This is a genomic window from Paenisporosarcina sp. TG-14, assembly GCF_000297555.1.
Classification (GTDB): domain Bacteria; phylum Bacillota; class Bacilli; order Bacillales_A; family Planococcaceae; genus Paenisporosarcina; species Paenisporosarcina antarctica.
Map to the genome: position 1 here is coordinate 1 of NZ_AMGD01000008.1, position 41150 is coordinate 41150.

Genomic DNA, 41150 nt, shown 5'->3' on the forward strand with positions numbered 1-41150 from the left:
TGACATTGGGCCTCAGCCTCCTCGACGAGCAAGCTCGCCTCCGGGGTCTTCAGCTCATGCTATTCCCGCTGGAGTCGCCGTCTTCCACTCCAATCATCCTTAAGTTTATCATATGCAAAACAGACAACTATAACTGTTTATAATGTTCAATGTAAATCCAGAAAAAAGACTTAAGACAATTGTGGCTCAAGTTTATCTATCGACATTCTTTAATCGAACTCGCTAGAATGACAACGAATGAAAGTAAAATACAACGTTCCTGTTTTAATTCACGTGCCGATGTGACTTACACCAGTACGTTAGAGCATGTGAAAAGCTTGTTACTATCTAGGTCTATAGAAAATGGTATTGCACCCACTTTAAAACAAGCAGAAATGGGCCGAAATTGTATCTTCGGCCAATTCCTTTCTGAGCAGTGAGTGATCATTCCCTAGTTAAACCAAAATAAAAGACCTATGCACGTTGAGGTTGAAGGCGAGCGACGGACGCACACCCGCCGCAACATTCTTTTTGTTCTCTAGGTTATGATGCAGCAAATGTGCCGACCATAGTGAGCCGGAAACCATAGCCAATGCAGTAGTTAGAGAACTATGCCATTTTTCTTACTCTCTAGGTTATGATGCAGCAGCTGTGCCGTCCATAGCGAGCCGGAAACTTAAGCAGATGCAGAGTCCCAACCTTGCGCTGTAATTGTGTCTAATTTTTCCAACCGGAAAATTGTTCTACTAACATAAGCGTAGCAAAGAATTCCTTCAATCAAGCTAGTAAATTGATAAATTTATTTAAAGGTGAATGTAACTTTTTGTTTGCACAATCGTCAAATGGGTATAGGCTATAGTTAACATGAAATACTAAAGAGAGTGTGATGCAGAGTGAACCAGCCTAAACGATACAAAGAACCAGTTCCCAAAAAACCTAGCTCCAAAAAAGCATCAACCATTAAAACTCTAATTCTATTACTTGCAATTTCGCTTATTGCAGGTCTATTTATCTGGTTGCAATTTTACCCCAAACCAGTAGAAGAAGCGATTGAAAAAGAACCTAAAGTAGAAGACACGACTAAAGAAATCAAACCGACTACAGAAATAGTCACTGAAACCGAAGAAACCAAAAATCCAGAGGGCGTTGTAACACGCGATGAAGAAGAACCAAAAGAACCCTCAAAATCAGACACAGAATCAGATGAAACAGAATTTGAATCAACAGATCCGGTTATAGTCGAAGCAGAACCTGAAGAGGAACGTGTTGAAGAACGCGATCAAGAGGCCATTCTAGCGTCCGCATTGCCAAAGGTCTATACAGTCTACACAGACTCACAACAAGGTTCTGGCTTCCTTTATAACGCGAATGGCGACATTGTCACAAATGCACATGTTGTGGATGGTTACAGTACAGTGACTGTTATGAACAATGCAGGGGTGAAATTTGTTGGTCAAGTAATTGGTATTTCAGAATCCATTGACATTGCCCTTATTCGAGTTGAAGCAATCGTCGGCAAAGAGCCGATGATTATGGATCTAAATAAATCAACCGAAGGCACGAGCGTGATTGCGATTGGTAGCCCTAATAATAAATCCAATACAGCGACAATGGGTAAAGTTACGGCTACAGGAAAAGATTTTTATGAGAGCTTTACGTATACGGATTTGTATGAAATTGACGCACCTATTGCACCAGGTAGTAGCGGTGGACCACTACTAGACGCCAAGAGCGAGAAAGTCATCGGCGTAAACTCGATTATTTTAACGGACAATCCATCTATCGGCTACAGCATACCGGTCTATTCCGTTTATCAGTTACTAAAATCGTGGGCAACAAATCCACTAGAGGCAAAAGATCCAGTTATTCAAAAGCCGGAAGATGCCTATTTTGATGAAGATTATTTGTCCGTGTTTATAGAGGGATATATGACGTTATACACATATGCACAAAATGAAGTGAATTTCAGTTATTTGGAAGGGTACTTATTACCGAATTCTCCTATATATAATTCAGAGAAGGAGATAATAAATAAGCTTAAGGATCAACAAAAATCATTTACTGTTAATAAATTCACTATGGGTGATATTAAAATTCATGACAACTTAGCCATTGTAACAACTACGATTGAAACGCTAGTTGAACAAAAAGGGAAGAAGTCTACTATAGTTAAAGAGCAAGTTGTATATGATGTTGTCATCGATGAGTATGGGGATTATATGATTAAAAATATGACAAGGGTTTATCTTAGCTATCCTGAAGAGGTCAAAGTAGATCCAAAAGATGAAGAAGAAGTTAAACCTGAGGATCCACCAAAAGAAGAAGAAGTAAAACCTGAAGATCCACCAAAAGAAGATGAAGAAAAAGCACCTGAAGAAACTACTCCTGAAGAGACGACTACTACCGAAGAAGAACCAGTAAGTGAAGAATAATTGATGGTAATTTTAAAGGATTATGACCATTTGCATCGAGCTAGGTTTCTGGCTCGCTATTGACGGCACATCTGCTGCATCATAACCTTTTGAGTAAGAAGCATCTTTATGTGACGCTGTCACATAAAGATGCTTCTTTTTTTGAGGCAATCTTGCGGCAGATGTGCGTCCTTTGCTCGCCTACCTAGAAAGGAATTGGCCGAAGATACAAATTCGTCCCATTTCTGCTAGTTTTAAATTGTCTACAATCCCATTTTCCACAGACCTGGAAAGTAGTAAGGTTTCCGTTTCAACGTGCTTAGGTAAGACACCTCGGCACGAGAATTCAAACAAGAGCGTAGCGAAAACAAAATAATTTAGTTCGTTGTCGTTTTTGTGGTCCAAATCTAAGAATATTTTCAGGTGTTCCGCGAGAATTCCTTCCCAGATGCGAGCCACAATTTGAGTGGTAATTGTGTCTCTGCATCGGAGTGAAGTGTTCTGCTAGCGATTGGCTGTCTTCACTCTTTAACGAAACTACCCTCTCGGGTTGAGGCTGAGCAACAAATAACGAACATTTGTGTCTGCGTCTGCCGCCGTTTATCTGTTCTTTCGTTAAAGCTTTGATATAGGATTTTCCAAACTGTATAGAGTGCGTAACACTTCTTTCAAATAACGCAGGCAGATTATTTAAAGTTAGTAACGAGCGGCCGAAATTGTATCTTCGGACGCTTCCTTTCTGAGCAGTAAGTGTCTATTCCCTAGTAACCCAAACTCAAAGACCTATGCATGACAAGGTTGTAGGTGAGCGACGGAGGCACACCCGCCGCAAGATTGCCTTTACGAAAAAAGAATGGTGATGTGACAACGTCACATCACCATTCTTTTTACTCTATAGGTTATGATGCAGCCAGCTGTGCCGTCAATAGCGAACCGGAAACTATGTAGATGCAGTTGAAATCACTTTTCTTTGCTGTCTTGTCGTTAATTTTGTCTTTCTACAACTAATAATCCAAAGAAAAAAGCCATTCCGAATTTCGGAATAGCTCTTTCATACATACCATCAATCAGCTGCGTATAAACGCTTGAAGCCTGTAAATTTAGCGCCCCAATAAGAATTGCTTAAACTTGTGATTTGCACGCGGTCGCCACCAGCATGAATGAACTGGTTGTTTCCGATGTAAATACCCATATGAGAAATACCAGGACGGTACGTATTAGAGAAGAATACTAAATCCCCGGGTACTGGGTTTGATATATCATAAGAACGAGCATCATAGCCAGTTGTATTCGTACGAGGAACATCTAAACCTGCTTGTTTGAGTACATAGTAAATATAACCTGAGCAATCAAATCCAGATGTTGTTGAGCCACCCCATACATAGGGAATTCCTTGTAATGGTTTCGCTACATTAAGCAATTTTTGATAAAAGCTTGAGCCAGCTACTGGTTTAGCAGGTGCTGGCACTGGAGAAGGTGCTGCTACAGGAGAAACCTCACCAGATCCACCGATTGATAGTTTTTGACCAATACGAAGTCCCGTTGAAGTTAGGTTATTCCAACTCATAATTTGGTCTACACTTACACGGTGACGATAGGCAATTCCTGATAACGTATCCCCACCAACAATTTTATAGACAATTTTTCCTGAAGGTGCAACAGGTGCAGGTGTTGGTGCTTTTGGAGCCGGAGCTACAGTTGCTTTACCAGCCACTTTTAACACTTGTCCAGCATAGATGATATGTGATGAAATATTGTTTAGTTTTTGAATATTCGTAACGCTTGTACTGTGAAGAATTGCGATTCGACCTAATGTGTCACCACTCTTCACTTTATATGTAGAGGTAGACGTAGCTACTGGTGTAACAGTTGGTGCAGGTGCACTTGGAGCTTTTGTAGCGGCAGGTGCTGTTCCGGCTACAGTAATAACTTGTCCAGGATGAATAATATGTGATGATATGTTATTTAATTTTTGAATGTTAGTTACAGTCGTTTTATGATCCAACGCAATACGGCCTAAAGTATCTCCACTTTTAACGGTATATGTAGTTGTATTTGATGATGTTGTGGTTTGACTTGGTGCAGCAGATGCTGTTTCAGTCGTCCCTGTTGATGTTAAAAGTAAAGATTGTCTCGGGAAAATGGTGTCTGTTTTTAGGTTATTCAATTCTTTAATTTGAGATATTGTAGTCCCATTGGCTGCTGCGATTTTCCATAATGAATCACCAGATTTGACGGTATATGAACTTGCTTCAGTATCTCCTACTGAAATCATTGTTGCTAATGCTGTCGTTGCTAGTGCTGAAAAGGCAATTTTTTTCATGCATTATCTCCCTATGTATCAAATTTTTTCACCTATTAGTTCCTTATAGTATCGGTTATGCCACCATTTGACAATATAATTTTAGAATATTTACTAGATTTATAGAATATTTTGATTTTATTTCGCATATAGAGAGTAAACAAGGACAATGTATCTACTAGGTTTCCGGCTCGCTATGGATGGCAAACTTGCTGCATCATAACCTAAGGAATAAAAAGCATTTTGATGTGACGTTGTCACATCAAAATGCTTCTTTTTTAGAGGCAATCTTGCGGCGTTTGTACGTCCGTCGCTCGCCTAAACCATTAAGTGCACAGGTCTTTGATTTTGGGTTACTAGGGAATAGACACTTACTTCTTAGAAAGGAAGACCGCCGAAGATGCAATTTCGGCGGTTTGTTGCTAACTATAAAGATCTGTCTGCGTTACTTGAAAGTTGGGTTCGGCATACTATAGAGGTTATAAAATCCTATTCTGAAGCTTTAAAGAAAAGATAAACAGGGATGTCCATACTCTAGCGGAACACTCGAAATACATTGGATGACACTCTAGTTATTTTTTATTGAACAATCACGGAAGGTATGTTGAAGAAACTTTTATAAAAGTTATTCGTATAGATACGAAGGGAATTATTAAAAGTATGAGGGGGTTAGCATATGTTGGATAAACCTAAATGTATTGTATGTGATAAAGAGATTAAGGGCGATGACGTGGTTTTTGTAAAAATGCGTTACCCTAAGCGAAGTGGATTTACTGAAATAAAAGCATATTTAAGAAACGAAGGTAAATTCATTTGTGAAGACTGTTTTAATAAAAAATCCATCTAACAGGTACGGTAGAGTGTGCAAAACACTTCTTTCAAAGAACGAAGGATGATCCTTTATAGGTAGTCACGAGCGGCCGAAATTGCATCTTCGGCCGATTCCTTTCTAGACAATAAGTATCTATTCTCTAGTAAACCAAATCCAAAACACTCTGCACGTTTAGGTTGTAGGTGAGCGCCGGACGTACATCTGCCGCAAGATTGCCTCAAAAAAAGAAGCATGTTTATGTGACGACGTCACATAAACATGCTTTTTGTTCTCTAGGTTATGATGCAGCAGATGTGCCGTCCCAAGCGAGCCGGAAACCTGGTCGTCACAGTATAAATAGTCTTCATGTCCCTGGTCTTGTTGTAACTGTGTAGTCGTACTCATTAACTCACTATACTTTTTTAACAAACAGCACTTTATAAAGCTGAATCACTACAAGTGGCATCAATGCCATCATGTAGATGGTGCCGAATTGTGTTGCGTTAAGTGGGGCAACTTTAAAAATTCCTTGAAGTGCTGGTGTCAGGAGTACAATGTGCAATAAAGCTACACCGAGAATAACAGCAAACCATAGATATTTATTTGTGAATAGCCCGATTCTAAATAACGACTGACTACTTCTAGCGTTAAATCCATGGAACAGTCTCGCTAAACATAAGGTCGAGAAGGCCATAGTGGCGGCTATCATGTGGTCGCCTGTTGATAAGCCAATATGGTAGGAAATCAAGGTGGCGATTGCGATGATCAGCCCTTCTGACAAGACTTGCACAGCAAAGCTTTTATTCAATAATGGCGTGTCGTTATCTCTTGGTTTTTCCTTCATGATGTCTTTATTATGTGGCTCAAGTCCAACGGCAATAGCTGGCAGACTATCGGTTAACAAGTTAATGAATAACAGATGGACAGCTGCAAATGGTACCGGTAAAGCTAATATGGACGCATAAAGGACGGCGACAACGCCACCTGTATTTCCGGCTAATAAAAACTTGATCGAATTTTGGATATTGGCGTAGATGCTACGGCCGTTTGATATGGCTTTGACAATGGTCGAGAAGTTATCATCTGTCAACACGATGGCAGATGCTTCTTTGGCTACTTCTGTGCCGGTAATGCCCATGGCAACCCCGATATCAGCTTGTTTCAAAGCTGGACCATCATTGACACCATCCCCAGTCATCGCCACCACATTTCCTTTTTCCTGCCAGGCTCTGACAATTCGTATCTTATGCTCAGGAGATACTCGGGCGTAGACGGAAATATCGGCCACTTTTTCCTGGAGTTCTTCATCACTCCACTTTTCGATGTCAAAGCCTTCTACTGCTTCTGATTCATGCTTGAGTATGCCAATCTTTTTGGCAATGGCAGAAGCGGTAATTTTATGATCTCCAGTAATCATGACCGGTTTGATGCCTGCGTCTATACATGCTGCAACTGCATCAGCAGATTCATCTCGTGGCGGATCCATCATTGAAATCAAACCGATAAAGGTTAAGTCGTTTTCATCTTCAAAATCAATCGCTTGGCCTTCAGCAATTTCCTTATAGGCAAAGCCAAGTACTCTGAGACCATTCATGGAGAAGTCTTTATTGACCTGTTCTATTTGTTGTTTCGTAGTGTCGGTAAAGTCCAATACTCCTTCAGACGTTTCAATCTTAGCTAATCTATCAAGTAAGACGTCGAGTGCGCCTTTCGTGACCATATAAAATTTGCCCTCATAGTTATTGACGGTAGTCATCAGTTTCCGGTCAGAACTAAATGGCAGCTCCTCAACTCGGGGATACTTTTCTCGAATAACCAGTTCATCAATGTCATAAGCTTCAGCGAAGTTAACAAGGGCTAGTTCAGTCGGATCGCCTATCGCCTTGTTATCGACTGTTTCCGAATCATTACATAAAAGCGACATGAATAGGATTCGATTCTCAAGGTCATTATCAAGGTCTAGTTTGTCATGCTCAACGACCTTATGATCCACATAAACATGTTGGACGGTCATCTTATTTTGGGTAAGAGTTCCGGTCTTATCTGAACAAATGACCGAAATGCCACCCAGACTTTCGACCGCATGAAGTTTTCGTACGATGGCATTTTCCTTGGCCATCTTTTGAGTACCAAAAGCCAACACAATTGTCACAATGGAGCTTAAGGCTTCTGGTATGGCTGCGACTGCAAGTGCTACTGCAAACATAAACGAATCAACGACATCGTTTCCTCTGACTAAATCGACTGTAAATATTAAAACGGCAATGACAATAATGATGAGCGCTAAATATTTGCCGAATTTATCAAGGCTAGCTTGAAGAGGTGTCTTTTTCTCTATAGCCGATTCCAGTAAGTTAGCTATCTTACCAATCTCGGTTTTCATGCCTGTGTTGGTTACGACGATGACGCCTCTGCCATATGTAACGAAGCTTCCCGAGAAGACCATATTCTTTTTATCGCCAATCGACACGTCATCTTCAATGATTGGCTCGATGTCTTTTAAGGAACTAAGTGATTCACCTGTTAATGAGCTTTCATTGATTTGCAGGCTATAATTTTCAAGCATTCTTCCATCGGCACTGACCAAATCACCTGGGTCAAGATAGAGAATGTCCCCAACAACGATTTCCCTTGAAGGGACTTCCTCTTTTGTGCCATTGCGCAATACTTTAGCGGACGGGGAGGATAGAGCTTTCAAGCTGTTTAAACTTTGCTCTGCCTTTACATGCTGAACTGTTCCTAGAATGGCATTCAGGATCACGACGATCATGATGACAATGGTATTTTCAATTTCACCTAAAAAGGCAGAAATAAGTGCCGCAGCAAGTAAAATGATGACCAGAAAATCTTTAAGTTGCTCAAAAAACACTTGTACAGCAGTCTTTCGCTTAATTTCATCTAACTCGTTATAGCCGTATTTTTCACGTCTTTTTTGAACATCATCTGTCGTCAAGCCTGTTTCTGTCACATCCAAAGCCGTTAAAACTTCTGCGGATGTTTTTCTGAAGATATCTTTCATTTGGGTGTCTCCTTTCAAAGCTAGATGCATTTCTGTTGTTCCGCGTAAACTATGCAGTGTACGAAATCCTTTTTTCTGGTTTGTGGAATTGGAGATACTATAAATTTATCAGAAATGTGCCGAAATTGTATCTTCGGCACATTATTTTCTAGGCAGTAAGTGTCTATTCACTCATAAACCAAACCCAAAACACACTGCACGTCTAGGTTGGAGGCGAGTGAAGGACGCACCCCCGCCGCAAGATTGCCTCTAAAAAAGAAGAATGGTGATGTGACAACGTCACATCACCATTCTTTTTACTCACTAGGTTATCCCGCAGTGGATGTGCCGTCCCTTACGAGCCGGAAACCCAGTTCGATACAGTATGGTTGGTTTAGTCTTTACTATCTTTATAAAAATGTACCAATGAAAACCCCCATCCACAACTCAGCGGAATGGGGGTCTCAACCTAATCTAGTTCATCTCCAAATGCTCTTTCAACAAGCCTTGAACTTCAGCAAGCTCTGCTTCGTTCATGTTGTAATACCACACGCCGTCGCTTAGTTTACCGCCTGTGCCTTTTTCAAAGTACAGTTGATCGACTTTACCTACAGCATCGCGGTAATTCTTTTGAACATCGACCATTTCATCAAACGTCATATTCGTTTGTACATTAGCCCCTAACGCATTGAAAATGCTGCGATAGTTCAACAAACTCTTAACCGACGCGCCTTCTTTCATGATGCCTTGGATGACTTGTTTTTGGCGATCTTGACGACCGAAGTCACCACCTGGATCATCATAACGCATACGAACATACGATAAAGCTTCTTCGCCATCTAAAGTAAGATTTCCGACCGGATATTGGTGCTTATCGACAGAGAAATCAAGTGTGTTATTTACATTAACTCCACCAACCGCATCGACAAGGTCTTCAAAACCTTCCATATTCACTTGTGTGACATAATCAATTGGGATATCGAGCAAGTTCTCGACAGTGGCCATCGACATTTCGATGCCACCAAATGCGTATGCATGATTAATTTTATCTTTCGTACCTTTGCCGACTATTTCTGTATACGTATCACGTGGGATGCTGACCATCTTGGTAGATTTGTCCGTTGGGTTTACCGTCATGACGATAATCGTATCAGAACGTCCTGCATCACCTTCGCGTTTATCAACACCAAGCATCAACACTGAGAATGGTTGTTTTTTATCTAAATTAACTTCGTCCACACGCATATCAGAAACTTCGCGTTCAATAGGACTATTAATTTCTTTTAATGTAGAGGTGAAGCTCATGTAGACACTTAATAAATAAGCACCGCCTATTAACAGAAGGACTGCTAAGATCCCTACTACCCAAGGCCATTTTTTCTTTTTCTTTCGTACATCAGATCGTTTCATTTTCGTTCCTCCATTATTTTCCTGTGAAGAATGTAGATAGGGCAGATGCCCATAGTGCTGCACCCTTATCATTCGGTGTGCTATCTTCAGTTAAATATGTATTCATGTCATCTTTGTTTCCAACTGGCCACTCCGACCAGTGATCGATGTACGTAAATCCACGACTCGTTAAATACGATTTAAATGAATCTACTTCTGTTGGGTAATGGATGGCACTTGCTAACGGTTGAGAAGGGTGCACGACTAAGACGGCATCTTTGATAGATTGTTTCATCTTTTTGTTAATCGTCTCAATATGTCCGATTGCGTCTTCTACGACAACTTCACCATTATTAGATAAGTTCATTCCTTCTAACAAAACAACATCATAGTCTTGAGACCAGTCAATCAAAACCCCATCGAGATCATCTACTAAGCTAGCGGTTGTTTTATTATAAGAGAGTGTGGTTGTTTCAACCCAATCCCCATAAGCTTCTGTTAAGTTAGTAGTAAGAAGTTCACCGTAACCTGGAGATCCTTGTTCAATAGAAGAAGAACCAATCACTAATAATTGAATTTTTTCGCCATCTTGTAAGCGGGATGTGACCACTTCGCTAGAAACATCATCCATATTCGCTGTTAATGAAGCAATTTGTTGTTCAGAAAGTGATTCTACTTCTTTTTCTTCTTCGCTATCTTCTTTTGTGGGTTTTTCTTTGTCACTAGACGAAGTTCCTTGCTGTTTAGTTGCTTTTTCAGGTGCATTCGTCGTTTCACTTGAGACAGCTTCAATTCGTGAATCATAAACCAAATAACTGACGATTAGTGTCGCAATACAACCAGCGATGACGAAACCTGTTAAGATTGTCGTTTTATTCATATGCATCTCCTTCTATTTAACTACTCATTGATTTCTTTACAATAGCATAATTCACATAAAATTAGCACTTATATTTGTAAAATAGACTTCAATTGGAAAAATATTATGATATACTATAAAAATATTGTCGATAACTGTGTATAAAAGGGAGTTAATCATCGAATGGAAGAAACAATTAGTTTACAAGATTTATTTAAAACCTTGCGTAAAAGAATGGCATTAATTACGATTTTAACAGTACTCGCAATTACGGTAAGTGGAGTCATCAGTTATGTGTTTATAACACCCATCTACCAAGCTTCTACTCAAATATTAATCAGCCAAGAAAAAGTGGATTCAACTGTTTTAAATCCTCAAGCTATCCAAACTGATCTTCAATTAATCAATACATACAATGTCATTATTAAAAGTTCTGCCATTTTAGATAAAGTGGCTGAAGAATTAGATTTACCATCAGCTGGTGCACTTAATGGACAAATTACAGTAAATAGTGAACAAAACTCTCAAGTTGTCAATATTACGGTACAAGATCAAAGTCCAACATTAGCAGTAGATATTGCCAACACAGTAGCTTCTGTTTTCCAAGAGGATATAAAGCCTTTAATGAATGTCGACAATGTCAACATATTAGCGGCTGCTCAATTACCGGACAATCCATCACCAGTTAATCCGAATCCACCATTAAATATGGCGATCGCAGCAGTAGTCGGTTTAATGCTAGGTGTAGGAATTGCGTTCTTATTAGAATACTTAGACACATCGATTAAAACCGAACAAGATGTAGAAGATTCATTAGGACTACCGATACTCGGTTTAGTCAGTCCTATTCCAGATAGTGAAATGATTACGAACGAACAAACAATGGTTCAAAGACGGAAGAGGGGTTAAAGCATGGCGAAGAAAAAAATATTACAACAAGTTGCACGTAAACTCATCATACGCTCAAATCCTAAATCTTTTGTTTCTGAACAATACCGAACATTACGTACTAATATCAATTTCTCCATGCCTAAAGGTGAGTTGCAAACCGTATTAGTGACATCAGCCTCACCAGGAGAAGGTAAATCGACAACTGCTTCAAATTTGGCCGTTGCCTATGCACAAGAAGGCAAAAGTGTCGTATTAGTAGATGCTGATATGAGAAAACCAACATCACATTATACATTTCATGTAACCAACACATTAGGCTTATCGAATTTATTAACGAGGCAAAGTACATTAGATGAAACGGTGAAAGAAACGGGCATTGAAGGACTTCAAATTATTACGTCTGGTCCAATTCCACCAAATCCAGCTGAATTATTAACATCCATTCAAATGGATGTACTGATTCAAGAACTCAAAAAAGACTATGACATGATTGTTTTTGATGCTCCGCCTACGCTATCGGTGACGGACGCACAAGTACTGAGCAATAAATGCGATGGTACCATTTTCGTAGTCAGTTCAAAAGAGACCAATAAAGATAATGCGTTAAAAGCAAAAGAATTGCTGATCAGTGCAAAAGCACATATTTTAGGCGTCGTTATTAATAACTTTGAATTAAGCAAAGAACATAATTACTACCAATATTATGGTACTCAAGAGTAGAGGGAAATCCTTTGCTCTTTTGTCATTTTAAATACACATAGGACAGAGGGACTACATGATTATTGATATGCACAGTCATATATTAGCCGGGGTGGACGATGGTCCTAAAACGAAGTTGGAATCAATAGGTCTTTTGGAACAATCAGTCGAAGAAGGAATCACAAACATCATTGCAACTTCACATGCCTATCATCCGCAATTTCATACATCTTTTGAAGAAATCAATAAACAAGTTAACGAATTAAATGCTGAATGCAAGAAACGCGGTCTTCCGATTACCATTTTTACGGGGCAAGAGATACGCGTCAGTGATCAAACGCCAGCTAATCTATTGAGTGGAGAGGCGCTCGGTCTTGCAAACTCGAAGTATGTGTTAATTGAATTACCGTCACAGGGGATTCCGTCGTTTACGACACATATTATTCAGCAACTATTAAATCAAAATAAAATTCCAATCATTGCTCATCCTGAACGCAATCGCGCCATTGTCGAAAAGCCGAGTCGCTTAGCGAAGTTAGTGCAGCACGGGGCATTAGCTCAAGTAACAGCAGGAAGTTTATCTGGCCATTTTGGCAAAACCATTCAACGCACAGCTGTGCAATTAGTCGATGCGCATTTGGTCCATGTGTATGGGTCAGACGTGCATAATATGTCGACTCGACCGTCGTTGTTTAATAAAGGCTTAGATTACTTGGATAAAATGAAGAAACACGAATATGTTGATATTTTACTAGAAAATAATGCACGTATTTTAACAAATGCAGAAATGATTTTATTAGAGCCTGAAGAGATTGGGAAAGAGAAATGGTGGAAAGTATTTTAATTTGTACTGTTAATTCTTTGTAAAACTTGAGCATTCGACATGATTCGACAAATTTCCTGTTGACTAGTCGGGTATAATTACCACTATAAACAGTATATAAATTAAATTTAGTAATCATGTAAGGGAATGATGGAATGACCATAAGGAAAAGAGTGTCGATGTTAGTATTCATAGACTCGTGTATCGTCCTATTTTCGATTTTTCTGGGACAATTCTTACTGAATCCACTTGATAATCCGCTGTCTAGTGGAACTTTGATTGTAAGTTCAATTGCTCTCTTTGTCGCACACCATGTGTTAGCTAGTTATTATGGGTTGTATCGTAAAGTGTGGGAATATGCATCGATTAATGAATTATCGGGTATTTTTAAAGCCGTGACGTTTTCAATTCTATTTGTCGCATTTATTCAATATACGTTTCGCGGCGGTGATGTATTTATACGAGCGCTAATGATTACCTGGATGCTTCATATCTTACTGATTGGTGGCTCGAGATTATCTTGGCGTTTGTTACGAGATTCCTTTATGAAGACCAATACGAGTAAAAAGAAAAAGACGCTAATAGTTGGTGCAGGTGCAGCGGGTAGTATGGTAGCAAGGCAGCTAGTTAATAACCAAGAGATGGCAGAACTTGATCCCATTTTGTTTGTAGATGACAATCCACAAATGCAAGGGTTGGAGATCTATGGGCTACGTGTAAGAGGGAAAGTTAAAAACATTCCAGAACTAGTGAAAAAGTTCAATATTGACCATATTGTTTTAGCGATACCGTCCTTATCAAGACAAGAATCTACTAAACTAGCTAAAATATCCGTTGATACTGGTGTGAGGACTCAAATGATCCCACGTATGGAGGATTTAATGACGGGTAAAGTATCCGTTAATGATATCCGCGATGTGAAAATTGAGGATTTACTAGGTCGTGAAGAAGTACAACTCGATATGAAAGTTATATCAGCTAACATCACGGGTAAAACGATCTTAGTTACGGGTGCAGGTGGTTCAATTGGTTCTGAGATTTGCCGACAAGTGATGCGGTTTAATCCAAAGCAGTTGTTATTACTAGGTCATGGTGAGAACTCGATCTATTTAATAGAGCAAGAGCTGCGCAATGTGTTTGGAACTGATGCGGACTTGATTCCCTTAATTGCGGATGTGCAAGATCGAGCGAGGATTTTCGACATTGTGGATGAGTTTAGACCAGATGTGATTTACCATGCGGCAGCACATAAGCATGTGCCGTTAATGGAAGTGAATCCGATGGAAGCTGTGAAGAACAATATCTTTGGAACGAAGAATGTAGCTGAAGCAGCGGACACATTCGCTGTAGGAAATTTTGTTATGGTTTCTACGGATAAAGCGGTCAACCCACCGAATGTGATGGGTGCAACGAAGCGTTTTGCAGAGATGATTGTGCAGAATTTAGCGAAAGATAGCAAGACGAATTTCGCAGCTGTGCGTTTTGGGAATGTACTAGGTTCTCGCGGGAGTGTTGTGCCGTTGTTTAAGCGACAGATCGCTAAGGGTGGACCTGTGACGATAACCGACGCACGTATGACTCGTTATTTTATGACGATACCCGAAGCTTCGAGATTAGTTATACAAGCTGGAACTTTGGCTAACGGTGGAGAAGTTTTTGTGCTTGATATGGGGGAACCTGTTAAGATAGTTGATCTTGCGAAGAATTTGATTCGTTTGTCGGGTTATTCGGATGGTGAGATTGAGATTCGTGAGACGGGGATTCGTCCTGGTGAGAAGTTGTTTGAAGAGTTGATGAATGATAGTGAGAGACAGAGTGAAGTTGTGTTTCCGAAGATTTATGTTGGGAAGGCTACGCCGATATCTAAGCATGAGTTGATGTTTTTGCTTGAGAAGATGACGTCCCTTTCGGGACTTGAATTGAAAGAGATTTTGGTAAGTACTGCTAATCGTAAGAATGTTGAGTTGGTAGTGAACGGGAAAAGTGAGGTATTACTATGAAAAAAGTAAGAAAAGCCATTATTCCTGCTGCAGGACTTGGTACACGCTTCTTGCCTGCGACTAAAGCGATGCCTAAGGAAATGTTGCCGATCGTGGATAAGCCTACTATTCAATATATTGTAGAGGAAGCTATTGCTTCAGGTATTGAAGATATTATTATTGTAACGGGTAAAGGGAAACGTGCGATAGAAGATCATTTTGATCATGCTTATGAGTTGGAAGAAAACTTAATCCAAAAAGAAAAATTTGATTTACTAGATAAAGTTAGAGCAAGCTCAAACGTAGAGATTCATTACATACGACAAAAGGAACCTCTTGGATTAGGACATGCTGTACTATGTGCGAAGAAATTTATTGGCAATGAACCTTTTGCAGTTCTTCTCGGTGATGACATTGTTCAAGCTGAAACACCTTGCTTAAAGCAATTAATTAATCAATATGATGAAACTGGGGCTTCTGTTATTGGTGTACAACAAGTGCCTGATAATGAAACGAATCGCTATGGGATTATCGCACCACTTGAGAGAGATGGAAGATTGTACAAGGTAGATAGTTTTGTCGAGAAACCAGCTTTGGGAACTGCACCTTCTAATCTTGCGATTATGGGACGGTATGTTTTGACGCCTGAGATTTTTAGTTTTCTTGAGAAACAGGGAGCTGGGGCTGGTGGAGAGATTCAGTTGACGGATGGTATTCAACAGTTGAATCAGGTTCAGCGGGTGTTTGCTTATGATTTTGAAGGTAAGAGACATGATGTTGGGGATAAGATTGGGTTTGTTAAGACTACTGTTGAGTTTGCTTTGCAGGATGAGGAATTGAGAGATGAGTTGGTTAAGTTTCTTGAGGGGATTTTGGAGAAGAGAGTGATTAGATAGAGGAATGATTAGTTAGCTTCCGTTTAGGCATATTTATTGTACGGGCGAGTGGTGTTGTTTTAGAAGTAGAAATATTGTTACACATTTATGATAGGAGTTCAAATCAGATCAGAATAAGGTAGTACACGATTTTTAAAAAAGACGATTCTAGGTTCTTGATTAATAGGTATGAAATGAAATTTGGGAATGTAATAAGATGAACAATAACTTGCTTGTATTTGGTGCTTGTAGTCATGTGAGAGTAGTTAAATACTGTACTTTCGATGGAGAGGTTTGATAAGGTGGATTTTCTAGATGATGAATCCGAGTAGCCAACGGAAAGTGTTATGAGATAAAGCAATTAATTATTTATTTGCTTTTGTTTCCTTAGGTCTATTGGAGAATGAAATGATAATCTAATTCAGGTGGGAATGTCAAAGCGAATTGTAGGGTTGTTAGATATTAGAAATTTGTGGCAGGAATGGTTTGTTCGAATTATAAAAATTCAAATAACGTTAGATTGGAAATTGGAGTGTGAAAATAATGTATATGGTTATAAAAAGATTGATAGATATTTGCCTTTCTTTAATAGGACTTATTGTATTGTCTCCTATATTTTTGTTATTAATTATTACAATCAAAATGGATTCAAAAGGTCCAGTGCTATTTAAACAAAATAGAGTAGGAATTAATAAAACTCATTTCAATATATTGAAATTTCGAACTATGAAAATAGATGCCCCTAAAGATATCCCAACTCATTTACTTGATAACCCAGAGCAATACATTACAAAAATGGGAAAGTTTTTTAGAAAGACTTCACTTGATGAACTACCGCAAATCTGGAATATCTTTGTTGGGAATATGAGCATTATTGGTCCTCGACCTGCACTTTGGAATCAGTATGATTTGATAGCTGAACGTGATAAATATAAAGCTAATAGTATACCTCCTGGTCTGACTGGTTGGGCTCAGATTAATGGAAGAGATGAGCTTCCTATAGAAATCAAAGCAAAGTTAGATGGAGAGTACTTTGAGAAGATTAGCTTTAGGATGGATGTAAAGTGTTTCTTTGGGACAGTGGTTAGTATTAGTAAGAGCGATGGCATTGTTGAAGGTGGAACTGGTAGATTGATAAAATAAAAACTTCTATATCAATATATTGTATTGAAACAAGATGGATGAAAGGACAATAAGATGAAGAAAATACTTATTACAGCTGAAAATAGTTATATAGGTAATGCTTTTGCAGATTGGACTTATGAAAGATACAAAATAGATTTTATATCATGTAGAACTGATAAATGGAAGGAATTAGACTTTTCAATATATGATGTTGTATTCCACGTTGCCGGAATAGCACATACTAGAGAAACCAAAGAAAATACTAATTTGTATTTTAAGGTTAATCGTGATCTCACTGTTGCGCTTGCTATGAAAGCTAAAGATGATGGAGTTAAACATTTTATATTTCTTAGTTCTATGAGTGTTTATGGTATTGAACGAGGTGTAATAAGAAAAGAAAGTATTCCTAAACCCACGAGTAACTATGGAATTTCTAAGCTCCAGGCAGAAGAGAAAATCATGTCACTAAAAAACGAGAATTTTAGAATAGCAATACTCAGGGTTCCAATGGTATACGGGAAGAATTGCAAAGGGAATTATCCAAGATTAGCAAAGGTCGCGTTGAAATTACCGGTAGTTCCTGCAATAAATAATCAACGTAGCATGTTATATATTGATAATCTATCGGAATTCGTAAAAGTTGTAATTGAAAATTGTATGAGTGGAATATATTTACCACAGAATTCAGAGTACACCAATACAAGTGAGATGATAAGGCTCATTGCCGAGGTACATGAAAAGAAAATTGTATTGACTAAGTTAGCAAATCCACTAATCAGATTACTCTGTAGAAAAAGTAGAGTAGTTAATAAGGTTTTTGGTAATCTGGTTTTTGAACAAAGTAAATCAGATTACTGTGTAGTAGGATTAAAAGAATCAATAAAATTAACAGAAGGAGATATGGAAAATTGGAGGAATTAGTAAGTATAATAATGCCCGTATATAATTGCGAAAAGTTTGTAACTGCGTCAATAAAATCAGTATTAGCTCAAACATATAAAAACTATGAATTAATTGTAATTGACGATGGTTCGAACGATGATACTATGAAAATTTTAGAAAAATTTTCTGAAATTGATATTCGAATAAGATTATATGTAAATGAAAAAAATCAAGGGGTATCAGCCACCAGAAACAGAGGAGTATCATTAGCCAAAGGCAATTGGATAGCATTTTTAGATAGTGATGATTGCTGGGAAAAAGTAAAACTAACAAAGCAATTGATCTATGCAAAGGAAACGGGTGCTGATTTCATATTCTCAGGCTCTTCATTTATTGATGAAGAAAGTAGACCATATAGTGGTATACTTGAAGTTCCCGAAAAGGTTTCTTTTAGAGAGTTAGTGAAACAAAATGTTATTTCTTGTTCTTCTGTATTAATTAAGAAGAGTTATATGGAAAAATACAAAATGGAGAAAGACGACACTCATGAGGATTTTGGCTCGTGGCTACGTATTTTAAAAATTGGAAATTATGCTTATGGTATTAATGAACCTTTATTAATTTATAGAATTTCAAGTAATTCCAAGTCAGGTAATAAACTAAAATCCTTGGGAATGGCCTATAGAACCTACCGATTTGTTGGTATGAATCCGATACTTTCTATATATTATTTAATTTGGTACATAATAAAGGGTGTAAAAAAGTATCGAAATATCAATATTGAAAGAATCCAATTACTAAATAGATGACGATGCATTACAAACTACTATTTTAGAAAGGGATTAGGCATTAATATGATTAGAATTTTGCATGTCGTGTCAACTATTGGTGTCAGTAGTGGAGTAATGAGTTTTATTATGAGCTATTATAGGAATATTAATAGGGATAGTATACAATTTGACTTTGTATATTGGCTGGATGGAGATGTTACATATGCTGAAGAAATTAAGAGGTTAGGCGGCCGTGTATTCATTATTCCAAAGCCTGGTCTTACAAAAGAATATAAAAGTAATATAGAAAACTTCTTTAAAAAAAATTCTAGTTATTATAAAATACTACATTTACATGAGGTATATCTTAATAATTTTATTCCACCAATAGCACGTAGATATGGAATTGAGCATATTATTGCTCACAGTCATACTACAAGGTTTTCTGATAAAAAAATAAATGCACTACGTAATAGATTACTATGTTTTCCTTTAAAAAAAAATGTTAATCGATACTTTGCATGTTCAGAAGCGGCTGGAAAATTTTTATATGGCAAAAAATATTTCCGACTTGGGAAAGTTAAGATAATTAATAATGCGATAGATTGTGAAAAATTCAGATATAATAAAGAAATCAGAGTGAAAATGCGTAAGTTATTAGGTATAAATGATAAGTTTGTGATTGGGCACGTTGGTCGATTTAATTCCCAAAAGAACCATGATTTTTTGATTAAAGTGTTCATTGAAGTTTTAAAAAAAGAGCCCAAAAGCATACTTATACTAATAGGAATTGGACCATTAGAAGAAAAAATTATACAGAAAGTAGAACTTGAAAATTTAAATGATAAAGTTCTATTTCTAGGTCAACGAAATGATGTACAAGATCTTTTTCAGGCAATGGATACTTTTGTATTACCTTCACTTTATGAAGGACTAGGTATTGTGCTGATAGAAGCACAAGCTACTGGATTGTCTTGTTACACTTCTGACGTTGTTCCTGTTGAAGCGAAAGTAACTGAAAAATTAAGGTATATTAGTTTAAAATCAAGCTTTAAAGAATGGGCTAAATTAATACTAGAAGATAACAATTCTGAGGATAGAGTAAATGAGATAGAAAAGGTAAAGAGAGCGGGATTTGATATAAAAAAAGAAGCGAAAAAATTGGAAAGTATATATTTAAATTTCCTTTAAATAATTAATTGATAAATAAAATATGATTAAATCATTTTAAGACAGTGCAATCTCTGTTGTTTCATTTAATTGGTCTTTTTGCACCTACTGTTCTAGGAGCTAACAGGCTCTTTTTTTAGGAAAAGGTTTCATTGCATCACAAGACTCAAAATACTTATCCGATTAATCCCCAGTTGTCCATCTCGATTAAAGCCATCTGACAACCCAATAGATGTTCGTCCACCAACATTTTGCGTGAGTGGAGGGATACTTCAGAGGGAACATTGTCTGAAACTAAAAAGCAAAATCAAACTAAAACACAAAATTATGTAAACTTCTGAAAAATCTTTAATTGAAGGGGTACCCTTAATAAATGTTGAGATGAGCGATCGTCATCGGACCACGTTCTTCGTTCACATTTCAAAAAAAATTTTGGAAGTCAAGAAAGTTTATTTGCTTTACTATTGTCGTAAAAAATCACTCCATTCGAAAGAGGTTGTTTAGTCGTTTGCATTATACCTAATTTTGGGATGTGCCTGTTTTTTATTTCACGAGAGCGTTTATAGGACTAGGTTTAGACTTTATGAAATTAACTCAGTAAGGAGAATTATATGAAGAAAATACTAATTGTAACGCACTGGTTTTTCCCAAGGAACGTGCCTAGAGCTTTTAGAACAAAAGAGCTAGTAACTGAATTGGTGAAAAAAGGATATTTAGTTGATGTCCTTATAGGAGATTATAAACAGTTAGTGACAGCTGAAGAATATCACGATAAGTTGTTTGAGAATAAAGATGTAAGTAATAAACATGTAGCTAAGATTTCAAATAATCGCTTACTTTCAAAAATAAAGGACGCTGTTAACTATTTTGTTGGAGATAGATTTTTACTGACAACAGGTTTTTATTTATACAAAAATATTAATATGGAAAAATATGACACTATAATAGCTATTGGACTTCCCTTTTATGTAAATTTTGTGACAGCTCTTAAAATAAGAAGACATAAAAAGGAAGGTAGTGTCTATATTGCGGATTGGAGTGATCCATTTTATAAAACTGGAGATAAAATGTTGGCTCCATATTTTAACAAATTGCAAATTTTTGCTTGTTCCCAATTTAATTATATTACTATTCCAACTAAAGCAGCAGTTTCATATTTCACTAAATTTACAAGTGAAAGTAAAATTAAGATAATTCCACAAGGATTTGATTTTTCTGCAATTAAAGTGGTACCGTACAAGAAAAATAAACGTGTGACTTTTGGTTATGCAGGCATATTTTACAAGGATATTCGTAATCCTGAAAAGTTTTTGTCTTTTTTAACGGAAATAAACAGTGATTTTGTGTTTGTTTTGTATACAATTACACATGGACCTATTTATACGGACATATTACTTAAATATAAAGAGATATTAGGGGATCGCTTGCAAATACATAATTTAATTCCAAGGAATCAATGTATTACAATGTTAAGTGAGATGGATTTTTTGATTAATATTGAAAATAGTACATCTAATCAAATTCCTTCAAAACTTATTGATTATTCTCTATCTGGTAGGCCTATTTTATCTTTTAAGCAAAATGAGATTCCAAAAGATAAAATTATTTCCTTTATGAATGAAGATTATAAAGAAGCAACAAAAATAGAAATAGATCAGTTTGATATCATAAACGTTTGTAAACAATATTTGGATTTACTTGAAGATGTTGAGAGTAATCTATGTTGAAAAATGTGAAAGTTAATAAAAGGAAAGACCATATTATTTTTGGGATAATTTTATTTCGAATTTCATTAGACTTCTTATATGTTAATCTATTGAGTGAATATTATACTAAAGACATTTTATTATCAAGAGGTGTATTTAGTTTAGAAGTAAATATATTTAAATATGTATTTTCATGGTTTATATTTATTATTGCATTAATTTTCATAAAAAGGTACATTTTAGTAACGAAAGATAAAGCATCTGAGATAATTATATTAGGACTTTTTATAATGAGTTTTATTCCATCAGTATCTTTATTTGGTCTTGCCAATCTCGAATATGGATATATTTTATATTTTATTTTATTTTGGTCAATTCTGTTAATATCTACATATTTATTTTGTAATGTTAAACAACGGAATTTAGTATTAGGAAATAAGAGGAAATTATCTGATGATACAAAATATCAAATTTGGTTAGGACTAGTTTTCATATTTTGTTTGTTTGCTGTTGTTTTATCTTGGCAGTATAACGGATTAAGGCTTAATTTATCATTGAGTTTAGAAGATATTTACAAATTAAGATTAGATGCGCGTAAGGCTAATATGGGAACAGTGGTAACATATCTACGAAATAATGCAATGTATATTGTTCTTCCATTTGCCGGAATATACTTTTTTCAAAGAAAAAACTGGTTTTTACTAGTTTTGCTAATGTATTTCCAAATATTACTTTACAGTATTGATACTCAAAAAACTGCTTTATTTATTTTGCCTCTGTCTTTAGCTGCATACGTTTTCTATAAAAAACACTACATCAATTCAATAACTATAATATTGGTATTATTAAATGTGGCTACTTATCTAGAATATATTTTAGGTAAATCTTCATTCTTAATTGATAGTTTACTTATAAGGTTATACTATTTGCCAGCGATTTTGAGTAACCTCTATTATGATTATTTTACAAACCGACCATCTGCTGTACCCCTTGCAGGTTTGTTTGAAAAGCTAGGATTTATTATCGATTATCCTTATTCTGATGGGGTACCTTATATATTGGGTGGAACTTATTTCAATAACAATGAAATAAGTGCTAACACGGGATTATTTGGAAGTGCATATTCTTATGGACTTTTAGGATTGATATTAATTCCAGCAATATATGCTATTTTCTTTAAATTAATCGACAAGGTAACCTCAGGTCTAAAAATAAATACTTATATATCTATTCTAATTATCCAGGTATATGTAATAACAGGAGCGACTATTTTTGTGGTACTTACTGTATATGGATTGATACTTGCTATCTTTATGCTTATGTTGATAAATAATAACAGTTGGTTTCAGTTCAAAAATATAGAAAGGAAGAAATCAAAAAACGTTGTATAAACCGAGGCGAAAATAAGACAATAACTATGATAAAGGAAAATTATATGAAAACAGTTTTTAAAGTTTTTACAGCCGATATTTTTTCTAAAATATTTTCAGTTATCACCTCATTTCTATTGATAAGAGGGATGACCACAACAGATTATGCTGATTATGCAATTATTACATCAATTGTAACAATAATTTCCGGTATAATATTAACTGGATTTAATCGCATATATATACTTGATTTTGAAAGAATAAAAAATCAACAATTTAATATTCTTGTAATTCAATTAATTGGGATTTTTGTTTTAGCAATTGTAGGATTACCATTTAAAGCTTATATAGGAAATCATTATTGGCTTGTTATCCTATTGTTAATCGGTACGTGTATCTTTAGCTTTGTTAGAACTGTATACCAACAAAAAAGTATGTTTAGATATTTTACATTAATTGAAATTATTAGAGTTTTTCTTTTTTGTATTTTTGTATCAAGTCTATATTTATTTGCAGAGGAACAAATGTCTTTAAAATCAATAATAGTAGTACAAATTATTTCATTAATATCGGCATCGATATTTCTAATAAAAATATTATATACAGATAAAAGTTTTAGTTTTAACAAAAATATATTCGCAATTGTTAAGGTGTTATTTGTAAGTAATCAACTATATCTATTTATGAATTTAGGTATAATAGCTATCTCTAACGAGGTTGATGTTCTCTTATTGGGATTATTGGGTAGTGATTTTATGTTGGCATCGTATGCTTCTGGAAGAAAATATTATAGCTTATTATTAATGGCCTTGACTAGTGTAAATAGTGTGCTTCTACCTACAGTTAATAATGCTAAAAGTAATGATGAATTAAGAAAACTATATCGTCAATATGATAAAATACTTTTGTTATTTATTGTGTTAGTTGGGATCGCAATACTCATCGCACCATGGATAATACCAATCATTGATGGCGGAAAATATCCAGACTCAATTAACATATTCAGGATATTGTGTATTTCATCACTAATCTCATTTGCAGGATCGCCTTATAACAATATATTGTTAAGAGAAAAAAAGTATAAATTTATGGTAATAAATAATCTTTTAAATATAGGTGTTAGTGTATTATTAAATGTTATCTTGATACCTATATACGGCGGTCTGGGAACAGCTTTATCTATGTTAATTGCTATGGGGATTCTTAATATGTCTTCTCGTTTTTATGGGAAACGATTAATTATGAAGACTGATTAAAAATTTTGAATACGATATTTGGAGCGAAAATAATGGAAAATATAATACGAAAGTTAAAAGGACGAAGTTTGAAAGAAATAATCTTTAAAATTCTGACTAAAATACAGGGGTTAATCGGGTGTATATTCAATAAATGGTATGATGAAAATCACTCTACTTTTGGAAGAGCAAATAGAAGTGTGAAAATAAATCGAATTTTAGAAAAAGAAATAAAAATCAATTATAATGACAACTATTCCAAAGATGTTATAAACAATTTACATTCCTTATATATGAATCATTATTTTGATCTATTAGGTAGTGGATGGGTGAATGTTAAATATGGAATGGTAGCTTGTGGGGTAGAGGGTATAAAATTTGATAGTAAAATAAATATTGCAGAAATTAAATATGATGAAATTTGGTTCAAAGAGTTATTACGGGAATCACATATGGATTATTCCATAAACGTCTGGAATGTTTTGGTGGATGGAATAAAAGAATTTAATGTACTTAAAGATGAAAATTATGTATATGAACCAATAGATTGGCAGTTGGATTTTAAAAGTGGGTATAGATTTAATGAAAAAAATTGGTATAGAAATCAAAAAATAAAAAGTGGAAAAGGTTACGATATTAAAGTACCTTGGGAATTATCTAGAATGCAGCATTTACCGCAGTTAGCAATATTTGCTCAAATGCAAGGTGATATTAAAAAAACTAATGAGTCTATTTTAGAGATTCGTAGCCAAATATTAGATTTCATTTTGATGAATCCTCCTCGTATGGGAGTAAATTGGACTTGTACAATGGATGTTGGAATAAGAGTTGCAAATATGGTATTTGCTTATGATTTAATTAATACGGTAGATAGTAAGAATATATTAGATAAAGAATTCAAAAAAATATTTATTCAATCAGTTTATGATCACGGTAAGCATATAATTAATAATTTGGAAAAATCTGATAATTTTAACGGGAACCATTATCTTGCGGATATAGCTGGTTTATTATTTGTTAGTGCTTATTTAGAAAGTAACAAGGAGACAGATAAATGGTTAATATTTTCAATAAAAGAGCTTATTAAATGTGTTGAAGAGCAATTTAATGAGGATGGAAGTAATTTTGAGGCTTCAACAACTTATCATCGCTTAAGCGGTGAAATTGTTGTCTATTCATTTGCGTTGATAAGTGGGGTATTAAAAACTGATAGAAAAGAAAAAATTCTGAAAAGAATTACAAACAAAGAGCTTAAAAAGGCTCTGGCTTATTTTGATTTTGATACAGGAAGATTGATTGATGAATATTTAATTCAGAAATTGTATAGAATCGGGAAATTTATTGTTGATATTACTAAGGAAAATGGAGATATTTGTCAAGTTGGAGACAATGATAATGGAAGGTTTTTTAAACTATCCCCTTGCGGAAATTTATTGAAAACGGAAAAAGCAATTGAAATATATATTAACCTATCTAATTATAAAACATCTAAGCAGTGGTATTGGGATGAAAATATATTGAACTGTGAAACGATGATATCATCATATTCAGGTTTGTTTAATAGAATTGAATTTGAAGATGCAAAAAGGAAATTCCCTATTGAGTATAATATTGTAAAAATGTTATCAAAAAATACAAAGTATGATGTGTGTTCTAAAGATATTCGTAGAAATTCCACTAAAGTATTTGATAATAATGAGCCACTAAAGTATAGAAAAGAAACAATTATTAAATTTAATGAAGCTATTGATTTAAATAATATGCAATATATTGAATACACAGACTTTGGCATTTATTTATTTCGTAGTAATAAGTTGTATTTAAGTATATGCGCTTCTGACAACGGGCAAAATGGTACAGCAGGACATACTCATAATGATAAGCTTTCTTTCGAATTAAACATTTGTGGAAGTGATCTTGTACTTGATCCGGGAACTTATTTGTATACTCCATCGAGTGATAGGAGAAATCAATTCCGTTCAGTAAATATTCATAACACGATTTCAGTGGAAGGGCAAGAACAAAATTATATTGATAAGGATAAATTATTTAGTATGAAAAATGATACTAGATGTAACCTCATCGAAAAAGGACATAATCATATAAAATTATCATGTAGATATAGAAATATTTTGCATACAAGGGAATTTATAATAAAGGAGAAGGAATTGTTAATTATTGATTGTTGTAATAAAGATTTCAAAGTTAATGAATTTAGTAATTTGATATCTAATGGTTATGGTAAAATATATAAATTCAAGGGAATACAGTCTATAAAATAAAGAGAAGGAACCTTCAATTTAATCAAATAGAGAGCGTTTAAATAAATCAATTTTTATTACTTCATAAAATAAATCTTTTTGCAAAGTTTTGATTACAATATATTTTTTAAGTGGATAAAAAAATCCTGGTAATTTATTGAGTTTTTAAAAATTATATTATAAATCTTAAAATTAATGATTTAATAATCAATTTAAGGTCTTATATATTAACTGGTATTAGAAAAGACTTGATTTTTAGGCTATAACAACGGAGGTAAGAGAAAATATGTCAATCATTAATATAGTAGGTTTAGGTTACATTGGATTACCCACAGCTCTAATGTTTTCCAAAAGTGGACTTAAGGTAGTAGGAACTGATTACAATGCTAATCTAGTAAAATCATTATCTGAAGGTATGCTTCCATTTGAAGAAGAGGGACTCGAGGATGTATATCAAAAAGCACTTTCTAATAATATCGAATTTACAACAGTATATGAAAAGACAGATACTTATATTATTGCCGTTCCAACACCTTATATTAAAGAAAGTAAGAAGCTTGATCCAAAATACGTTATTTCAGCAGTGAACAGTGTCCTTGATGTCTGTGAAGAAGGAACAATATTAATTATAGAATCAACTGTTTCACCTGGTACAATTGATAAATACATTCGTCCTGAAATAGAAAAAAGGGGTATTGTTATTGGAAAAAATGTACATCTATTACATGCTCCAGAAAGAATAATTCCTGGCAATATGATTTATGAATTAGAGCATAATTCAAGAACAATTGGTGCAGATAACCTAGAAATAGGAGAGAAGGTTAGAGAATTATATTCAAGCTTTTGTAACTCAGAGATAGTTGTAACCGATATAAGATCAGCGGAAATGTCTAAGGTTGTAGAGAATACATACAGAGATATCAATATTGCATTTGCTAACGAGTTAGCTAAAATTTGTCGTTCTGATAATATGGATGTTTATGAGATTATTAGAATTGCTAATATGCATCCACGAGTCAATATATTACAACCTGGCCCTGGTGTTGGAGGTCATTGTATTTCCGTGGATCCATGGTTTTTGGTTGGTGACTATCCTGATTTAACAAATTTAATTTTAACTGCCAGAAAAACTAATGATTCTATGCCTACACATGTATTGAGTAGAATTAGAGGTATTATGAGAGAAAATAATATAAAAGATATTACGAAGGTTGGTTTATATGGATTGACATATAAAGAAAACGTTGATGATACACGTGAGAGTCCAACTCTACAATTATTAGAAAGAATGGATGAGCATTTATCATTCGGAGTTAAAGTGTTTGACCCATTTATAAAAGAAAAAATTGTTAATCATCAGTTTATACACTTTGAAGAATTTATTAACGAAATAGAAATTCTCGTCCTTATGGTTGGTCATGACCATCTTAAAAATAATTTGGATGTTATTAAAAGTAAGATTATTCTTGATACTAAAAATATTTGTTCTTTTGATGGTGTTTATAAACTATAGAATACAGTAGTGATAATAAATATCGGGTACCTGTGGTTTGACCCCTTTTTTTCGGACAAAATTTTATTCCTGTATTAAAGACTTCAAGTGCGCCTCTAAAAAGGTTTTGGATGTCTTATAACCCAAACGTTTTTGACTTCTCTCCTCATTGAAGTAGATGCGGAAGGTAAGTAAATCGATTTTCGCTTGTGCATAATTATTCAATGGAAAATGAACCTCGAATTCCGTTTTGTAGTGGGAGAAAATGCTTTCCATGACAGCGTTGTCCCAACAGTTGGCTTTTCTTGACATGCTTGAGATGAAACCAAGTTTCTGTGATTGAATATGATGTTGATGTGATCTGAATACACTTCCCTGATCCGTATGGAGTAGAATGCCTTTCATCGATTGTAGGTCACGCTCTTTTAATGCCATGTTCAGAGTAGCTTCCACCAATTCATAGGTCGGTCTGGAACCAACAACCAACGCGATAAGGTCTCTATTAAACAAATCGATGATGGCTGAGATGAACAATTTCGCACCTTCTACCTTGATTTCAGATAGATCCATCACCCATTTTAGATTCGGAAGAATTGCATTGAAATCTCTATTTAATAAGTTGGGGTACTCATATCCAGCGCAGTTTACTCTTTCTTCTCTGGTAGTTCTTGCTGTAACCGTCAAGTAAGAATGAACAGTTTTCGTCAATTAGTTTTGAACAGTTTTCCGCAATTAAGATTGAACACTTATTTCGGAAAACAAAGTTTTACGGTATTTCATTCTTAAGCTGTCATCCTCTTCACTAAAAGAGATTATTTCACTAAGATGTAGAAGTCGATCTAGAATTGCTGTGGTAAGAGTGGGGTCTCCTAAGAATTTACCCCACTTATTCGGTCCTTAGTAAATCAGGTACCTGTGTAAAAAACTATTCAGATTATACACTACAATTGCATAAAAAAATCTAAAAAAGCTGTAGGTAACGTGTTTCTTGAAAATAATTCCGAATAAATAATCGATTTTATGAATATTCATAAATTAAGTGGTGCCACCCGTAACAAATAAATCGGATAATTTTAATAAACAATTATCAATTGTATCATTTTTTTGCTAATTATCACCCGGTTTTATCCAGAATAGCATCAAAATTCAGCATGGGTGGCACCTTTAGACTCTCTTATGAATTAGTTGCCGTTCGAAACTGTATAGGAGACTCAAGAGCAGCCGAAATTAAATCTTTGACTGTATTATTGATAGTAAGCCAAAAATAATGCCCACCTATTTAATAGGTGGGCATTAAATATGTGCGCCCAACATGGGCGTAATCTATAGGGTGGAAGTCCCGAATGAAGAAAGACAAGCTCGAGAACCAGCTGTGCCATAAAATAGAACCAGCTAGGACAAGTTTGAGAACCACTTCGGACATCAGAGAACCAATCATAAGAATGAGGAGGTCGCTCGGGCGACCTCCTCATTCTTATGATTGAAGCCCCAGTCTTTCGCGCATTGAAATTTTCCCATCAATAAAAATTGAATGTGAACTATGGATCACACGATCAAGGATGGCATCGGCCAAGGTTGCTTCTCCAATTTGTTCATACCAGCCACTTGGTTCAAACTGAGAACAGAAGACAGTAGAAGCGTTCTGATGCCTTGCTTCAACGATTTCTAAAACATCTCGTGCTTCATTTTCCGTCAGAGAGACTAGCATCCACTCGTCTAAGATTAATAAGTTTACCTTGCGGTAAGCTTTCATACTCTTTTGATAAGTGGCATTTAATCGTGCAAGGGCAAGCTCATCTAATAGGTCAGGTAAGCGGATATATTTGGCGGTGTAGCCCGTCCGGCAGGCACTGACACCTAACGCACACGCAAGATAGGATTTTCCGTTTCCAGAAGCTCCTTTAAGGATGACATTCTGCTTTTCACCAATGTAATTGCAGCTGGCCAAGCGCAGGATGGTGGCTCGGTCTAGTTTTCGATCTTCAAGATAATGGATGTCCTCAATACAAGCGTCTGGCATCCGCAAATTCGCATTCCGGATAAGTCGCTCCAGTTTGTTATTTTTCCTACGAATGTATTCGCTGTCAATTAATAAGTTGAAGCGATCTTCGAACGACAACTCTTGATATTGTGGGTCGTTCATTTGGCTATAATACATCTCCGCCATGGCACTTAAGCGCATCTCATTAAGTTTTGTAATGGTGGATTCAATCGTCATTTGTCTTTCCTCCCGTAATAATCTGCCCCTCTGACAAAGCCATGCTCGTTAGAATGACTGATATTTTTCTTTTTTGGATGATTGGTAGTCGTGATCTCACGTTCTGTCTTCAGAATCGTCCTTAACGAATTCAGGCTCACTCTTGGTGAGAAAGCCAACGATTTTTCACACGCCACTTCAAGTTCTCGCTCACTGTATTGCGTAACGAGCTTGGAAAGCGCCAGACAAAGCTTTAAAGCCTGTTTTTCATTTGTTCCATTCATTAGAATGGTTTTGACGGCTTTTGCTGTGAAGGGTCCGATGGACTCTCCCCAATCAATGAAATGCTCAGGCGTAAACGTAAGAAACTGCTGATGCTTTGCAGGCAGATGCTCGAAATTGGTAGAGGCTTGCCCCTCTTTCCCAAACTGTCTCTTATGGGAGGCAATTCGGAAGTTGTTAAAGAACACCTCAACCATCGTCCGTGTGACACGGGTTTCCACCACGTGTTTGATGTATTCGTATGGCACAGAATAATACATCTTGTCCTCCGAAATATGATAGTCTGGTTGTACAGTGGCTTTTTTCCAGTGAGCCATCTCATATCGGGAAGCAGGAAGGGGGAGAAGCGCAAACTTTTCTTCTTCCAAAAAGGCTGTAAGCCGGCTTCCTTTTTTCTTTTGAAACTCTTTCTGATTAAATTCTTCTAATTTGAGCCAAACAGCTTCGTTTAATTCGCTTAGCGTGAAGAAAACCTGATTTCTCAATGAAGCAATAATCCAGGTTGTGATCGTTCCAACGGTTCCTTCTACACTTGGCTTGTCCTTTGGTTTTCGTACTCGTGCTGGCATGATGACCGTCTGATAATGCTCGGCCAATTCTTGATACGTACGGTTGATAACCGGTTCTGTAGAAGACGGCTTTTCGATTCCTGTCTTCAGATTATCAGGCACCACTGTACGCGTTATACCGCCGATAAACTCAAAGGTGTGGATATGCCCGGTAATCCAACTAAGTGAATCCATCGAATAGAAGCCTTCCACGTATGAGTAGGAACTGCAAGGCAGTGATGCGACAAACAAATAAACTTTGTGAATTTCACCAGTCTCTCTATCGCGTATTTCCATGGTTGATCCTGCCCAATCGACTTCAAGGGATTCAGCTGGTTTTCTTTTAATCCGCATTGTCGCTTTGGTCGAAGTCGCGAACTTATTGTATTCCCTACAAAATTGTCGATAGCTGTAGGGGATCTTTTTCCCGTTCCGGCAGACAAGGACGTATTCATGCCAGAGAAGAGACAGCGTGACTCCATTCTTCGCCATTTCTTTATGGACGTAGTCCATATCAGGCAGGTACCGTTCATCTGCGGCATGCTTCTCTGGAAAGAGAATTTTTTACTAAATCGGGTACCTGTGTAAAAAACTATTCAGAAAATACACTACAATTGCATAAAAAAATCTATAAAAGCTGTAGGAAAAGGGTTTCTTGTAATTAATTCTGAATAAATAATCAATTTTATAAATAGTCATAATTTAAGTGGTGCCACCCGTAACAAATAAATTGGATAATTTTGATAAACAATTATGAAGTGTATCATTTATTTGCTAATTATCACCCGATTTTATCAGAAATAGCATCAAAATTCATCATGGGTGGCACCTTTTGAAGAAAGACAAGCTCGAGAACCAGCTGTGCCATAAAATAGAACCAGCTAGGACAAGTTTGAGAACCACTTCGGACATCAGAGAACCAATCATAAGAATGAGGAGGTCGCTCGGGCGACCTCCTCATTCTTATGATTGAAGCCCCAGTGATTACAGCCATTGAAATGAGCCATCTGTGCCAAAGTTTTGAGCCAATCGAGACAGATTTTTGAGCCAGCTCGGTCATCAAGATAGCCACTACCTTTTGGTAGTGGCATGAAACAGACTATTCTTTGATACCATGGCGTTCTCTCATCGACATTTTTCCATCAATTGCTAAAATCGGGTACCTGTGTAAAAAACTATTCAGAAAATACACTACAATTGCATAAAAAAATCTATAAAAGCTGTAGGAAAAGGGTTTCTTGAAATTAATTCTGAATAAATAATCAATTTTATAAATAGTCATAATTTAAGTGGTGCCACCCATAACAATTTAAAGAGAATATTTTGTTAAACAATTATCAAGTTTGCTAATTATTACTCTTTTATATGAGAAATAGCATCAAAATTTAGCCTGGGTGGCACCATTAGATACTGATATGAATTGTCATTTAAGAGATTCAGTTGGGTTGGTGGCTTCTTTGGAGAAAAATAACAAGGCAAGGCACTAATGAAAGAACATATGTTTGTTTTTTAGGGGTGTTATTTTGGGTGTTTGGAGCTCTATACATATTCTAAAATCAACGATATAATAACCACAAGAGGTGGATAGTATGGACAATCAAATTTTACAAGCCATTCAGGAATTAACGAAAGAATTGAAAAGCTTTAAACAGGAATTTATTGAAGAGAAAAAGATTAGTAGTGATTTCAGAGAAGAAGTGAGAAGCGAATTTGTTACTGTAAATAGTAAACTGGATCGCTTAGAAGAGAATGAGCCAACATAAATAATGTCATTACTAAATGTTATGGCAAATAAAAATGAAAACAGTAGCAAGTTTCTAAAAGCGAGATATGTAGAACTGGATGAAAAGGTTTTTAATATTGAGCAACGAATTAATAATTGATGTTTGGCAACAAAATCCTTTTCACTCCATGAGAAATTGCAACTACCTGTAAAATACAAGATATAAATATTTAAATACAAGTGCATAATAGTATTTCTAATCTAGCGATCAGACAGTTGCTAGGTTTTTTTTGTGAAATCGGGTACCTGTGTAAAAAACTATTCAGAAAATACACTACAATTGCATGAAAAAATCTATAAAAGCTGTAGACAATGGGTTTCTTGAAATTAATTCTGAATAAATAATCAATATTATAAATTGTCATAATTTAAGTGGTGCCACCCGTAACAAATAAATCGGATAATTTTGATAAACAATTATGAAGTGTATCATTTATTTGCTAATTATCACCCGATCTTATCAGAAATAGCATCAAAATTCATCATGGGTGGCAACTTTAGACACCGTGAATAGATGAAGTTTGCCAGCAGGTTTGCCGTCCAAAGCGAGCCGGAAAACGGAGCCGATACAATGGTAAATCTTTTTAAAAATGTTTCGCCAGAGTTGGATCTGCCGCCGTTTATGTATTCTACCTGAATAGGATTTTGAAAGAAAACCCTACACATTTTTATAAATTCTAAACGCAAAAAAGCAGCTGAAAATACAATCTCAGCTGCTTTTTAATTCTAAATCCCTAAAGCTTAATCCTCTTCAACAGGACTCTTCCTCTCCATAACAAACGATCTTGATTTATTAACTATCTTGCCAGTTTTATAGGGTGGTTCATAAACAATAACCTTAGTAAGGAGAGGGTCCATAGCATGGATAAAGTCTTCGTGGACATGGAAAAAGTCATCGCGTTTTTCTAGGCCATCAACGCTGTCATCACATATATATACAACTTCGTAATTTTCTTTTAACTTGTTTGCAAGTTCAACTGAATCATCATTTAACCCCATTATTACATGAACATTAAATCTCATATATCAATTCACTCCTTTGTAACATGTACTCTTACATGTCTCTTTTTATCATAATATATTCCACTCGAAAATGTAAGAACTTTCTGTTATTAATGAAAGAATTAGTTGAAAAATTTGCGTCCAGGGATAAGTATCAAGCTTTTATAGTGTTTGGAATCCTTCATTCAAAGAACGTGGAGAGATATTTTAAAGTAGCTACGAGCGGCCAGCATCTTCAGCGATACTTATGATAGAGTGTGGTACCAATCTAGTAAACCAAAATCATTGAACCTTCATTTACGTAACTTTAACCACGCATGAGTATTCACCACGTGAGTATTCGGGTACCTATTATGTTAAATAGATAGATGTCATAGTTAAAAACCATTGTTTTCAATCACCAATCACAGAACTTCCGATACCCACCCCTACCAAATAGGAGGACCTGAAAACAATGGTTACTCAGTTATTAATAATATTCAGAGGAAGAAAAAGCAAGTCAGTACTGTGGCCATTAATTCAGCTAAGTTTGTATACACAGCGATGATATGCACGGTTTATGGTGATATCTTACAGGATTATTTGAGTTGTTTTTACGAATCCTTGCCGAGTGGATAGCCTATGTACTTACCTCTCTATGATAATATAAAGTTACTAAGAATCAGGTATTACTGATTTATTCAGTAACGAGGAGTAAGTAAGTAAAAAATAGGGAGATGCTAACTTGGAGAAAAAGCAGGCTATGATGGTCAGTAATTATTTAGAACGCTGGAATGAGTCTACTTCTACAACCTATGAATTGAATAAATTAGACACATTCAATGATACCTTAACTCAGTTCCATCAATGGGCGAATGGAAAACCAATCATATCTGCCTTTGAAGTAGCTAAAATTGGACAAGATTCCTATTTTTTCTTATTCATCGATTGGCACCGAAATGACAACTATTATTTAGTCATTTACGCGCATGATAAATCAACAACCATTGCCGAGTTAAACCGGACAATAGACGAAGATGGTGCCACCTCACTTTCGTGGAAATACAACCCTTTAAAAAGGGATGGCAAAAATGACATTAGGAAATCATATTTTAAGCAAACCTTTGGTACTACTACGATGACAATTCCAGTACCCTCTTCAGTTCTAGAAATTGAAACCTTTTTAGATCAATTATTTAAGCTGTGTCATAATCGTATAAGGGCGGACCGGATAGTAGAAATTTTCGAACCTACATGATTTATCCCAGGGTGCATGGCATTTCTGGTCGGCACATCACTGAAAAATGTGAAGGCACCAAATGAATTGACCTCAATTAGGATACCTATTATGTTAAATAGATAGATGGCATAGTTAAAAACCATTGTTTTCTGGGTAAAGAAGAAGTACCAATCACAGAACTTCCTATATTGAACCCTACTAAAAAACGGGTACCTGTGGTTTCTGTTAGGATAGGTGTCGTATAGAACTCTTCCGTAATAATTTATTCATAATAATTCGCGAGCTAGGGACGGAAACAAGTAGAGAATGAGTGAAAAAAGAAGTGAAAGAGGTGGCGGGGATGTACGAATGCCAACTGTGCGGAAATACCGATGCTTATATACATTTCGGTACAGAGCTTTTATGTTTGGATTGTTATAACGAGAAAATGTTTAAAAAACTAGGGGTAAAAGCAACGAGCTATCCGGAAGGTGTTACGATTCGAGATGGTGAAGGGAAGGTACACCGTTTGCGTTTGAGAAAGCGCTTGGATCCAATTGGTATCATCATGGAAGCGAACGCAGAAGAATCGGATGGCTATCAGTTTATCGTTCATGGTGAATTGGATGTAGATCAAGATGAGTTGTTTCTGCAATTAATCGCGAAAGCGGAGCGTGGAATGGCAGAGAAGTATGTGGAGCAAGGACAGTTTCCAAACGGCCAATCGTACAATACGATGAAAAACAACCGCTTGGCTGGGATAATTGCCTATAATCCTGATGAGGATGTCGTTCCTAAATTGGTTGTTGACGGAAAATCGTACACATGGGATGAAATCGGCAAGATGGTAATGGTTTATGAAGGGTTTCAGATAAAGCTTGAGACATTGGATCCTTCAGATGAAATCGAGTGGGAGAATAAGAGGTAAGTTGGTTATTCTCAAGGTTATGATGCGGCGGGTTTGCAGTCCATAGCGAGCTGAAAACCTAGCTCGAAGCAGTGTTAGATGATGACACTCTCGCTACACTCGTTACAGAAAGAAAGGCACAAGTGATAAATGGGTGGCACGGCTAGCCGATTTGCCACTTTTTTGTTCGCGATATTCTACGCTGCGCTCGCTTCAAGCCAGGATTTTGCGTACCTGTGTAAGCCAGAAATTGAAGGACATTGGTGTCTTACACAGGTACGGGAAAGTGAGCGAAACTCTTCATTTAAAGAACATAGAGTGATTCTTTAAAGTTAGCTAAAAGCGTCCGAAAATTTCATCTTCGGCGGCTTTTTTTCTAGATAGTAAGTGCCTATTCTCTCGTAAACCAAACCCAAAACACTATGCACGTCAAGGTTGTAGGCGAACGACGGACGCACATCCGCCGCAAAATTGCCTTTAAAAAAGAAGAATGTTGATGTGACAGCGTCACATCAACATTTCTTCTTATTCTCTAGGTTATGATGCAACGGTTATGCTGTCCAAAGCGAGCCGGAAACCTTCATGTGCCAAATTTTACCCACGCATTTTGTGTCGGGTGGCACTATTATGCCCAAAATGCACAGGTACCAAAAGGGGGAAAGGTGCCACCCAGGAATCATCGCTATAACCACGCATCGTCACTTAACAAAAGATTAAGTCTCTTGTCCTCTTCAGTAGCTTGACGAAAAAGCTGACAGTACAAACTATAATTATGTCGAGACTGATTAATGCCAACAGGTAACCAGGTCGGAAGGATGTCTAAATCAAGCCACGACTTTGGTGCAGGGTCCTGCGAACAATACATAGGAAAAGAACTATATGGATAATCAATCAAATGCTCGACCATAGGCTTTCTCGTATCAATCGGATTACGATGGATGTAACTACTAACAGCCAAAATTCCAAAAGGGCTATCTGCTTCCTTCGAATAATAGCGTTTTTCATAAATACGGCCAACATGGTTATATTTTTTTGAAAAATAATCACTATACCGTCGATTGATACGAGCCATAATTTTATCAAGCGGAACGTCCGGTGACTTGATGAGCAAATGGTAATGATTCGTCATGATGCAAAAGGCAATGATTGTGAATCGGTAACGCTCTCTACATTCGTCAATTGCTGCAATAAATGCAGCCATATCTTCGGGCGTGCGGAAAATGCGTTCGCGATTATTTCCACGCATCACAATATGAAACCAACCAGTTGGATGCCAATTACGTTTGCGTCTCCCCATCATCAGCCACCACGCGTCATTGCAGTATGAATGGCAGATGCTTTCTTTTTCCAGTCAATGGCTTCCGCCAGATGCTCATCCGACACATGTTCAGTGCCTGCCAAGTCAGCAATCGTTCGGGCCAGACGCAGGATCTTGATAGTAGAGCGACTGCTTAATTTCTCTTGAAAACAAACCTGTTGAACAAACTGCAATTGATCAGAGGTCATGTTCATATATTGCTCGAAACTCTTAATTGGAACGATGCAGTTGGTGATATTTTTGCCATACCGTGTTCGCTGAATTGTGCGGGCTTTGGTGACGCGTGAACGAATAACTGCAGAAGATTCGCCTTTAGCCTGAGTGAAGATGCCCACGCTCTTCAATTGAAGAACAAAATCGATGCGATCTAGAATCGGACCCGTCACTTTCATGATATATTTCAAAATTTGTTTATCGTTGCATGTGCAATAGCGTTCACTTGAGCCGGCGTAGCCACATGGACATGGATTGGTGGCGGCAATTAAATTTATGGCGGCAGGAAATTCGAGTGAACCTTCCACTCGGTTGACAGTGGCAATCCCCGATTCGAGCGGTTGTCGCAATGTATCGATGACACGACGCTGAAAATGTCCGAGTTCATCTAGGAATAATACGCCGCGATGGGCAAGTGAAATTTCGCCCGGTTTGGGATAGCGTCCTCCACCTTGAATGGCACCTTCGGAAGTGGTATGATGTGGCGCACGTTTTGGTGGTCGTAGCGAGAATCCTCGTGGTTGGTTCGTGAGCTGGTAGATGCTATACACTTCGAGCATTTCTTCATGCGTCATGTCAGGTAAAATCGAATGGAAAGCATGTGCCAATAAGCTTTTGCCACAGCCTGGGGGACCTGTCATTAGTAGGTGATGACCGCCTGCAGCACAGATTTCCATCGCTCGTTTAACATCCTCATGGCCTCGAATGACTGAGAAGTCTTCCGTTGTTTCATCACTTTCAGGTTCGCTTGTCGTTATGGCAGTAGGTGACGGGGGTCTATGTGGCATCGAGAAAAGATTCGTCTTTCCTTGCAGATGGTGGATCACATCATTAATATGGTTAAACGACAGCAATTCAGTGCCGGTAACATAGGCAAATATGCCTGAGTCCATTGGTGGCAAATAAATGCGTTTAAAGCCGAGTTGAATCGCCTGTTGAATGGTTGGAATGAGGCCTTGAAAATGCAGTAAATGTCCATCAAGAGAGAGTGCCGCAATTACGCATATGTCATCCGTGACCGGTAGTTTTTTCTTGAGCAGTTCCTGTATGACCGCAAGCAACATCGCTCCGTCAAAACCAGTACCCGATTTTTTTAGATCGGCAGGTGACAGGTTAATGGTGATTTTCTTCATTTCTATGTCTAGTGCGAGGGAGTGCAGACTATTAAGGATACGTTCACGCGATTCTTTGATCGTTGCATCCGGCAAGCCGATGATAATGCATTGTTCCTTGTCACTACGGACCGTCGCTTCTACTTTAATGACCTGTCCTTTCAAGCCGTTTAATCCAACACATAATATGTATGACGACAACTTGTCACCAACTTTCAGACTTTTCAATTAGCATACCGTATGTGAAAGCTGAATCGCAAGTGCCTCTAAGGCTCAGCAAGATAATGAAAGACGGTCAAAATTTAATTTTGAAGGAAAAAAACGGGGTAAAATTGAATTTTTCTTGTTTAATGAGAGGAAATAGACCTAAAAAAGAAGGCCATAATTTTATTTTGAGCAATTGAATAGAAGGAGCCGATGGGTAGGTCAAATTATCTCTTAGTGGGTGGCAAGTGGGTGGCACAATTAGGTCCAAAACACACAGGTACCAGAAGGGGAGAAGGTGCCAGTCACAATCAAAATGGATATCACTTCGTCATTATTTTTTTTAGTTTACCAAAAGTGCGCTCTCTTCTTTTCTTGACGCACCTTGTCTTAGTTATAACTTTTGTTGGTTTGCCCCTGGCACAGCCACCACAAATAGAGTTTACCAAGCATTTTTCTAAACATTATTTAAATTTTCATTATTGAAGCAGCTTAAGATAATACTATTGATAGTACTCCAAATTACGACAAAGAAAGTCAGACTATTTAATAATATTTGTGCTATAATTTGGTGAATTATTGAGTATATAGGGGGACTTTTTGAATTATGGAAGTTAATAGCTTGCAAGAACTTATCCAACCATTAAAGAAATACTTCATTTTAATAATCTCTTTGACAATTTTATCAACATTGATTGTGGGATTAGTTAGCTACTTTTATTTAACACCCGTTTATCAAGCATCTATAAAACTTCTTGTACAAGAAAACACAGCATCTCCCAATTCGGGTGAAATTCAAAAGAACATACAACTAATCAACACATACAATGTGATCATTAAAGACCCAGCGATTTTAGATATTGTTCGTAATGAGTTGTCAATTGAACAAATAACAACGGAAGCTTTGATATCGAAAATTAATGTTTCAGGGGATGGAAATTCGCAGGTTGTGACGATTACAGTTCAAGATCAAAATCAATTTGTCGCTCGTGATATTGCCAATACGACGGCAACGGTTTTCCAACGAGAAATCTCAAACATTATGAATGTGGATAATGTTAATTTACTATCAAAAGCCAAAGCAACAGAAAATCAAGCTCCCATTAAACCTGACAAAATAAAATTTATGGCAATTGCAATGGTCGTTGGATTAATGATAGGTGTGGGTTTAGCACTACTATTGGACTATTTAGACAATACGTTGAATTCAGAACAAGAGATTGAAAGTTTACTAGGCATACCAGTCATTGGTTCCATTTCTTCAATGGAGAAAAAAGAACAAGTCAAGTTGGATAAGGTACAACAAAAGCTTCAATTGGAAGGAGAGCATAGCAATGGCTAACAGAAGACAAAAACCAATACGTCAAGTTGCACTAGAACGCCAGCTTATTACGATTGATAGCCCGCGTTCACCCATTACGGAGCAATACCGAACTTTACGTACCAACATTGAATTTTCTTCATTTGATCAGGAATACAAAACTATTTTAGTAACATCTTCAAGTCCTGGAGAAGGTAAATCGACGACAGTCTCGAATTTAGCGGTTGCCTTTGCCCAGCAAGGCAAAAAGGTATTATTAATTGATACCGATTTACGTAAACCAACAGTGCACTACACGTTTAACTTGAAAAACGTCAAAGGTTTAACGAACGTGATTACCAAACAAGCAACATTAACAGATGTAATACAACCAACAGAGGTTGAACACTTAACGATCTTAACGTGTGGACCGATTCCACCGAACCCTGCGGAGTTGCTTGGTTCAGAGGCGATGTCACAATTCATCGAATTAGCTAAGACTCAGTACGATATAGTATTGTTCGACACGCCTCCTATATTAGCGGTTGCAGATACGCAAATATTAGCAAATAAGGTTGATGGAACGATTTTAGTTATTAGCAGTGGGAACACGGAACAAGAGGCAGCTCGCAAATCAAAAGATTTATTAGCTTCTGCAAAAGGCAAAATCATTGGAGCTGTACTCAATATGAAAAAAGCGAAAGATTCAAAGTATTATTATTACTATGGTGGGGACTAACCATAAAAAGTGAGTCAGGTCCAAAATGCCTTGTATTTAACGACCAGTTGTCGGTATTCTACCGATGACTGGCTATTTAATTTCAATTGAATTCGGTAATTTGTTAAATTAATATTTAATCTTTAACTGCCTGTTTCTGTCGTATTTCAAGTAAGTATCGAAGAAATAAAATTTTCGATATTAATAAGGAGAAAAAGAATTTTAACAGGTCTTTATCTGCGGGCATTCCATTTCGAGACATGCTCATGGTAATGCCTTTCCTTTTACAACAAATGTATAACTGACTCTTGAGCTAATAGAAAACACCATAAAGCTGTATT

Annotated in this window: 34 protein-coding genes and 1 pseudogene; 23 read left to right on the plus strand and 12 right to left on the minus strand. The window is 36.4% G+C overall.

Features of this window, described 5'->3' with window-relative positions:
• Nucleotides 1-872: 872 nt before the first annotated feature.
• The gene (locus C406_RS0103885) at nucleotides 873-2411 is read left to right on the plus strand and encodes a S1C family serine protease (protein WP_017379281.1); all 1539 of its coding nucleotides are present in this window, start codon (nucleotides 873-875) and stop codon (nucleotides 2409-2411) included.
• 1042 nt (nucleotides 2412-3453) lie between these two features.
• Here the strand turns inward: C406_RS0103885 and C406_RS0103890 are convergent.
• The gene (locus tag C406_RS0103890; RefSeq protein ID WP_017379282.1) at nucleotides 3454-4713 is read right to left on the minus strand and encodes a C40 family peptidase; all 1260 of its coding nucleotides are present in this window, start codon (nucleotides 4711-4713) and stop codon (nucleotides 3454-3456) included.
• Nucleotides 4714-5368: 655 nt separating this feature from the next.
• Here C406_RS0103890 and C406_RS0103895 point away from each other — a divergent pair.
• Together C406_RS0103895 and C406_RS20950 are read left to right on the plus strand one after the other, a co-directional pair.
• Nucleotides 5369-5539, plus strand: a complete 171-nt coding sequence (locus C406_RS0103895) for a hypothetical protein (protein ID WP_017379283.1) — start codon at nucleotides 5369-5371, stop codon at nucleotides 5537-5539.
• A gap of 167 nt (nucleotides 5540-5706) precedes the next feature.
• On the plus strand, nucleotides 5707-5898 hold the full coding sequence (locus C406_RS20950) for a hypothetical protein (protein WP_237740504.1): 192 nt from the start codon (nucleotides 5707-5709) through the stop codon (nucleotides 5896-5898).
• A 17-nt stretch (nucleotides 5899-5915) separates the two neighbouring features.
• Here the strand turns inward: C406_RS20950 and C406_RS0103900 are convergent, their stop codons facing one another.
• The 3 genes from C406_RS0103900 to C406_RS0103910 all read right to left on the minus strand — a co-directional run bounded on the left by C406_RS0103900 (nucleotide 5916) and on the right by C406_RS0103910 (nucleotide 10770).
• Entirely contained in the window at nucleotides 5916-8522 is a 2607-nt protein-coding gene (locus C406_RS0103900) for a calcium-translocating P-type ATPase, PMCA-type (protein ID WP_017379284.1), read from the minus strand.
• Between the two features lie 453 nt (nucleotides 8523-8975).
• Nucleotides 8976-9911, minus strand: a complete 936-nt coding sequence (locus tag C406_RS0103905; RefSeq protein WP_017379285.1) for an LCP family glycopolymer transferase — start codon at nucleotides 9909-9911, stop codon at nucleotides 8976-8978.
• Nucleotides 9912-9924: 13 nt separating this feature from the next.
• Nucleotides 9925-10770 (minus strand): SGNH/GDSL hydrolase family protein, encoded by an 846-nt coding sequence (locus C406_RS0103910; protein WP_017379286.1) that lies wholly within the window; start codon nucleotides 10768-10770, stop codon nucleotides 9925-9927.
• A 162-nt stretch (nucleotides 10771-10932) separates the two neighbouring features.
• Here C406_RS0103910 and C406_RS0103915 point away from each other — a divergent pair, with 162 nt between their 5' ends.
• The 14 genes from C406_RS0103915 to C406_RS0103980 all read left to right on the plus strand — a co-directional run bounded on the left by C406_RS0103915 (nucleotide 10933) and on the right by C406_RS0103980 (nucleotide 28048).
• Nucleotides 10933-11658 carry a YveK family protein gene (locus tag C406_RS0103915; protein ID WP_017379287.1) on the plus strand — a complete coding sequence of 242 codons (726 nt, stop codon included), beginning with the start codon at nucleotides 10933-10935 and terminating at the stop codon, nucleotides 11656-11658.
• Nucleotides 11659-11661: 3 nt separating this feature from the next.
• Nucleotides 11662-12360 carry a CpsD/CapB family tyrosine-protein kinase gene (locus C406_RS0103920; protein WP_017379288.1) on the plus strand — a complete coding sequence of 233 codons (699 nt, stop codon included), beginning with the start codon at nucleotides 11662-11664 and terminating at the stop codon, nucleotides 12358-12360.
• A 55-nt stretch (nucleotides 12361-12415) separates the two neighbouring features.
• A complete protein-coding gene (locus C406_RS0103925; RefSeq protein ID WP_017379289.1) occupies nucleotides 12416-13183 on the plus strand; it encodes a tyrosine-protein phosphatase in 768 nt (255 codons plus the stop codon).
• Nucleotides 13184-13317: 134 nt separating this feature from the next.
• The gene (locus C406_RS0103930) at nucleotides 13318-15162 is read left to right on the plus strand and encodes a polysaccharide biosynthesis protein (protein ID WP_026045598.1); all 1845 of its coding nucleotides are present in this window, start codon (nucleotides 13318-13320) and stop codon (nucleotides 15160-15162) included.
• Nucleotides 15159-16037, plus strand: coding sequence for a UTP--glucose-1-phosphate uridylyltransferase GalU (gene galU / locus C406_RS0103935; RefSeq protein WP_017379291.1), 879 nt, complete (start codon nucleotides 15159-15161; stop codon nucleotides 16035-16037). The genes C406_RS0103930 and galU overlap by 4 nt, the downstream gene beginning before the upstream one ends.
• 522 nt (nucleotides 16038-16559) lie before the next feature.
• A complete protein-coding gene (locus C406_RS0103940; protein ID WP_017379292.1) occupies nucleotides 16560-17159 on the plus strand; it encodes a sugar transferase in 600 nt (199 codons plus the stop codon).
• Nucleotides 17160-17213: 54 nt separating this feature from the next.
• Nucleotides 17214-18062, plus strand: a complete 849-nt coding sequence (locus C406_RS0103945; RefSeq protein WP_017379293.1) for an NAD-dependent epimerase/dehydratase family protein — start codon at nucleotides 17214-17216, stop codon at nucleotides 18060-18062.
• Nucleotides 18050-18832 (plus strand): glycosyltransferase family 2 protein, encoded by a 783-nt coding sequence (locus tag C406_RS0103950; protein WP_017379294.1) that lies wholly within the window; start codon nucleotides 18050-18052, stop codon nucleotides 18830-18832. The genes C406_RS0103945 and C406_RS0103950 overlap by 13 nt, the downstream gene beginning before the upstream one ends.
• A gap of 66 nt (nucleotides 18833-18898) precedes the next feature.
• Entirely contained in the window at nucleotides 18899-19984 is a 1086-nt protein-coding gene (locus tag C406_RS0103955; RefSeq protein ID WP_237740505.1) for a glycosyltransferase family 1 protein, read from the plus strand.
• A gap of 590 nt (nucleotides 19985-20574) precedes the next feature.
• Complete coding sequence (locus tag C406_RS19275; protein ID WP_017379296.1) at nucleotides 20575-21690, plus strand: hypothetical protein; 1116 nt, start codon at nucleotides 20575-20577, stop codon at nucleotides 21688-21690.
• An 89-nt stretch (nucleotides 21691-21779) separates the two neighbouring features.
• Nucleotides 21780-23060, plus strand: coding sequence for an O-antigen polymerase (locus C406_RS0103965; RefSeq protein ID WP_192812576.1), 1281 nt, complete (start codon nucleotides 21780-21782; stop codon nucleotides 23058-23060).
• Between the two features lie 44 nt (nucleotides 23061-23104).
• On the plus strand, nucleotides 23105-24295 hold the full coding sequence (locus tag C406_RS0103970) for an oligosaccharide flippase family protein (RefSeq protein WP_017379298.1): 1191 nt from the start codon (nucleotides 23105-23107) through the stop codon (nucleotides 24293-24295).
• A 32-nt stretch (nucleotides 24296-24327) separates the two neighbouring features.
• Entirely contained in the window at nucleotides 24328-26556 is a 2229-nt protein-coding gene (locus C406_RS0103975; RefSeq protein ID WP_017379299.1) for a heparinase II/III domain-containing protein, read from the plus strand.
• Nucleotides 26557-26821: 265 nt separating this feature from the next.
• On the plus strand, nucleotides 26822-28048 hold the full coding sequence (locus C406_RS0103980) for a nucleotide sugar dehydrogenase (protein WP_017379300.1): 1227 nt from the start codon (nucleotides 26822-26824) through the stop codon (nucleotides 28046-28048).
• A 63-nt stretch (nucleotides 28049-28111) separates the two neighbouring features.
• Here C406_RS0103980 and C406_RS0103985 read toward each other — a convergent pair whose 3' ends face one another.
• The 5 genes and pseudogenes from C406_RS0103985 to C406_RS0104000 all read right to left on the minus strand — a co-directional run bounded on the left by C406_RS0103985 (nucleotide 28112) and on the right by C406_RS0104000 (nucleotide 32114).
• Nucleotides 28112-28711 carry an IS3 family transposase gene (locus C406_RS0103985; protein WP_192812577.1) on the minus strand — a complete coding sequence of 200 codons (600 nt, stop codon included), beginning with the start codon at nucleotides 28709-28711 and terminating at the stop codon, nucleotides 28112-28114.
• Nucleotides 28712-28759: 48 nt separating this feature from the next.
• A pseudogene (locus C406_RS20955) lies at nucleotides 28760-28924 on the minus strand (ATP-binding protein); the annotation flags it as partial.
• A gap of 577 nt (nucleotides 28925-29501) precedes the next feature.
• Complete coding sequence (gene istB / locus C406_RS0103990) at nucleotides 29502-30245, minus strand: IS21-like element helper ATPase IstB (protein ID WP_017379302.1); 744 nt, start codon at nucleotides 30243-30245, stop codon at nucleotides 29502-29504.
• Entirely contained in the window at nucleotides 30242-31615 is a 1374-nt protein-coding gene (istA, locus tag C406_RS19280) for an IS21 family transposase (RefSeq protein WP_272942990.1), read from the minus strand. Before istA ends, istB begins: the two co-directional genes overlap by 4 nt.
• 220 nt (nucleotides 31616-31835) lie before the next feature.
• Nucleotides 31836-32114, minus strand: coding sequence for a hypothetical protein (locus C406_RS0104000; RefSeq protein WP_017379304.1), 279 nt, complete (start codon nucleotides 32112-32114; stop codon nucleotides 31836-31838).
• Nucleotides 32115-32643: 529 nt separating this feature from the next.
• On the opposite strand from C406_RS0104000, the gene C406_RS20465 reads away from it, so the two are divergent.
• Nucleotides 32644-32817 (plus strand): hypothetical protein, encoded by a 174-nt coding sequence (locus tag C406_RS20465; protein WP_017379305.1) that lies wholly within the window; start codon nucleotides 32644-32646, stop codon nucleotides 32815-32817.
• A 761-nt stretch (nucleotides 32818-33578) separates the two neighbouring features.
• Here C406_RS20465 and C406_RS0104010 read toward each other — a convergent pair.
• Nucleotides 33579-33860 carry a hypothetical protein gene (locus tag C406_RS0104010; RefSeq protein WP_017379306.1) on the minus strand — a complete coding sequence of 94 codons (282 nt, stop codon included), beginning with the start codon at nucleotides 33858-33860 and terminating at the stop codon, nucleotides 33579-33581.
• 703 nt (nucleotides 33861-34563) lie between these two features.
• On the opposite strand from C406_RS0104010, the gene C406_RS0104015 reads away from it, so the two are divergent.
• Together C406_RS0104015 and C406_RS0104020 are read left to right on the plus strand one after the other, a co-directional pair.
• Nucleotides 34564-35076 carry a hypothetical protein gene (locus tag C406_RS0104015; protein ID WP_017379307.1) on the plus strand — a complete coding sequence of 171 codons (513 nt, stop codon included), beginning with the start codon at nucleotides 34564-34566 and terminating at the stop codon, nucleotides 35074-35076.
• 322 nt (nucleotides 35077-35398) lie between these two features.
• Nucleotides 35399-35965, plus strand: coding sequence for a DUF7713 domain-containing protein (locus C406_RS0104020; protein ID WP_017379308.1), 567 nt, complete (start codon nucleotides 35399-35401; stop codon nucleotides 35963-35965).
• A 661-nt stretch (nucleotides 35966-36626) separates the two neighbouring features.
• On the opposite strand, the gene C406_RS0104025 is transcribed toward C406_RS0104020, so the two are convergent.
• Both C406_RS0104025 and C406_RS20100 read right to left on the minus strand, forming a co-directional pair.
• A complete protein-coding gene (locus C406_RS0104025; RefSeq protein ID WP_017379309.1) occupies nucleotides 36627-37241 on the minus strand; it encodes a transposase in 615 nt (204 codons plus the stop codon).
• 2 nt (nucleotides 37242-37243) lie between these two features.
• On the minus strand, nucleotides 37244-38815 hold the full coding sequence (locus C406_RS20100; RefSeq protein WP_155966692.1) for a YifB family Mg chelatase-like AAA ATPase: 1572 nt from the start codon (nucleotides 38813-38815) through the stop codon (nucleotides 37244-37246).
• Nucleotides 38816-39043: 228 nt separating this feature from the next.
• On the opposite strand from C406_RS20100, the gene C406_RS0104035 reads away from it, so the two are divergent.
• The 3 genes from C406_RS0104035 (at nucleotide 39044) to C406_RS0104045 (ending at nucleotide 40830) form a co-directional block, all read left to right on the plus strand.
• Complete coding sequence (locus C406_RS0104035; protein ID WP_155966693.1) at nucleotides 39044-39277, plus strand: hypothetical protein; 234 nt, start codon at nucleotides 39044-39046, stop codon at nucleotides 39275-39277.
• A 121-nt stretch (nucleotides 39278-39398) separates the two neighbouring features.
• Complete coding sequence (locus C406_RS0104040) at nucleotides 39399-40133, plus strand: YveK family protein (RefSeq protein WP_017379312.1); 735 nt, start codon at nucleotides 39399-39401, stop codon at nucleotides 40131-40133.
• Nucleotides 40126-40830 carry a CpsD/CapB family tyrosine-protein kinase gene (locus C406_RS0104045; protein WP_017379313.1) on the plus strand — a complete coding sequence of 235 codons (705 nt, stop codon included), beginning with the start codon at nucleotides 40126-40128 and terminating at the stop codon, nucleotides 40828-40830. The genes C406_RS0104040 and C406_RS0104045 overlap by 8 nt, the downstream gene beginning before the upstream one ends.
• The last annotated feature ends 320 nt before the right edge of the window (nucleotides 40831-41150 follow it).

Excerpts from the sequence above, each read along its gene's own strand:
- C406_RS0103900 (WP_017379284.1), bottom strand. The coding sequence starts at position 8,522 with ATGAAAGATATCTTCAGAAAAACATCCGCAGAAGTTTTAACGGCTTTG.
- C406_RS0103910 (WP_017379286.1), bottom strand. The coding sequence starts at position 10,770 with ATGAATAAAACGACAATCTTAACAGGTTTCGTCATCGCTGGTTGTATT.
- C406_RS0104000 (WP_017379304.1), bottom strand. The coding sequence starts at position 32,114 with ATGACCGAGCTGGCTCAAAAATCTGTCTCGATTGGCTCAAAACTTTGG.
- C406_RS0104045 (WP_017379313.1), top strand. The coding sequence starts at position 40,126 with ATGGCTAACAGAAGACAAAAACCAATACGTCAAGTTGCACTAGAACGC.
- C406_RS0103920 (WP_017379288.1), top strand. The coding sequence starts at position 11,662 with ATGGCGAAGAAAAAAATATTACAACAAGTTGCACGTAAACTCATCATA.
- istB (WP_017379302.1), bottom strand. The coding sequence starts at position 30,245 with ATGACGATTGAATCCACCATTACAAAACTTAATGAGATGCGCTTAAGT.
- galU (WP_017379291.1), top strand. The coding sequence starts at position 15,159 with ATGAAAAAAGTAAGAAAAGCCATTATTCCTGCTGCAGGACTTGGTACA.
- C406_RS0104010 (WP_017379306.1), bottom strand. The coding sequence starts at position 33,860 with ATGAGATTTAATGTTCATGTAATAATGGGGTTAAATGATGATTCAGTT.
- C406_RS0104040 (WP_017379312.1), top strand. The coding sequence starts at position 39,399 with ATGGAAGTTAATAGCTTGCAAGAACTTATCCAACCATTAAAGAAATAC.
- C406_RS0103915 (WP_017379287.1), top strand. The coding sequence starts at position 10,933 with ATGGAAGAAACAATTAGTTTACAAGATTTATTTAAAACCTTGCGTAAA.
- C406_RS19275 (WP_017379296.1), top strand. The coding sequence starts at position 20,575 with ATGAAGAAAATACTAATTGTAACGCACTGGTTTTTCCCAAGGAACGTG.
- C406_RS0104020 (WP_017379308.1), top strand. The coding sequence starts at position 35,399 with ATGTACGAATGCCAACTGTGCGGAAATACCGATGCTTATATACATTTC.
- C406_RS0103940 (WP_017379292.1), top strand. The coding sequence starts at position 16,560 with ATGTATATGGTTATAAAAAGATTGATAGATATTTGCCTTTCTTTAATA.
- C406_RS0103975 (WP_017379299.1), top strand. The coding sequence starts at position 24,328 with ATGGAAAATATAATACGAAAGTTAAAAGGACGAAGTTTGAAAGAAATA.
- C406_RS0103980 (WP_017379300.1), top strand. The coding sequence starts at position 26,822 with ATGTCAATCATTAATATAGTAGGTTTAGGTTACATTGGATTACCCACA.
- C406_RS0103945 (WP_017379293.1), top strand. The coding sequence starts at position 17,214 with ATGAAGAAAATACTTATTACAGCTGAAAATAGTTATATAGGTAATGCT.
- C406_RS0103930 (WP_026045598.1), top strand. The coding sequence starts at position 13,318 with ATGACCATAAGGAAAAGAGTGTCGATGTTAGTATTCATAGACTCGTGT.
- C406_RS0104025 (WP_017379309.1), bottom strand. The coding sequence starts at position 37,241 with ATGGGGAGACGCAAACGTAATTGGCATCCAACTGGTTGGTTTCATATT.
- C406_RS0103925 (WP_017379289.1), top strand. The coding sequence starts at position 12,416 with ATGATTATTGATATGCACAGTCATATATTAGCCGGGGTGGACGATGGT.
- C406_RS0103905 (WP_017379285.1), bottom strand. The coding sequence starts at position 9,911 with ATGAAACGATCTGATGTACGAAAGAAAAAGAAAAAATGGCCTTGGGTA.
- C406_RS20465 (WP_017379305.1), top strand. The coding sequence starts at position 32,644 with ATGGACAATCAAATTTTACAAGCCATTCAGGAATTAACGAAAGAATTG.
- C406_RS0103890 (WP_017379282.1), bottom strand. The coding sequence starts at position 4,713 with ATGAAAAAAATTGCCTTTTCAGCACTAGCAACGACAGCATTAGCAACA.
- C406_RS0103895 (WP_017379283.1), top strand. The coding sequence starts at position 5,369 with ATGTTGGATAAACCTAAATGTATTGTATGTGATAAAGAGATTAAGGGC.
- C406_RS0103970 (WP_017379298.1), top strand. The coding sequence starts at position 23,105 with ATGAAAACAGTTTTTAAAGTTTTTACAGCCGATATTTTTTCTAAAATA.